Origin of the sequence: Pedobacter cryoconitis, from assembly GCF_014200605.1 — a bacterium.
Lineage (GTDB): Bacteria > Bacteroidota > Bacteroidia > Sphingobacteriales > Sphingobacteriaceae > Pedobacter > Pedobacter cryoconitis_B.
Genome location: NZ_JACHCE010000003.1, coordinates 288,358 through 346,028 on the forward strand (window position 1 = coordinate 288,358; position 57,671 = coordinate 346,028).

Sequence of the window (57,671 nt, forward strand, 5' to 3'; positions counted from 1 at the left end):
ATATTTAAAGCCTGGAAATCATTCGTTTCAATTTTCCTGAACATCCCTCCCCAGCGTGATCTTGGATTTGATAGATCACCATTGTTGTTAAAACCATTGGTTACATAATTATAAGGACCACGTTTAGTAGGATAAAAAGCCACATTCAGCGTTGGCAAAGAAACAGCCTGACCTGTTGGGGTCTCTTTGAATGGAAAAACTTCCTGTTCAATAATTTCCCTCACATAATGGTTAGACAGCTCTGTTTTATTGTTTCTTAAATTATCAGGAATATTGGAGGCCGTCTTGTTATAAAATGTCGGGTCGATGTTATAAAAAGCAAGCCTTGCCCTGTTATAGCCATAAGCAAGATCATTGATTAAAGATGCTTCCGGGAAAAGCTGGGGCGTACCCGAAATCTGCCAGGCCACAGCACTCTTCAAATCAATCACCGAACGCGAAGCCTCGAAATCATCAATATAACTTACCCCGCCTTTATCCCCTAAACTGTTGATTGCTTTTGGGTGTCCGGGTACCAGTTGTGCAAACTCTCCTGAGAAAGAGAACTTGGAAGGTGCTTTAGTAGAAATGAAAGGTAGCTTATCCACCATTTTTGTTAAAAACCTGGACGAAGTGCTATAGTTCAAATCCATACCCCAGATCGTATTGGAGATTGGCTCTTCCCCGATATTGACCTTTGGCGTAAGCGGTTTCTCTGAAAGGTTCATATAAGTTGCCCCTAAATTCAGTTTATTATTCACCTTATAATCCAGCCTTGTACCAAACAGGGAACGCTGCTGCAAGCCAAAAAGTTCATTATTTTCTGTCGTGATCCGGATCGCCTGACCTGAAAGTAATACTCCGGTATTAATGATACGTACTCTTCCACCCTGGTAATCAACGGTGAAATCCACACCTTCCTGTAAAGGAATAGTTCCTGAAAATACTTTTACAGACCCTTCGGGAACATTAATAGAATTCAAACTAAACTCTGAAGCTATCTGAGACTGATAAACCCCTTTAATGATATATCTGTTTTGTTTAATGAAAAGCTGCTGGGCAACTACTTTCGTCGAATCGTATAATGCAGTATACGTATATTTATCGATCAGGTTCTGCTCACCAGGATTAAACTGCGCAGCCAGATCCCTTCCAAAAGGTTCTACTACCGGAAATATAATACGCCCGTTAAGCGGGTCAATCGTAATATAGCCTTTGCTCATATTCGTTGCAAAAGCAGCCATTCCGTTATTCCCGTTGGTACCAATGGTTCCGATACTGCTCATCGAAGTAGGCGGGTTCGCACTGGTTGTACTGCTAAACGGTTTGTCTTCGGCCTGGAAGTCAAATATACCATCCGGCTTATGGTCATTCTGCTGATTCAGCCTGTCTAAACCGGTCAGGGCAATCCATAATTTATTCGCTGTATTTACCCCTTCGGACATGACAGGTCTTTCAATACCACTATCATTGTCCAGACGGAAAATATCCAGTTTAAAGTTTTGAGGACTGATTTGATACCCACCAATAGAATAGATGTTTTTCATCATCAGGTTCCAGGTAGGCAGGTTTGTTTTAGTCGTTTCGTTCTTTAATAATTTAGCATAAAGGACTTTAGGGTTTGCAGGGTCAAAAGGTACATCTGTGGAGAATTCACCAACCTGGTATTCTACACCATTGTAAGTATAACGGTAAACAACTGCCAGTACCTCATCAGAATTTAAAGCATTGTTCAGGGAGATATAACCCAGTTGAGAGTGAAAAGTATATTCCCTGTCCGCAAGTTTACGCGCATAAGTCAGTTTCGCATAATTGTCAGTTCCTTTATTAGCCTGGAAATAAGAGATAATGTCGTTTGAATTGGTAAACCTGGCACCCGCAGGCAATTTGGTTAAGATATCATTGGATTGTCTGACCCCCTGAAGAGCAAATCCGGATGGTGCTGCTGAATAGCCTGATCCCCCGGTAAAAAGATTGTTGAAGACCTGGTTCTCTCCAAGATCGATCAAACCTAAAACGTCCCTTGAATCTTGTGTATTACCAGTTTTGTTGGTAATCCAGACTTCTACTTTAGTAATGTTTACCCCCGATAACAGATTGGGTGCATTCATCATGGCTTTATTGTAGTTATCTCTAAAGAATTTGGCTAAGAAATAATGTTTGTTCGCTTCATAATTATCCCCACCAATACGGAAATCATTATGTTGCGCACCATTACTGATCTGTAATTCTCTGGATTGAGATTTCTGCTGGGTAAACACGGTAGTTACATTCAGTCTCCCGAATTGTAATTGTGTTTTGATACCGAAAAGGGCCTGCGTACCTGTAATTAACGAAGTACTTAATGGTAAACTTACGTTACCGGCCTCTATTTTCTTGATAATATCATCCTCTCCACCCGTATAGTCCAGCTTGATCTGATTCTCAAAATCAAACTGTGCTTCGGTGTTATAATTCATATTGAGTTTCAGTTTGGTCCCGATATTTCCAACCAGGTCCATCTGGATACGCTGGTTGAAATCGAAATTGCTCTGTACTCTTTGCTGCTCATTGAAGAGCGGATTTTCATTTTTATTGACACGCCCTAAAAAGGTAAGCTCGGCTTCACCTCTTGGCTGGATACTAATCTGATTTCCGCCAAATATTTTCTCAAATGCAGGATTATTGACCGTCAGACTTGGTATCACACCCGTTCTGCGTATTTCATCTGTTTCCGCATTAGAGATCACCCTCCAGTTATCCCTTTTAAGTTCAGAGTTCACCAGGCGCTGATACTCTTCTATAGTCAGATATTGAGGAGGGTTAAAATACCGACCCCCCACTTTTTCCCTGATAATATAACGCTTGTTTACCGCATCAAATTCAACTTCCCTTTTGATATTGTCAGGCAAAGGGGTAAATGAATTAAATGGCTGACGGATACCCAGACGTTGTTTTTCTTTCAGCCCAAAGTTATTTCTGGTGGTATCCGCATTGCGGTCCTCCTGATTTATTTGTGAGAAAGCTTGTTGTCCCCAAAAGGAAAAAATCAATAAGATGATTAAAGTAAAAGTGTTTCTCAAAGGCTAAATATTTGATTATAGGTGTTTTTTTATTATAAATTCTTTAAAGCTATTTTAATCATCTGTTCCACAGTTAAATCCTGTCCACCATTCTTAATTGCATTATCTATTGCTTTCTCGGCAGGTACTTTTGCAAATCCAAGCATAGTTAATGCTGACAATGCCTCTTCTCTGACTGTATGATTTAAAGGTGCAGCGATCAATGATCCTCCTGTCCCCTCTTTTTTCAGCTTATCCTGAAGCTCCAGTACTAATCTCTGCGCTGATTTCACACCGATACCTTTGATACGTTGTATCAAAGGTAAATCAGCATTGACTATAGCAGTTTGAATTTCGGCCGGGGTAATAGAAGAGAGCATCATGCGTCCGGTATTCGGCCCGATACCAGAGACTGATATCAGGTGTAAAAATAACCGGCGTTCTCCTTCATCCATAAAACCATATAAAGTATGGGCATCTTCTTTGACATGCAGCCATACATAGATTTTACAACGCTCGGCATCTCCCAGACTGCTATAGGTGTTCAATGATATATTGATGTGATATCCAATACCACCCGCCTCTACCACAATATATGCAGGACATTTAAAAGTCAGCCTGCCATCAATATAATCGTACATAATATTTTATTCTTTACTCGTTTTTTTTAATAATCCTGTTTTTTTAGGTTTTGCACCTGCTTGTTTTCCCTGTACATCCAGTACAGCAATTGTGACCATGTTTACAATCTCCCGTACCGAACTTCCGAGCTGTACCACATGGACTGGTTTTTTCAGTCCCAATAAAATTGGCCCAACAGCCTCTGCTTCACCCAATTCCTGCAATAGCTTATAAGCAATATTTCCTGATTCTAAATTTGGAAATATCAGCGTATTCGCGGGGCTTTCTGCTAATCTACTAAAAGGAAAGTTATCTTTTAGCAAAGAATTGCTAATTGCAAAATTCGCCTGCATTTCTCCGTCTACTAAAATCTCAGGATGCTTATCATGTAATATTTTAACTGCCTGTCTTACCTTTTGAGGAACGATACCATCGTTTGAACCAAAGTTAGAATAAGAAAGTAAAGCAATTCTTGGTTGTATATTAAATTTAGCTACAGCACGTTCAAGCAATAAAGTCAGATCGACCAGCTCCTGAACCGTTGGATCAACGTTTACCGTCGTATCACCAAAGAAAACAGGCCCTTTTTTGGTCATCATCATGTACATCCCTGCAACTCTGTTAACTCCTGCCTCTGTTCCGATAACCTGCAATGCTGGTTTGATCGTTGAAGCATAATTTCTGGTTAGTCCCGAAATCATTGCATCAGCCTCTCCAAATTCTACCATCGAAGAACCAAAATAATTTCTGTCCCGCATTAATTTGGTCGCATCAAAAAGAGTTACCCCCTTACGCTGTCTTTTCTGAAAAAGTGATTCTGAATATCTGGCCATACGTTCTGGCTCCTGTAGCGGATCGATAATCAATACCCCTTCAAGATCAAGCGCCGTCTCACCAATAATTTTCTGGATTACATCCTTATTTCCTAATAGAATAGGAATAGCGATGTTTTCATCCTTCACAATCTGGGCAGCCTTTAAGATCTTATAATTATCCGCTTCGGCAAAAACAACACGTTTAGGATCTAATTTAGCTTTATTTGTGATAGTACGCATAATGGCATCATCACCGCCAATTCTTTGTTTAAGTTCTTCGGCATAGGCATCCCAGTCGGTAATAATTTTACGCGCGATCCCTGAATCTATCGCTGCTTTAGCAACGGCTATAGACACATTGGTAATCAAACGTGAATCCATTGGTTTTGGAATAATATATTCCTTGCCGAATTTAATATTCCGCTCATTGTAAGCCATGTTAACAGCCTCGGGAACAGATTTTTTTGCTAATTCTGCAATGGCTCTGACCGCAGCAATTTTCATCGGTTCGTTGATACCGGTAGCCCTTACATCCAATGCCCCTCTGAATATATAAGGGAAACCCAGTACATTGTTCACCTGGTTAGGATAATCTGAACGGCCTGTGGCCATAATCAGATCTTTACGTGAACTGATAGCCAGTTCATAAGCAATTTCCGGGTTAGGGTTAGCCATAGCAAACACAATCGGGTTGCGGGCCATAGACTTTAACATTTCTACCGTTACGCAGTCAGCGGACGATAAACCAATAAATACATCCGCATCTTTCAATGCTTCTTCTAATGTAGTAAGGTTTCTTGAGGTTGCGAATTCAGCTTTTGTAGGGTCCAGATTTTCGCGTGTATCACGAATCACACCCGAACGGTCACACATGACCAGGTTTTCTTTTTTCGCCCCTAATGAAATATACAGACGGCTGCAGGAAATCGCTGCTGCACCCGCACCGTTAACCACAATTTTAATTTTGTCTATTTTTTTCTTTTGCAGTTCACAGGCATTCAATAAAGCTGCTGCAGAAATAATTGCGGTACCATGCTGATCATCGTGCATCACCGGAATGTTCATCACTTCTTTAAGGCGGCGTTCTATTTCGAAACATTCTGGCGCCTTAATATCTTCCAGGTTAACCCCGCCAAAAGTTGGTTCCAGCGCCTTTACGATCTTTACAAAATCATCTACATTAGTCGCATCCAGTTCCAGATCAAATACATCAATATCAGCAAATATCTTAAACAATAAACCCTTACCTTCCATTACTGGCTTAGAGGCTTCGGGTCCTATATTACCCAGTCCCAGAACTGCTGTTCCGTTACTGATTACTGCCACCAGGTTACCCTTAGCAGTATATTTATACACATCTTCAGTCTTATCGGCAATTTTTAAACAAGGTTCGGCTACTCCGGGAGAGTAAGCCAGGGCTAAGTCTCTTTGTGAATTGGTCGGCTTGGTTGGAATAACTTCTATCTTGCCCGGCCTGCCCTGCGAATGGTAGTCTAATGCATCTTGCTTCCTGTTAATTTTGCTCATACGTTTGTTTTGGATAAAAGATTCAAAGTTACAATTCTTTTAATACTCCCAACAATAAAACCAAACTGGTTTTCATCAATTTTAACGCAGATTAAAATACCTTGACAAGGCATTACAATATGTTGAAAGATGAGATCAAATGAACCATAATGAAGCTTTTAACTAATCAATATATCCAAACTAATATGGATAAATATTTTAGTAAAAGAACATGTTCAACATAAATGAACAAAAAGAACAGGGATTGTTTTTACAACCGTTCTGATGCTCTCAAGCCGTTTTTTCCTTTGGCCTTATAAGAGATATATTTCTTACCGGATTTGGTTCCGGCGTCTTTTGAAATTCCAGATTTCTGAGAAACAATTAAGCGTTGTCCAGGAACAATATTACTTCCTTTCAGGTTATTCCATACCTTCAGATCCTGAACTTCTACATGGTACTGATCGGCAATTACATTTAAGTTCTGGCCTGCACCAACCTTGTGGTATTTCACTGCATGTCTGCTTTCGGAAACTTCTTTCCGCTTTTTATGCAGTCTTCTGTCATCATTGGATGCAAGGATAACCTCGGTACTGGTTTCTACCACATTGTTATTTAACACCTCATAAATGCCTGCAAAATTCACAAGACTTACTTTGGGTATAATAATTCGTTTCGGCTGATCGGCCGATCCGTTCACGATCTTTTTCTTGTAGGATGGATTTAAGGTATACAGATCACTTTCTTCCATAGCCAGTGCTTGTGCAAGTTCCGGTAAAGAGACAAAGCGGCTTACCTGGATCGTATCCGTTTTAATTGCGAATAATGATTTCTGTGCTTTAATATGATGTTTATCCGGGCAATTCATTACATAAATAGCTGCAATAAAAGCGGGAACATAATTACGCGTTTCCTGTGGTAAAAAAGGTCTGATTGCCCAGAAATCTCTTGAATGTGCTTTAGCAATAGCTCTGTTTACATTCCCTGTTCCACAATTATAGGCCGCAATAGCCAGTAACCAGTCACCTAAATTTTTATAAGCATCTTTGAAATATGCTGCCGCAGCATAACTTGCCTGAATAGGATCTTTACGTTCATCAACGAAATTGTCCATATTTAAACCATAATCTTTAGCAGTAGAAAACATAAACTGCCACAGTCCTGTTGCACCAACTCTGGAAATAGCATGAGAATTCATGGATGATTCTATGATTGGCAAAAACTTAAGTTCGGCAGGAACATTATAAGCTTTCAATGCATTTTCAAAAATCGGAAAATAATATTCAGACAGGCCCAGCATTTTGCCCATCATATCTTTCCGGCTGCTGTAGATATCAATATAACGCTGTACCGATTCATTATAACTCAAAGGGATATCTCTTTGAATAGAATCCAAACGTTTCTTGTACGTGAAATTATAATTATAGAATAAGGGGTTTTCTAAGACTTCGGGAACTGCGGTAGTGTCACCAGAATAAGTTGTCGAAAGAAAGCTGATCGGAGAAATGGAATCCAGCCTGTTGATTTTTTGCTGTGCGCGGCTGTTGAAGGCAGCGATGGTAAAAACACAAAATGAGAGGATAAGTACATTTCTTTTCATAGGCTGTCCTTGCAATGATGCAATTATAATCTTTGGTTTATGGTCCGGGTTGAGCTAATGTATTAAAACTTTTTGAAATAGACAGCAATGCCCCTTCTTCAAAGTGTTTGCCCATTAACTGAAGACTTAACGGTAAACCTAGCTTATTATTGCCCAGGGGGATAGCTATTGCAGGCACCCCTGTTAACGAAGCCAGTACTGTAAAAATATCGGCCATATACATCACCAGCGGATCTTGTATATTTTCGCCAATTTTAAATGGTGGTGTAGGTGCAACCGGGGTAAGGATCACATCAAAATCAGTAAACAATGTTTCGATTTTTTCTCTGATCAAACGCCTTACCTGTTGTGCTTTCTGATAATAAGCATCATAATATCCTGCGCTTAATACAAAAGTCCCTAATAAAATCCTTCTTTTAACCTCTTCTCCAAAACCTTCGGCCCTGGATTTTTTATAGAGCTGGTTCAGGTTCTCTGCCTGCAGATTACGGTGGCCATAATGTACACCATCATATCTGGAAAGGTTAGATGAAGCTTCTGCAGCGGTCAGCACATAATATGCAGGGACAAGATAATCCAGCAAATCAAAAGATACATACTCAACGGTATGCCCCTGTGCTTTAAATTCGTCAATAGCTTTAAGGATCGCTCCTTTAATTTCCGTGTCCAATGCTTCACTTTCCAGCGTTTCTTTCAATACGGCAATCTTCTTTGGTGAAGCGCTGTCCATTTCAGCAAGATAAGAAGGAACAGGTAAACGGGATACCGTACTGTCATCTTCATCAGCCCCTGCCAGCACTTCTAAAAGTAATGCAGCATCACTCACCGAAGAGGTAATCGGGCCAACCTGATCAAAAGAAGAAGCATAGGCAATTACACCATACCTGGAAATACGTCCATAAGTTGGTTTCAAACCAAAACAACCGCAAAAAGCTGCAGGCTGTCTAACCGATCCACCAGTATCAGTACCCAATGCAGCCAAACACATATCGGCTTGTACTGCAACAGCAGAACCACCCGAGGAACCACCGGCTACCCTTTCTGTATCTGCGGCATTTCTAACAGTGCCATAATAAGATGTTTCATTAGAACCGCCCATAGCAAATTCATCACAGTTTGTCCTGCCAATGATAATTGCATCTTCCTGGATTAACCTGGTTACGACAGTAGAGGAATAAGGGGAAATAAACCCTTCCAGCATTTTTGAAGAGGCAGTGGTGATATGGTCTTTATAAAGGATATTATCTTTAATACCAATAACCATACCCGCCAGTTTACCAGCTGTACCGTTTTCTATTTTTTGCTGAACGCTGACTGCTTGCTTTTTGGCAGAATCAACAAACACCTCATTGAATACATTGAGGTGTTTCTGTGTGTCTATTTGCGTAAAATAATAGTCCAGTAAATCAGTAAGACTGAGCTCTTTTTTTGCAATAAGGGCTTGTATCTCTGATAGAGAGTTATACTTCTTCAATTATAAAGGGGATCTAGAGTTCAAAAATTCAAATAAACCTATGATGGTTTATGCGTATTGTTATGATCAAGAGGATCATTATCTGCTCCGTCTTTACCATCTTTGAATTCTTTAACGCCTTTACCCAGTCCACGCATCAGTTCAGGGATTTTTTTACCACCAAAAAGCAGCAAAACAACTACTAAAATAATAATGATCTCTGGCGTACCCAGTGCTGCTAATATTGTTGTGTTTAACATGGTTATTGAGTTAAATTTTGTTTTTTTCTATTTCAGACAGTGTTTCTCCAGCTGGTGTTTCAATATGCGCTGCAGTTGATGTTTCTGTATGTGCTACGGCTGCTGTTTCAGTGTGCGCTACAACCGGTGTTTCTGTATGTACAGCTGTAGGGGCAGAAGGATCAATATGCACTGAAGAATTGGCATCATGAGCTTCTGTACCTGATCTTGGAGTTGCAGGATAAGCGGCATCAGTAGCCTTGATCTCATCGTCAATGTCCATTGCATTAATATTTCGGTGAATTTCTCTCTTCACCCCTTCAGAGGCATCTTTAAAATCTCTGATCCCTTTTCCTAATCCTCTTGCCAGTTCCGGTAATTTTTTACCTCCGAACAACAACAATACCACTGCCAGGATAAGCATGATTTCACTGCCACCCATATTTAAAAATTCTAATACTACTATTCCAGTATTCATATCATTCAATTATTATATATAACAAATATAAACATTTTTCAAACGCACCTCTTGTATTTTATCTCAGTTCTAATTGCTTTCTAATGTCATTAAACTGATACAATTGAATGCGCAATGTCAATATCTTCTTCAAATAAGCATCAATTTATTTCGCAATCCACGCTTCAGGATTCAATTTTGACTGTCCCCTCATAATTTCAAAGTGCAGTACAGCCCCATCAGAAGTCGTTGCAACAGTACCAATACTCTGGCGCGTTTCAACCTTCTCTCCTTTGGATACATTTGATGATTTTAAACCCTGATAGATTGTAAAATAATCACCATGACGTATTGCTACGACATAAATTCCCTGTATCACCCTTACAAATAACACCTCACCACCAAACACGGCACGTACACCTGCCCCATCGCTGGTCATGATATTTATCCCGTCATTACTATAGCTGGCCTGACCTTCTGTATGTCTTCCAAAACCTTCTGTAATAGAGCCTGTAGCTACCGGCCATGGTAAACGTCCTCTGTTAGTTTCAAATCCTGCTGATAACCTTGCTGCCTCTGGTGTTGAAGTCAGGTAGTTACTATTAGTTTTCGCTTTTTCAACAGGGGCTGGTTTACTTTCTGCTCTTGCTTTCGCTGCCGCAGCCCTGGCCTCTTCTTCTGCTTTCTTTCTGGCTAAGGCAATTTCACGGTTAATCGCATTTCTGATTTCGCGGTCAATTGCTGCCTGTTGTCTTTTTCTTGTGGCAATGTCACGGCCAAACTGTTTTTCCTGTTTACTGAATTTATTCAGTACAGAGGCCTGCTCACTCTTATTTTTCGCCAGTTTACTTTGCTCAGTTTCCTGTTCGCGCAATAGACTGCTTTTTGCTTTTAAACTTTTATCAAGCACTACAATTTTATAGTTCAGGTTTTTTTCTGTTCCCTGTATATAATCAGCCTGTTTTTTACGGTACTGACCAAATTGCTGCAAATATTTTATCCTTTTATAAGCCTGGTTAAAGTCACGGGCAGCAAAAATAAACATCATTTTATCGTATGAGTTTTTATTGCGCTGTGCAAACCTGATCATTCCGGCATATTCTTTTTTAAGCTGTGCCAGCTGACCCTGCAATGAATGTACGGTGTTTTTATTCTCATGGATCTCATTGTCCAGATTTTTTATTTCTGAATTGATGACCGTGATCTTGTTCTGCATCAGGCTGATTTTCGTACTTAACGCACGTATCTCACTCAAAGTAAGTTTCTTACCTTGAGCAGCCTTATTCAGGTTTTTCTGTAAAAGTTCAATTTCACGCTGGATAGCTTCCTTTTTTCTCTTTAACTGAGAACTGCTCTGGGCAAAGCCCGTTGACGCAAACGTGATAAACAAAAGAAACAAAAGTAATTTGTGTAGCTTCATTGCATCAAAAGTATAAAAAAAATTAGTTTATTATCTCAAACCTTTTAGGAAGAGTAAACGGAAAATCAAGCTGGACATTGCGTTCTATTTTTGAGAAGTCGAATGACAGATTGGTTTTCTTGGTGCCCGACATAGAATTGATTTTCACCACAGAAGGGAATAAAGCATCTGCTACCTGCTGATAATCGGAGTAAACGACCTGAAGTGATTTCCCGGCTTTTACTTCATTCATATGAAGTTCTGAAGTCTTCATCAGTGTATTAAACAGTACATTGAAAGCAAGCTCTCCCTGAGTGCCTTTTGCTGTAAATATACCTGCATCCCCATCCAGTGTGACCTGATCGTTCGTAAATTCAGCAATTGTATTTCCAGAAAGAATAGATTGCAGCATTTTGAAAGTAACCTGTTTACTGGTAAAGCTGTTCAGATAACTGAATGGCTTTCTCACCCCTACAGACTGCAAGTTGTTCCTTACCAAAACACTGTCCGGGGTAATCAGGGCCCTTGCCACTTCAATCCCTGCAATAGCAGTGATGCTTGCCCAGATTTTCTGATCCTTCTGAATCCTGATCACCATACTTACATTATTGACATTCCCGTTCATGTCCAGGCTGACTTTGCCTTTAAGCGCAAGTGTATTAAAGGGCATATCTTTACTGCGCAACAACGAAAGATTCTCTGCTTTCTTGTTGTTCACTACAGGTGTAACAGCTACATCGGGTGCCTTAACGATATTCTTTTTTGTTTTACAGGCCATTACCGTGCAACTCAGCACAAGAATCAGCAGGCTATTTTGTAAGGTACTTTTTCTCATTTATTTTTCTTTTTAACAAGGAAGAATCATTCCCCGCATCCCACGATTTCTTCCATTGGATCAATGCCTCATCCGGCGTTCCGGTATAAAACAAAATGTCCCCGTAATGTTCCAGATAAACGCTGTTTTCGGCTTCATTGTTTTTTAACGCCTTTTCTATCCACGACTTTGCAAGGTCATATTGTCCCTTTCTAAACAAAATCAGTGCATAAGTATCGGCTATAGAAGCGTTTTGAGGTAAAGCTTTAGCTGCTATAGCAATTAAAGATACGGCTTTATCCAGGTTCTCATTCCTTAATGCCAGGTAGTACGCATAATTGTTCATAATCAGAAAATTCTGCGGGTCCAGCTTTACAGCTTTCTCAAAAGCCATATCTGCAGCAGCAGTTTTGCCCTGATCAATCAATATTTCTGCCTGCAATGCCGAAATCAGTGCCTGCAATTCTTTATTTTCCCCATCCAGCGCCATTGCTGACCTGATATGTTCCAGTGCGTCTTTATTCTGATCTTCACGATGCAGGGCGAAAGCCATATAATAGTATAAAATAGCCTGATTAGGATAGACCGACAAGGCATCCTCGCCGATGGCAATCATCTGTTTATACTGCCCCATCAGGATAGATATATTGAGGACCTTTTCCCAGACACCATAGAGCTGATCGGTCAGTTTTAAGGCTTTTTTATAATAAATGAGTGCACCCGGCAGATTTCCGGTTTCATAAAGCACATCACCATAGAGTGCCAGAAAAAGCGGGTCATCCTGATGTGTAGCTGCAATATTCTCCAATACTTTAGAGGCAGCCAAAAATTTCTTTTGGGAGAGATACAGCGTAGCGGCAGCCATAGCTTCTGTCCCGCTAACTGCAGGGCCATTCTCTTTGGTGACCCCTGTAATTCTCTGACGGGCCCTGTCCAGAGATTCTGACGGGCCAAATTTCTTTTCCAGCAAGGCATAAGCGGCCATTGCTTCTTCTTTTCTGCCGGCTATAGCAATTGCATTGGCACGGTCAAACTGGTAACTCTGCTGGTCTGGAGCCAGGCGGATGAGCTGGTCAAAAACCGGGATCAGACGGTCCATACTCCCGGTACTTTTATAAAGCTCGGCCATGAGTTTCCAGTACCATGGATTATTCTGATCAATGCCAACCGCATTTTTTATAGCGATTTCGGCCTCAGCCATTTTATTTTGCCTGAAATTCAATAAGGCTATTTCATACCATGCCGCAGCATTTCGTACGTCAATAGTGGTGATCTTACTAAAACTCTCATTGCTCCTTACGTAGTTCTCTTTGAGTTTATCGCTCAGACCAGCAAAGAAAAGTTGTTTAATGAGTACACTATCTCTTGCAGAAACCGGTTTCTGCTGACCCGCAGAAGGTAGTGCCAGGACTAGTATACAGCATAAAACAACGATCCTGTTCATTTCTTTTGGTTATTTACCAGTATGTCCGTAACCACCTTCACCACGTGCGGTGTCACTTAATTCTTCTGCACTTTCCCAGGTAATAGTTTCATGTTTTGAAATGACCATTTGTGCGATACGGTCACCATTGTTAACCACAAAATCAGTATCTGAAAGATTAATTAACAATACTTTGATTTCTCCACGGTAATCGGCATCAATAGTTCCCGGAGAATTCACAATGCTGATTCCATGTTTATAAGCCAAACCACTACGCGGGCGGATCTGTGCCTCATATCCTACTGGCAGTTCAATATGCAAACCTGTAGGTACTAAAACACGTTGCATCGGTTTGATGACCAGTTCTTCAGTTACAAAAGCTCTCATGTCCATACCTGCTGCATGAGCTGTTTCATACTGAGGCAATGCCAATCCTGATTTGTTAATAATGTTAATCTTCATCTTGTTCTGTTTATTTATGTATTAAAGCCTTTAAAACCGGCCCGTATTATTTTTTAATGGTCTGTGCAATAAAATTCATTCCCCTTGTCAGGATTATTTTCCTCTTGCCAGAAGTGCCTTTACTTCATCTTTTTCAACATAAGCTATCCCGGCAAAGAAAAGCAGTAGTAATCCATTACCAATATAGATATTCCTGTTAAATACCCAGAAAGACAAAATGACAATAATTACTGAGGTAACCATATAAGCCAGTATCCGGTTGAGCTTATAAGGAATCGGGTAATATTTCTGTCCCAGTATATAAGACATTACCATCATCACAAAATAAGCCAGCATAGAAACCCATGCGGACCCCATATAACTGTATCTTGGAATCAGTATAAAATTAAATACAATGGTGATCACTGCACCGATTACCGAGAGATACAAACCAAACCTGGTCTGATCTGAAAGCCTGTACCAGATCGAAAGGTTCATGTAAATACCCAGGCAGACATAACCAAATAACAGGTAAGGTACTGCCGGCAGCCCCGACCAATACTGTGCGGTATGGGCATGATCCCCTTTAATAAAGTATTTCAGGATTTCAATATTTGCCACTAAAGCGACGAATAATAGCGAAAGTGCAATTACAAAATAATGAAGGATTGTGGCATATGTTTTCCGGGCATTCTCCTGTTTGGCATGGCTAAAAAAGAACGGTTCTGCCCCCAGTCTGAATGCCGTAATAAAGATACTCAGGAAGATTGCAATTTTACATACTGCCCCATAGATCCCTACATCGATATCAGCGACTGCTTCCGGTAATAATTTACTCAGTACAATCTTGTCCAGGTTTTCATTGATAATAAAAGACAGATTCGCTACCAGGATAGGCCAGCTGTAAGAGATCATCTTCAAAAACAGATCTTTATCAAATTTAAATCTGATCTGCATAAACTCAGGCAGCAGCATTACAAAAGTAAGTATGCTGGCCACTAAATTGGAGATAAAAACATAACCTACCCACTGATAGTGGTACCAGCTTGAAAACCATCCTGCCAGCGGCCAGTTATTTTTAATGATTAAGGGAATAACAAAAATAAAGACCAGGTTCAGCCCTACAAAACTCCCTATATTCAGGAATTTGATCACACTGTATTTAAATGCTTTATTGTCTGCACGGATTTTAGCAAATGGGATTACACAGATGGCATCTATGAATAAGATCCCTACAAAATACTTCACATACCGCTGATAATCCAGTACCTGAGCTTGTTCACCATTATTAATCCAGGCGGCAATTGAAGTTGAAAAGACAGAACCTGTAATCAGGAATAGTCCGGCTATAAAAGCGATACAGATAAAAGAGTTGTTGTATACCGCATCCTTTTTATCCTCATATTTATTCAGATACCTGAAATAGGTACTTTCCATTCCAAAAGCAAGCACTGCATTGATCAGTGACGCATAGCTGAAAAGCTTGGTTAAAATACCAAATGTCCCGGGCAAATAAGCCTTAACATAAATAGGGGTTAATATAAAATTGAGTAGTCTGGACAGAATGGTACTCACACCATATACTGCAGTCTGACCTAAAAACTTTTTTAAAACTGACACTTGATAGGATTAAACGGATAATAAAGCACCTTATTTCTTAATAATTTCAAAATTACGATAGTTTTTAAGCTCGCCAGGTGTGATCTCCACCTTTTCTATCTTCGCACGGTCTGGCCCTTCGTTACACCATTCTTCAAAAATATCCAGCAGGGTATCATCACCTTCGGCCTCGATATACAAGCTGCCATCCTTTTCATTTTTGATAATTCCGCGTACCCCCATCTGGTCGGCTACGACCTTTGTGGTATACCTGAACCCCACTCCCTGCACTTTTCCTGTAATTCTTATAATGATTTGTTTCATTTCTATAGCTAATAATTAAACTGACTCACTCTATTTTTCTCTGTTAAAAACCCCTGCCATATTTCATCTAAAATAGCCGCAGCGGGCTTAACTTCCTTTAGCAAGGCAGAAACCTGTCCGATTTCCAATTCGCCTTCTTCTAAATTTCCTTCAAACATACCTAATTTTGCTTTTGCACGGCCTAACAACCCCTTTAATGTTTCTGCATCTGCCCCTTCGGCCTCTGCTGCTGCGATCAGACCTTCAAAAGAATTCTTCAATAACCTTACAGGAAACAATTTCTGCATCCTCAGTTTAGTATCCCCTTCGGCCGCACCGATAACCCGCTGTTTAAATGCAGGATGTGCAGAAGATTCTTCCGCTACTGCAAAAGCAGAACCTACCTGTACGCCATCTGCCCCTAAGGCCATTGCCGCCAGCATACTCCGGCCCGAGGAAATCCCCCCGGCTGCAATAACCGGAATCTTCACTGCATCGGCAACCATGGGGATCAGGCACATCGTTGTGGTTTCCTCCCGCCCATTATGGCCGCCGGCTTCAAATCCTTCCGCAACAATAGCATCTACCCCGCTTGCTTCAGCTTTCAAGGCAAATTTAGTATTAGACACCACGTGTACCACAGTCATATGCTGAGCTTTCAGAAAACCTGTCCACAGGGCTGGATTTCCTGCCGATGTAAATACAATTTTCACTCCTTCGGCAACCAGTAACTGCATTATCTCCTCTATATTAGGATAAAGAAAAGGCACATTCACTGCAAAAGGCTTGTCTGTGGCCAGTTTAATCTTCCGGATATGTTCACGTAAAACTTCCGGATACATTGAACCAGCCCCAATAATCCCCAAACCGCCTGCATTTGATACTGCTGCAGCCAGTTTCCAGCCACTACACCAGATCATTCCCGCCTGAATAATCGGATATTGAATCTTAAATAATGAGGTAATACGATTTGACATATCTATAATTTATGTTATTCTTTTATATGATCCTTTGAATACGGGTATAGGGCTTAATCAGACCATCCTCTAAATGTTCAATGAAATTCACCCCAGGTTTTTTCCCTTTTTCAAAACTCCCAAACTGAGTGTCTATCCCCAGAAAAAGCGCTCCGTTTAGCGTGGCCCAGCGCAGCAAAGTATCAAAAGAAATTTGTTGATATTCCTGTAAAGTCTTCATTTCGGCCAGGATACTCAGTTGATGATTACTTGCTAAACTATCTGTTCCCAGTGTAATCGTAGCTCCAGATTCCATCAATAAAGCGACATCGGGTAATTTATTTTCAATATACAAATTCGCATTCGGGCATAAACACCAGTAAAGTTTTGGGTGCTGACCTTTTGCAAATTCAATATCCTGCTTACTGGTAAAAGTATTATGCACTAATAACGTTTTGGCGGCCGCCGATAAAAGAGGCAGATAACATTGCAAAGAAGTTTTTCCTTTCGCCTGAAAAAAATCAATATCCAGGCCAAGGAACTTATATAAATTAAGAAAATGCCCCTCTTTTTTTTCAAAGAACCTATTCTCATCCGCCGTTTCCTGATTATGTATAGAAACCGATTCAGTTTCAGCTCCCGACACCTTCTCAATCTCTACAAAAAGCTCTTCTGAAACAGAATAAGGGGCATGTGGAACAATCGTAGCTTTTAAAGGCAAAAACTCATCCCGCATTTCCACTGCCTTTTGAATAATCTCCTGTGCACGCCCTGGATTAAAGCCCATAGCCTCCACAAAAGTATGGTAGTAAACTTTACTCTTGACTTTGACTCCTTTTGAATAAATCTGATTGGAGATATCGCCCGTGGCAACAATACCATTGGCATACATTTCTGCATCCGCTATGCGCATAGCCTCCTCTATTTCAAGTTCAGAGGCTTGTCTTTGCTGAATAACCTGCTGCACAAAACCCGGCAACCCTGTATGTTCCCCTATTTTCCCAAAAAGGTGTGATAGCTCTAAGTGACAATGTGTATTGACGAGTCCCGGTACCAGTACCCCGTCATAATATTGTATATCCTTTATCCCTAGTGCTTTCCCTTGTTCAGCAGTCATTACTGCGGTAATTGTACCGTCATCACTGACTGCAATTATTCCATGCTGTAAAGGTGCATCACTAACCGGGTATATCCATTTTGCCGACAAATAAGAACTCATGTTTACAAATTACGGTTATTCCGTTCAAAGCCTAAAAAAAACAACAGACAATTTACCGCTAAATAGAAAATCGTGCAGAAAAGAACCTGAGACTTAATCAAACCTTGTTGAATCAATGGAGGGACCTGTTACAAAAGATACACGCCCTATAATCTGACTATATTCCAGCTATGTTTGATACAGGGTTTAAGCGGGGTTGAAACGGGTCAAGGCGTATCAACCCCGTATCAATGATAGCCCGTATATAGAATAAGTATAGTTTCTGGATTTTGTTGTATTGTACAGTCCTATACCGTGTCTTATACGGATTTCACCTGACCTATTAGGTAATGCTGTTTTACTTTACCTTATAAGATTTTCCTGAAATCACTTTACGTTTTAATAAATTGTCCTGAATTGGCTTGACATCTGTTGAGAGATGCCTATACTGAGGTTCCTGCGTCTGAAAACTAAGATTAGTTCTCAAATTGTCGTCTTGTCTTATACCGGAATTCCCCGATATCATGTTCATTATTCAGCAATCCTCAAATAGCAATCCCTGAAAAACTATCTGCAAACAGCAATCCTTAAACAGTAATCCCTGAAAAACTATCTGCAAACAGCATCCTCAAATAGTAATCCTTAAAAAAAACCTTTCCCCCACAAATGAGGTCTGATCTTATCTTCTTATGTCCCAAGTAGTCAACCTTCCTTCCCCTCATGCTGTTATCCACATTACAAGTCTATGGAAAGCGGTTAAAAAAACAGCTGCTGATTTCGAAGCCTATTTCCTTCTTAGAAGGAAATCCAGCGAGAAACAGCAGCTGTTTTTTTAACAATTGTACTATAAACTTTAATTTTGATAGCATATGTGGGTAGAAATTGATTACTTTGTAAAAAGAAATAAACTATGTCCGATTCTACTACCCGATTAAATAAATACATTAGTGAAAGCGGCATGTGCTCGCGCAGAGCAGCAGACAGATACATTGAACAGGGAAATGTGTTTATTAATGGCAAAAAAGCCAAAGTTGGTGACCAGGTTTACTTCGGTGATCTGATTACAGTAAACGGACAAACAATTGAGCCTAAACAAGTAGACAATTCAATTTTACTTGCATTTAATAAACCTGTTGGTGTCACCAGTACTACTGAGGCTGGCGTAAAAAGCAACATTGTTGACTATGTAAACCACAGTGAAAGAGTTTTCCCGATTGGAAGATTAGACAAAGATTCACAGGGGTTAATCTTCATGACTAACAATGGTGACCTTGTCAATAAAATCCTTCGTGCCGGGAACAACCACGAAAAAGAATACCTGGTTACAGTTAATAAACCACTTACTGATCAGTTTATTACTAACATGGCAAAGGGAGTACCTGTTTTAGGGGTAATGACCAAGAAATGTAAAGTAACTAAAGAAAGCCCTTTCATCTTCAAAATCACATTGATCCAGGGCTTAAACAGACAAATCAGAAGGATGTGTGAGCATTTCGGTTTTGAAGTAACCAAACTGGAACGTATTCGCATTATGAATATCAACCTTAAAGGCCTTCCTATTGGTGAATGGAGAGAATTTACTCCCGAAGAGCTGACTGAAATCCATAACATGATTGCAAAATCAAGTTCTGTAGAACATGCTGCCGCAAAAAGGGTTGCTAAAAAAACCAAATCAGCTACTGCTGAAGAAGAAGTTAATGTAACTCCGGCAAAAGCATTCAGAGCAAGACCAGCAGGCCCATCTAAAGGGAAACCAAGAACAGCGTCTCCAAGAGGAGAAAGAGCTGAACGTGGTGAAAGATCTGAAAAACCAGCAAGGTCATCCAAAGCAAAACCAGCATCTGGTTCTTCTTCATTTAAAGCACCTGCTGCTACAAATGACTGGAATAAAAGCAATGGCCCAAGCAGAAGATCTGTTAAACCAACCAAAGGAAGATCAGGTACTGCACCTGCAAAAACAAGAAGTCCGAAAAGATAATATCAAGAATATCAATTCATTCCTGCATGACCTTAGCTGTTAAAATCAGTCACAAGGTCATGCAAATTTCATAACTTATTAAAAACAAGTAAGTTCCAATGAAAAATTGGGTGGCTTATTATTTTTAGGTAACTTTGCATCAAATGCTAGTAACAACTAAAACTGATATCCGTTCTCTGAGCTTAATCCAGCTCCAGCAGCACTTTACTGAAATGAAAGAACCCGCTTACCGGGCCAAACAGGTTTACCAATGGCTTTGGGAAAAATCTGCGCGTTCTTTTGAAGAGATGAGTAATCTGTCTAAAGACTTGAGAAAGAAATTAGATGAGAACTATACGATCAATGCAGTTGAAGTAAACAACACGCAGTTTAGTAATGACCAAACGATTAAAAACACATTCCGTTTATATGATGGAAACATTGTTGAAGGTGTTTTAATTCCGATGGAAGAACGAATGACTGCCTGTGTAAGTTCACAGGTTGGCTGTAGTTTAAGCTGTAAGTTCTGTGCAACAGGTTATATGGATAGAAAACGCAATCTTAATGCAGATGAAATCTATGACCAGGTTGTGCTGATTGATCAGCAGGCAAAAAAGAATTACAATGCACCATTGACCAATATCGTTTATATGGGTATGGGTGAACCTTTGCTGAATTATGCCAATGTCATGAAATCGATAGAGCGGATTACTGCTCCGGATGGTTTAAATATGTCCTACAAAAGAATTACTGTTTCTACTGCCGGTATTGCCAAAATGATCAGGAAACTGGGCGATGATGGTGCTAAATTCAATCTTGCGCTTTCTCTGCATGCTGCGGATGACAAGAAAAGAAATGAGATTATGCCTATCAATGAGCAGAATACCTTAAAAGTTCTGGCAGATGCATTAAAATACTATTTCGCAAAAACAAAAAATCCGGTTACTTACGAATATATTGTATTCAATGATTTCAATGATGAAATTCAGGATGCAATAGATTTGGCAAAGTTCTGTAAACATGTACCTTGTAAAGTTAACCTGATTGAATATAACCCAATTCAGTTTGCAGATTACATCAATGCTGAGGGAGATAAAATTGATGCTTTCTCTAATTATTTGAAGAGCCAGGGAGTGAATACAAATATCAGACGCAGTCGTGGTAAAGATATTGATGCTGCCTGCGGACAACTCGCTGTAAAAGACCAGGCATAAAACCTGTTTAAATTTCAACCATTTTCTGACTGATCAGGGTTACATTGCAAAAATGTCCCTGATTAAACAACTTACTGCCGACTTTTTTCATCTGCTGTTTCCAGAGTGCTGTAATGCATGCGGAACCAGGCTATTTTATGGGGAGAAATGTATCTGCATCCGATGTCTGTATGACCTCCCCTATACTGATTTCCATCTTTATCCAGATCATCCGGCTGCCAAACTATTTTGGGGCAGATTGCCATGCCAGGAAGTAATGGCTTTATTGTACTTTAAAAAAGGTACAAAAGCTCAGAATTTAATTCATCAGCTCAAATACAAGGGGCAGATTGATGTTGGGTTTATGCTGGGCCTTATGATTGGTGAGAAACTATTATCAAACCCATCTTATCAAAAAGCGGACCTTATCATTCCGGTTCCCCTGCACCGGAAAAAAGAAAATAGCAGGGGTTATAATCAAAGTAAATCTATTGCAGATGGCATAGCTAAAATTTTGCAGCTTCCTGTCGTTACAGGCTTGCTTATCCGGCAAACCGATACGTTTACGCAAACTAAGAAAAGCAGGTATAGCCGTTTTGAGAATATGCAGTCTGTATTTAAGCTGAGTAAGTCACATATTTTGAAAAACCAGCATGTCCTATTAATTGATGATGTGATTACAACTGGCGCCACCCTTGAAGCCTGCGGGAAGATATTGCTGGATAGCGGATTAAACAAGCTATCTATTGCAGCAGCAGCTTATGCAGAATAATAAATGATAATTTATATGTTATTAAAAAATATTTAAGAAAAATAATCAGGCCACATAACATTTCCATATTATGCTCGTTTATATATTCGAGAGCGTTAATTTAGATGGTAAGGGTCGATATTTTCTTCATAGAAATATCGGCCCTTTATCTTTTGATAACAAATCTGCTTATTTTATAAAAAAAAACATTTTATCTAAAACAATATCCGCAGTCAATCGTTTATATACCGAGAGCGTTAATTTAGGGGTCGGAATTTCTTAACAGAATTCCGGCTCTTCTTTTTTACAGCCTTTTTTTCAGGACGATTTTCTACTATTTTTCTTTGGAAAGAAATCCAGAAAGTAATCTTTTGATCTCTTCAGGATTAAAAGGTTTCAACACATGACCATTCATGCCGCATTCTTTGAATTTATAATGATCATTTTTTAATGTAGAAGCAGTCAATGCAATAATAGGTACATTTTTATAATAAGCTCCGCTGATATCCCGGATAATGCCAGTGGTTTCAAAACCATCTATTCCAGCCATTTTAATATCCATAAAAATCAGATCATAACTTTCTGTCATAATCTTCTCTATGGCTTCATATCCGTTAACAGCAGATTCGATTTCCAGCCCCCATTTACTTAAAATACGTTTTGCGATAAGAATATTAATCTCATTATCATCCACAACCAGTATTTTCTTTCCTACAAAAACACTCATCTCTGTATTATTGCCGGGAGAAGCGGACAACTCCGCTGTTTTGCTAAATGCAATTTCAAAAGAAAAAGTTGTTCCTTCACCTTCTGTACTATCAACGATAATATCAGAATTAAACATCTGCAGTAGTTTCTTTGTAATAGCAAGCCCTAAACCTGTCCCTCCATATTTTCTGGAAATATCAGTTTTAGCCTGGGTAAAGGTTTCGAAAATATAGTTTTGCTTATCTTTAGGTATTCCTATTCCATTGTCTACAATTTCAAACCGGATGATGGAATGCTCTTCAGTTTCCCCGTTAAGGGTAAGCTTCAATTGTACCTGACCGTTTTCTGTGAATTTTATGGCATTACCCAAAAAGTTCATCAGGACCTGATATAACCTGTTTTTATCCCCGGAAATCATTGTAGGTATAAGCGGGTCAAAGACAAGATTTAATTGATTGCCCTTTTTTTTGACATTGACCTGCAAAGAGTTAATGATATCATTTGCCAGCGTTTTCAGATTGAAAGGAAAAACTTCCAGCTCCATTTTACCGGTTTCCATTTTAGTGAAATCCAGGATGTCATTGATAATATGTAACAAATTCTCTCCGGAAAATTTCAGGATATTCAGGTCATCTATCTGTGAGATTTTAGGGTCATTATCCAATAATAGGTGCGTCATACCAATCACTGCATTTAAAGGGGTACGGATTTCATGACTCATCACAGAGAGAAACATTTCCTTAGCCTCACTCAGCTTCAGGGCTTGTTCTTTAGCCTCAATCATTTCCTTTTCTACCTGTTTACGCTGTGTAATATCAGATATAAGGTCTATCTGCCTTTCAACTTTACCTTTACTATTGATAATCGGGGTATTGGATACAGATAACCAGACGGTAGATCCATCTTTCTTTTCGGCCAGGACCTCTATGGTATAGGATTGATTGTTTTTACTTTTATCTCTTGAAGTAGAAATAAGTTCCTGATCATAAAAATTAGGAGAAAGTATATTTCCCAGATGATGTCCGTAAAGCTCTTCTTTTCTATAACCGGTTAATTTTTCAAGTGATTGATTTACCCAGGTTGTAATCCCTTCATTATCCTGGATATTTACACCGGTATTTGTCTTGCTTGCCACCATAGATAATACCTGCAATTCTTCTTCTGCACGCTTTTTATCAGTGATATCAATAATAATTTCGACTTCAAGATCCACATTACCACGCTCATCGAGTACGACAGTATTATAAACTGAGATCCATATTTCTTTTTTATCTTTTCGATAAGCCAGCATATCAATGGTGAAAGACTGACGCTGCTTAGTTAACCTTCTGACTTCATCGATCAGTTCCAGATCGGTATTCGGGCCAATAATCATGTCTCCGAGCCGCTTTCCACGAACGTCTTCCAGACTAAAACCGGTAATCTTTTCAAAGGCAGCATTTACCCAGGTTACGTGATTATCTGCATCGTTAATCACCACTGCATTATTTACTTTGCTCGCTACAAAGGATAATTTCATCAGGTCACTTTCAACCTTTTTATTCGCTGTAATGTCTCTGCCATAAGTATACCAGCGGCGATTTTTAGAAACCAGTGACCAGCTTATCCAGCGGACAACCTCATCACGGCCAATTACCCGGAAATCAATATGAAGTTCTTTATCTTTGTTTTGAAGACCTTGCTCTATGCTCTTTAAAACTCCCGGGATATCTTCCGGATAACAGACATCCAAAAGCCCCAGTTCCATTGCTTCCGGCACAGTATAACCCAGTAAACGGGTTACCGCCTCATTCACAAATAATACTTTTCCCCTATGGTCAAGAATACAATGGATTTCGGGAGATACGCCTGTAATATCAAGAAGTTCCTGACAGCGTGAAACACTGGAACGGATCTGCTCATCTTTTCTTCTGAGTAACAGATGGACAACAACTTCTCCGGCAATACTTTTCAGAATATCTTTCTGACTATCATTTAATTCGCGGGGAAACAGATCAAATAAACAGATGGTACCCAGCGCATAACCATGATCATCAATCAGCGGTGCACCGGCATAATATCTGATATGAGGTGCTGAACTGACCGAAGGATGATTAACGAAACGATAATCCAGTAAAGCATCCCGGACTTCGAATACGGTATCGCCCTGAATCGTATATTCACAAAAAGATTGTTCACGTGAAAGCTCCTTCACATCGGCCCCGATGGAGGATTTAACCCATTGCCTGTCTTTATCTAAAAAAGTAATCAGGACAATGGGTATATTAAATACTTGTGCTGCTAACCTCGCAAGGTTATCAAAGCTTTTTTCTACAGGAGTATCAAGTATATCATACGTGTATAAAGCACATAATCTTTCCTTTTCACTAGGTGATAATACTCCTGTATTTATTGGCATAATTGATTACCCGTATTTGTTACTTGTATAATGGAAAACCAGCAACCAGTTCAGTTACTTGTTTTCTCACTTCACTCAAATGGGCATCATCTTCTGGATTAGTTAAAACCTGATCTATTAAATCAACAATTTTTTCCATTTCCTGTTCTTTAAATCCTCTGGTTGTAATCGCAGCAGTTCCAATGCGGATTCCTGAAGTTACAAAAGGAGATTTATCGTCAAACGGCACCATATTCTTGTTCACGGTAATATCTGCTTTTTCAAGCGCATTTTCTGCAAGTTTTCCAGTTATATTTTTATTACGTAAATCGATCAGCATAAGGTGGTTGTCTGTTCCTCCTGAGATGATACCGTAACCTCTGTTCACAAATGCCTTCGCCATTGCCTGCGCATTTGCCTGTACCTGCTTAATATAAACCAGATATTCATCACTTAAAGCTTCACCAAATGCGATCGCTTTAGCTGCAATAATATGTTCTAAAGGCCCACCCTGAGTACCTGGAAAAACTGCCATATCTAAAACAGATGACATCATTCTGGTTTCTCCTTTTGGAGTTTTCAGACCAAATGGGTTTTCAAAATCTTTCCCCATCATAATCAGTCCGCCACGTGGACCACGTAATGTTTTGTGTGTAGTTGTAGTAACGATATGGCAATGAGGAAGTGGATTTGCCAATAATCCTTTTGCAATCAGTCCGGCTGGGTGTGAGATATCAGCAAGCACCAATGCGCCAATTTTATCTGCTACGCTACGGATAAAAGCATAATCCCATTCTCTGGAATAAGCAGATGCACCGCAGATAATCAATTTTGGACGTTCAGCTAATGCTAACTCTTCTAGTTTTGCATAATCAATCAGTCCATCTTCTTTTTTTACTCCGTAGAAAAGCGGGTGGTATAATTTACCTGAAAAATTTACAGGAGAACCATGTGTTAAGTGTCCTCCGTGAGAAAGATCAAATCCAAGAATTTTGTCTCCTGGTTGTATAACAGCAAGCATTACTGCTGCGTTAGCTTGTGCACCAGAGTGTGGTTGAACGTTAACCCATTCAGCACCAAATAGTTTTTTTGCACGCTCAATGGCAATATTCTCCACCTCATCAACTACCTGACATCCGCCATAATAACGTTTGCCTGGTAAGCCTTCAGCATATTTGTTAGTTAATACTGAACCCGCAGCTTCCATCACCTGTTTGCTTACAAAATTCTCTGAAGCAATCAGTTCAAGGCCGTTTTCCTGACGGTCTAATTCCCTGTCAATCAAATCAAAAATTAAAGTATCTCTTTCCATTTATCAAAGTATATTTCTGTAAAAATAATCATTTTCATCAGAAGCTGCTGGAATTTAGATACTCAATTGTTTATAATTTATTTTTAAGCGAAACAAGTCAGATTTATTTCTGATAGCTTTACTATCAGAAATGAATATGGCGCGGTTGGAGCTAAAAAGAAACATAAATAAGTGAGCAGATGAATTTTAAACTGTTTCGGTAATATATATTTTTTTAATGGTGATGAAGCTATCTATGGTTTTTTCATTGATTTAGAGGCCCTGAATAATGTATCCTGCAAATCAAAAAAGTTCTTGTTATTCGAATGACTATTATTTTGTGGTTATCTTAACTAAAATCCCGTACTTTGTATATTGTTGTCTATTAAACCCTGCATGGAAAACTTCAACACTCCATTACTACCAAACATAAATTATCCTGCTGATTTAAAGCAGTATAAAGAAGATGATCTGGAACAAATCAGCCAGGAATTACGTCAGTATATCATTGATACAGTAAGTGTAAACGGCGGACATTTTTCTTCCAGTCTTGGTGTTGTAGAGCTTACTGTGGCTTTACATTACGTTATGAACACCCCTTACGATAAATTAGTATGGGATGTGGGCCACCAGGCTTATGGCCATAAAATTCTGACCGGAAGAAAATCTGTTTTTCATACAAACCGCCTGCTTAACGGCATCAGTGGTTTCCCGAATATCAGTGAAAGTGAATATGATACGATGGGTGTAGGACACTCTTCTACTTCAATTTCTGCAGCATTGGGTATGGCTGTGGCTTCACAGTTAAAAGGGGAGAAAGACCGTCAGCATGTTGCCGTCATTGGTGATGGTGCAATGACTGCCGGACTTGCTTTTGAAGGACTTAATCACGCTGGAATTGAAAATTCAAATCTGCTGGTTATCCTGAATGATAATTGTATGTCCATTGATCCGAATGTTGGTGCACTTAAAGAATATCTGACCAGCATTACCACTTCCAAGTCTTATAACCGGTTCAGAGATGATATATCAAATGTATTAATCAAACTTTCTGAGCTTGGCCCGAATGCGCATAAGTTTGTTAAAAAGATAGAGAAAAGTATCAAAGGTACTTTACTGAATCAAAGCAATCTTTTTGAAGCACTGAATTTCAGATACTTTGGTCCTGTGGACGGTCATGATGTAAAAAAACTGGCTTCTATTTTAAAAGACCTTAAAGATATCCCCGGCCCTAAACTATTACATTGTGTAACCGTTAAAGGAAAGGGTTTTGCACTGGCCGAAAAGGATCAGACCAAATGGCATGCTCCAGGCCTTTTTGATAAAATTACCGGTGAGATTAAGAAGTCTGTATCTGATAAACCACAGCCGCCAAAATACCAGGATGTTTTTGGACATACGCTGGTTGAGCTTGCTGAGGCGAATAAAAATATTGTAGGTATTACACCTGCTATGCCGTCTGGCTCGTCAATGAATATCATGATGAAAGCTATGCCGGACCGTGCATTTGACGTCGGCATTGCCGAACAGCATGCGGTAACTTTCTCTGCCGGACTGGCTACTCAGGGGATGGTTCCATTCTGTAATATTTATTCAAGTTTCATGCAGCGTGCTTATGATCAGGTGATCCACGATGTTGCCATACAAAACTTAAATGTTGTTTTCTGTCTGGATCGTGCTGGTGTTGCCGGCTCGGATGGTGCGACACATCATGGTGCCTATGACCTTGCTTATATGCGTTGTATTCCAAACATGACGGTTGCTGCCCCTATGAATGAAGAAGAATTAAGAAACCTGATGTATACGGCACAGCTGGAAAACATGGGACCTTTTTCTATTCGTTATCCAAGAGGAAACGGAGTCATGACAGACTGGAAACGCCCGCTTAAAGTTATTGAAGTTGGAAAAGGCAGAAAAATATGTGATGGTGAAGAAGTTGCGATTCTGACCATCGGGCATGTCGGCAATTTTGCCGTTGAAGCTTGTAAGGAACTGAATACAGAAGGGATTCATCCTGCACATTATGATATCCGCTTTGTAAAACCTCTGGATGAGGCTTTATTACATGATGTATTTAAACGTTATAAAAAGATAGTTACTGTAGAGGATGGCTGCATTCAGGGTGGAATGGGCTCTGCTATACTTGAATTTATGGCTGATCATAATTACCAGGCAACTGTAACCCGTCTGGGTATACCGGATGAAATCATTGAGCATGGTGAACAACCTGAACTCTGGGCCCTTTGTGGTTATGATAAAGCCTCGGTTATAGAGACTGTAAAAAAGATGGTGGTTGGCAGAACAACTGCAACTATCGCTTCTTAAAAGCAGATTGCTCTTAGCGGGAATTCTTTAATTACGTTAAATCAAACAGCCCCCGGTTTAGCTAAACCGGGGGCTGTTTGATTAGAGAAAAATTCTTTTCTTATTCTACTGTGACAGATTTAGCCAGGTTTCTTGGCTGATCTACATTACAGCCTCTTAGCAAGGCTATATGATAAGAAAGTAACTGTAATGGTATTGTAGCCAGCAATGGTAAGAAAGCCTCGCTCGCGTCAGGAATTTCAATACAGTAATCAGCCATTTTACGAACTTCCGTATCCCCTTCGGTAACAATAGCTAATACAATTCCTTTTCTTGCTTTTACTTCCTGAATATTACTGATTACCTTTTCGTAAGAAGAGTTTTTTGTAGCAATTACGACTACTGGCATTTCTTCATCTATCAGGGCTATCGGACCATGTTTCATTTCAGCAGCAGGATAACCTTCAGCGTGAATATAAGAGATCTCTTTTAATTTCAATGCACCTTCTAATGCGACAGGGAAGCCACTTCCTCTGCCTAAGAAAAGGCAATTTCTTGAATCTTTGAATTTATGGGCAATCTCTTTAATCAATTCATTGGACTCTAAAGCTTTCGTAATTTTTTCAGGGATACAATCCAGTTCAGTCAATAACTCTACCAGCTTGGCTTGCGTTAAAGTACCTTTCTGCTGTGCCATGTAAAAAGCCATCAGCGTCAGTACGGTTACCTGCGCGGTAAATGCTTTAGTTGAAGCCACACCGATTTCTGGTCCTGCATGGGTATATACACCTGCATGGGTAAGACGTGGAATTGATGAACCTACTACGTTACAAACTCCAAAAATAGTCGCTCCTTTTTCTTTGGCCATTTCTATGGCAGCCATCGTATCAGCTGTTTCACCGGATTGGGAAATGGCAATCACTACGTCTTTTTCAGTGATAATAGGATTTCTATAACGGAATTCTGAAGCGTATTCTACTTCTACCGGTATCCTTGCATATTCTTCGATCAGATATTCTCCAACCAGACCAGCATGCCATGACGTTCCGCAGGCTACGATAATAATACGGTCTATGTTTTTAAGTTTATCTGCATATTCCTTGATCCCGCCAAGCTGTACTCTTCCTTCATTTGGATAAATACGACCTCTCATACAGTCTCTGATAGATCTCGATTGCTCAAAAATCTCTTTCAGCATGAAGTGTTCGTATCCACCCTTTTCAAGCATTTCAAGTTTAAGCTCCAGCTCCTGGATATATGGGGTTTGTACTACGTTATCCAGACGTTTGATCAATAATTCATCACGTTTTAAGAATGCGATTTCATTATCGTTCAGATAAATTACGTTTTTGGTGTACTCAATAATCGGTGTAGCATCCGAAGCAATAAAATATTCTCCTGTCCCTACCCCAATAACCATTGGGCTACCTTTTCTGGCTGCAATCAATTGATCCGGATGATCATTATCCATAATCACAATGGCATAAGCACCGCTAACCTGATGTAAAGCCAAACGTACAGCTTCTAATAAATCTGTATTTTCTTTTTTATAGATCTCTTCAACCAAATGAATTAATACTTCGGTATCTGTATCACTATTGAATACATGACCTCTTGAAAGCAACTCTTCTTTCAGGGTGGCATAATTCTCTATAATCCCATTGTGGATAATAGTTAATTTACCATCATTAGAAGTATGCGGGTGTGAATTCCTGTCTGATGGTTCACCGTGAGTTGCCCAACGGGTGTGCCCCATACCAATCGTTCCCGATTTGTCTTTTCCTTCACTGAAATTTTCAAGTTCCTGAACTTTTCCCGCTTTTTTGTATAAGTTTAATCCACTCTGATTAATCAGTGCAATACCTGCACTATCATATCCGCGGTATTCTAATCTTTTTAAGCCTTTAAGCACAATCGGCCAGGCTTCTCTGTAACCTATATATCCTACTATTCCACACATATTATTCTAGTATAAAGGTGTAAATCTAGTCAATTAATGATTTAATTACATTAAAATAAAAATTGTCTGTTTGTTTTGGGCCAAATGATCCAGTCTTAAAATTAACACCAGACTTATAACGGGACAACATGGGAAGTATTATCAATACGTTTTAGCTTAAAAACAAATAAGCTGTTGATTCTATTCGCATCAAAGTGTAGAACTTGTCTACAGTAAGAAATATAGTTAAAAAACATAAATATCTCATTAACAAGGAATTAAATAAATGAAAAGCCCTTGGCATCATTATGTAACAAGGGTTAATACGAATCATCGTTTAAAACATATTTAAAAATATAACATATGAAAAATTTAATCTTAGGCGCAGCCTTATTAGCATTTGCAGGAGTTTCAACAGTTAAAGCAAACGATATTAAAACTCCGGTTGCTATCGTAGCTCAACAAGATAGTACAACTAAAACTCCGGTTAAAATTGAAGAATTACCTGATGCAGTAAAAGCAACTTTATCATCAGATAAATATAAAGACTGGGCTCCGGTTGCAGCATTCAAAATCACTGATGCAAGTAAAGCGGAATATTACCAGGTTGATGCCAAAAAAGGAAGTGAAACTGCTTCATTAAAAATTGGTAAAGACGGTACAATTATTTAATAATAATACCTCATTAAGATAAAAAAACCTGCTCTGTAAAGGAGCAGGTTTTTTTTATATACATCCGGATGATCAGGACTTATTTACATTACCAACAGTTATCCACATTTTAATGTGGATAACTGTTGGTAATGTTGTTATCCAACTGAAAAAGAAACATTCATTTATTGTTAATCAAATATTAAAACAAATCCAACACAATGAATAACAATGTTTTAAACAAAAATACACAAAAGAAAAATGGGCAAAAGCCCGATATAAGTTATTGACAGTTATAAACACCATCAAATTATTGCTGAATTCCGGCAATCGGTTTTTCTCCTTTAACAGCCACATCACACACATACATATAATACTAACAATCAACAACATACATCAACAATACAGAAAATACGTTTTATCAATATATTAGCCCTTTATATTCTGCTAAGAAGTAAATACAGCAGGCTGAAACAGCTTATTTAATCTGAGTATGGCAAGGTGTTTGCCTTATACCAAACATCTCCAATGAATTTATACTCATGTCGAATCAACTTAAAGACAATATGATTAAAAACTCTGATGTTAGTGCATTGGCGACTAATTTTCGTGAATATATCACCCGTAACAAATTAATAGAAGAAAGAGACCAGCTGATAGAAGAACTGACTTCCCGTAACCAGGATTTAAATCAATTTGCTTATATCACTTCACATAACCTCCGTGCCCCTTTATCTAACTTAATCGGGCTTATTGACATATTGAATTATGATCTTCTGGATGATTATAATAAAACAATTGTAGATATGTTCAGGGATTCAGCTTTCAAACTGAATGAAACTATTTATGACCTGACACAAATGCTAAGCATTAAAAGCAATAAAAAAGTAATCATAGATAATGTAAGTGTGTCTTATGTTTTTAAAAAAGTATGCAACTATTTTAATAAACAAATCCACAAACTGGGAATTTATATACACACTGATTTCGAATGTGAAATGATCCCCTTTCCCAAAAGTTATTTAGAAAGCATACTGATGAACTTAATGTCGAATGCAATGAAGTATTATTCGACAAACAGACCACTCAGAATTGAAATCTTGACAAAGAAAAATGAAGATGGAAATATCATTCTTACTTTCTCTGATAATGGTATTGGTATTGATCTTTTAAAATATAAAGACAAAATTTTCGGATTAAACCAGCGTTTTCATAACCATGTTAACGGTAGCGGGGTCGGCTTATTTATCACAAAAACCCAGATTACTTCAATGGGGGGCGAAATTGAAGTAGAAAGTGAACTGGATCAGGGTTGTACTTTTATCATCACCTTCAAAAAACCATAATTGTTGTGACATCAACATGTGTCATTCTTCTGGCGATTTAATATCACTTTACGTCTAGTTTTGTTGATAACGTATTTCAACAGAACATGAAAAAAACTTTACTCATTATCGCCGCACTGCTAGCCGCCTTTACATTTTTTAATGTGAAAGCCAATGCGCAGACTGTAACTGGAAATGTACCACTTAGTATTGTACTTTCTGATGCCTTTTCTATCACCCTGGGCCCTAATCCGGGAGTAGTTTTCACTTATGCATCAGCTGCTGACTACGTTGCAAGTCAGACGGTAACCAAAGCAAGTCATTTCTCTGTGATCAGTAATAAACCTTACAGCATCAATGTAAAGGCAACTGCCGAATTTAATACTTTTGCTGCGAATACAACACCGGTATCTTTAGGTATTGTACAGATAAGTGTTGATCCCAGTACTGCTGCAACAGGTGCAACTTATTCCAATGCAAATCTTACAACAACTTCCCAGATTATAGCAGCTGCCGCCGCACCCACAATTGGTACGGCTTACAATATAGATTATACGATAGCCAATGGTGCTGGTCTGATCAATAAAGCAGCTGGAACTTATGCTACAAACATCGTATATACGATCACACAACCATAACCGGCTTTAATGAGGTTATTAACTATTCTATTTACCTTATACCTTGCTCCTGTACTCCTCAATCCAGCTCAGGGGCAAGGGTTTTCAATTTCTCCATCCAGGATCTTCTTTACCGGAAACCCCGGAGAAACAGTTAGTCAGACGATTACTTTTGGCAATACTTCTGGCGGTGTACTCTCCTTTACCACAAGGAAGCAGGACTGGGAAAGAGATTCTCTGGGAACCAAAGTGTATTATGACAGCAATACAAAGCCATTATCCAATGCGGGCTGGATTACACTTTCTTCAAATGATGTATCTGTACAGCCCGGAGAGAATAAACAGGTTATCATATCGCTCAATATTCCAGCCGACGCGAAAAAACTGACCAGCAGCATGCTATTTTTCACACAGGTCAGGGAACAGGAAGCACAACAAAAAAGTACAGCCAAGATTGGGATCAATGTTTTAATGGAGGTTGGGATACAGGTTTATTATGTTCCCAGAGGACTTAGCCCGGGAGAGCTTGAATTTCTATCTTTTGATGATCACGGATTATATGAAAATGGTAAAAACAAATATCGCAGGCTCGCTTTAAAAATACACAATAAAGGAAGCCTGAATAAAGATGCTTTCATCCGGTTTGAATTAACCAATAAAGAAACCGGAGAGGAAATAAAAATAAAACCAGAAGTGCTTGCCATGCTGCCCGATGCCACACAATGGGTCATGGTTGACTTACCTTTTGATTTAAAAGGCAAATTTCTTGCAGTTGCTTTACTTGATGCCGGATCTTCTTATGACTTGAAAGTTGCTGAAAAAGAGATTATATACCGCCCTTAGTGTTATTTTTTGCTGTTTTACAGCAGGAAAAGCCAATGCACAGTTAACCATCAGCTTACCTGAAGCTAATATTTCAGGTCAGACTGATTATAAAGTCAATATAAATACTGGTGCATCTCCCTTTTTAAGCCTGATATCTGCTATCAATGCGAATGCAGGTGCTGCAAGCCTATCTCCTACCCCCAGTACTTTAGCCCCTGTTTTATTAGCCCCAAATCTGATCAATATGAAAATAACTTCTATTGGTGGCAGTATAGGCGTGCTTGGGGGCACAACACAGATCGTACTCTCTAATACCCCTCAAAACATCTATTATGTCTTGCTGGCCCTGCTCAGCGGAACGATACTTGTAGATTATACGGTCTCTTCAGTGGGCGTTGCATGGGCAGCGGGAAGTTATGCAACAACCTTAACTTTGACAGGGGGAGTTAACCCGGCTTCACAGACACTGACTATTGTTATACCCGCTTATGTAACTTTAAATACCCTGATTCCTGCTACAACGGCACTGAATGTGAACTCATTTGCTTTTTTTAGAAATTCGGCAGGGATAAGCGCTCCGATTAATAATGATTATTTTACTACGGTACCTACTCAAATCAGCCTCAGGGCAACCAGTTCTGTCTTTTCATTTACGACCACTCAGCCTTATAATCAGTTGCCTGCAACAAATAATGTAAGTTTAATGAGCGCGTTGCTGACAGGTGCTTATAGTGGTCCGGCAATTAATCTTTCTGCCGCCGATCAGCTCCTGACTACTTCGACCGGTATCCCTGTTCAGATCGGTAATAAAGATGTACTTACTCCTGCTTTAAGTATCAGCGGAGCAAATCTCAGCAGCAATTTCGTACAGGCCGGAACTTATTCTGCACCTGTGGTTTATACAGTTGCAAAAACTGCATCGTCGTTTCCGGCAACTCCAATTTCAAAAACAATGAACAGTACCGCTCAGGTGAATGTAAGTAACATGATGGAACTGGTAGTTCCGGATCCCAATGTCACCTTAACAGTGAGTACGACTGCGAACTATCAGCAAGGGGTTACGACCACAAAGCCAGGCCATATTAAAGTGAGCAGCACAGTACCTTATAATGTAACGGTGAAGGCGAGCAGTAATTTTCTGAGTTCTGCAGGTGGCGCACAAATACCTGTCGGGGTAATTACCATTGAAGGGATGACTGGTCAGACAGGAATCCAGCCTATTGTCCTTTCTTCGGCTCCACAGGTAATTATTTCTTCTGCTAATCCTGTCATAGACCGTTTGCTTAATCTTCAATACCGGATTCCGGCAACTCAGACTTCCAATCTATTAAATAAAACAGCCGGAAGTTATAGTACAACAGTTACCTATAGTATTGTTGCACCCTGATTAGGCTTTTAATTCAGAACAGAAGCTAAAACCTGCTGACTACAATTTTTCTGCGTTCATCACGATAAAGGAAAGTAAGCATCTCAACCGGACCTCCCCGAAGTGACACTTCTTCTTTTTCGTTTTCAATAGAGAATGGCATACCTGCAGTTTCTATATATACTGTATAATTGTTTCTTGGCAGATAAAAACAGAAATTACCTCTGTCGTCGGTTAAGGTCTGATGGATACGCCCGTTAGGGTCTATTGCATTAATTTTTATTCCGGCCAGCGCAGGCGGCCCATCCATATATTTTTCAGCTTTCAGCTTTAAACAACCGTTCAGGGCTTGTGTTCTGACCAGGGGGACTTCCAATTTCTTACTTTTATCCAGGAAAACGACTGTTGGATCCTGCAAACTCCAGCCTTTGGTATTGGTCACACTAACTGTATAGGCCTCTTTTTTCATATCCTTGAATTCAACAACCCCTTTGCTGTTGGTTAAAGCTGCCTCCCCATTTATTTTCACTAATAAGCCTCCTGCAGGTTTCTCCCCAGCATCCCATATGCCATTGCTATTGTCATCCTGGTAATAAGTCAATAGTAATTTTTTGGTTCCCGATTGCCCCTGAGCGCCAAATTGCTTTTCTATTCCCACCCTCAATTGCCTGTTTTCATAAAACAGGTTGTTCATATTCACCTGCTCAGCCGGATTGTAACCCTGAATTAGTGGTTTCTGTTTAGTTATGGTATAGGTAAAATCACCGGTAAGCGCCCAGTGGCCTTTCATCAGATATCTCATATTCCCGGTCACTGAATAGTTATCACTATGTGTAAAACCATAATAATTATACATACCGCTAAACCGGAAATTAAGACTGTTTTGTAACAGCTCAAAATGTATGTTAGGACCAAAGGAGTATAATCGATATTTATTGTTCCCTGTTGAAGACAATATATCTGAGATATAAAATGGGTTTAGCTGGACATAACTGCTAAAGCCCAAAATAGGTATGTTGTAGCTCGCATTGACCTTTAAGGAATGAAAAGGGGCCATCGGTCTGCCGGATGTATTGATGTAAGTATAACCGTAATCAGCTGTCATTGAGAAGCTGTTTATTCTCCCGCTATAGGCCATATTGGTTGTAAAACGCATAGCCGAAGATTTCCAGTCTGCATGAGCGCCAGACAGGTCAGTTATAGCTGAAGTGATGACGTGCTGATTCATAAAATAAGGGCCAAAGCCTATAAAAAGGTTTCCAGCCCGGGTATTATAGCCTAGTTCATAAATGTATATCGCATTTTTATTGATGCCCGCATTAAAAATACTATTGATATCATATTGATATTTTGGACTGTTAACCTGTATATTGACATGAGCATCCACCGAATTGTTGTTTTCAAGTTTACGTGTCAAACGAACATCTGTCATCAGTAAACCACGCCTTAACCCTGTGTAATATGGACTGCTATAATATCCGTTCCCAAAAAACTGATAGTCACTACTGTTGAGACCATAATTTATACCCGCAGAAACACCATGTTTGGAAGTAGAAAATATGGTATTCTGTTTCTCTAATGAGTAACCACCTTCAAAATTCAGAAATTGCCCCTTTTTTAATCTCACACCGGTTTTAAAACTCATCTGATCTGCCTCAAGCCCGGTAAATGAATCGCGGCTGTGAATATAAGTGAGCCTCCTGTCTCCTTTACCATCGGCAGTAGCCAGGTTATAATCAATGGCCAGTATTTTTGCGCCTGCAATAGTCGTACTGAACTGATCATATAAAAGAAAGTTATTCTGAATACCATAAACGGATAAACTCTCATTAGGGTTAAATTTCAGACTGGCTTTAACTCCCCTGCCACCTAATGAAAAATCTACATTTTCATAGATATTCCCCACTTTAATACCCCAACTTTTGGTTTGATAATCTGCATAAGTATTATAGATATTTATTCCATTAACACCTGGCTGATGATACTGATCTGCATTTAACCGGTATTCAATTGTTCCGTTATCCCCTGTCTTTACTTTACCATTGGCCTGCAACTGATAAAAAGAAGAATTACTGCTCATACTTGCATAACGCAAGGCTACTGTATTGGCCAGCGTTCCGCTATACTGATCATTGCTCATGCTCATTTTCCTGGCATTGGTCAGGTTGACAATCCTGATGACTTTAACAGCCAGCTGATTATTACTGGCATCTACTGCTTGAATGGTTACCGTAAAATCTGCGGGAATATTTGTATTTACTTTATTTCTGGCCAGAAAGGGTAATAATTGCTGAGAACCAGGCTGTAAAGTAAGGTTCATGGTTTGCCCTGTAAATTCTAGTCCATCGGGTATGCCAGAAAGTAAGAGTCTAAAGGTGATGGGTACAAAACCATTATTTGCACAACGGACTACAACCTGTGCCTGATTGCTCATCTGACTCAGATAGACCTCATTTTCTTCTGTACCGATAGTTAACCCGCCAATATCAGTCAAAATGGTTGTAAATGCAGCAGATTCCTGTACCTGAACACCTCCAGCAGAGGTCAGATGAAGTGTAAAAACCTGGTTATTACTATGGAGAGTTTGCCGGTCGGCGATATATTTTACAGGAAAAACCTTGCTTTCACCAGCTTTTAAAATCAGACTATCCGGCAATGAGATCAATCCTTTAGGGAGGATTGATCCGCTTTTATTCTGCCTGAGAACAATCATTTTTGTTTCAGGATTTGTAACTTTTAAAAGGTTCGAGAATGTTTCTCCCCCTTTAATTGCCAATGTATCATGCAGGAAAGTGTATTTTACCTGGGCAGATACGGTAAACCCGGCAAGACAGCAAAACATAAGACATAATATTTTCAAATAGCCGATTTTATGCATCCTGATTGATTGATGAAAGCATATCTGCCTGTCCTGGCAAGCAGCAGTACCACCTATTGAATTTTTATTTGAATTGGGCAAGTAATTCACCCTTACTGTTAATATTCAGTTTTTTATAGGTCCTTTTGATATACTGACGCACAGTATCCAATGATATTCCATATTTATAGCCTATCAGTTTATAACTTAAACCATGCTGAAGGCCTTCTACAATCTGCCGTTCTCTATGGCTAAGTTTAGACTGATAGTCTATGGTATACTGTACCTGCTGAATTACATTTCTGGAGATGGAAGGACTAAAAACAGAACCTCCGCGATAAGTGGTTACGATCGTTGAAATTACGTCATCTACACAGGTATCTTTGGTAAGATACCCCATAGCACCTGCCTTCACGCAGGCAAGGACTGTATTATGGTCTTGAATATGACTATAAACTACAACGTTGGTATTGGGAAACTTACGGTAAATGTCAGGAATGATATCAATTCCATTCACTTCGATATCTAATAAGGTGACATTAGGTTCTTGTGAAGGCTGCACTTTTTTACATTCACCCATAGATCCGATATCAAGGGTTACTTTTAAATTATGCTGATGCTGATGATGAAGCATCACACGCATCATATTTCTGCTTTGTTGATTGACATCAATAATTCCAACTTTAATCATAGTTTCTCCCCTCTTTTTACTTCATTCAGTAATAACTTGAAATGATATGAAATAAAGTTAAGAAATACTTTAACCGCTTCTCCATTCATTCCGTTCATTAACGAACAGAAAAAACAACCAGGAACAACTATTGCTTTAAAACACTACTAATGAGCGGAATAGTACCCAAAGAAGATGGATTTAGGAAGGCATCTCTTAGCTCCCGGCCCAGGCTGACATGCGCTTTGATACTTTCTGCCCTGGCTTGATAATAAGCTTTAAAGGCAGTATCTGGTTCAGCATAATCCATTAAACATCCGGATAGAATCTTTGCATCAAGCATGGCATTGGTTGTACCTGCACTCGTGAAAGGCAAAGCTACATGGGCTGCATCCCCAATCAGCACTACATTTTGATGATGGAAGTCAGGAAGGAGATCAAAATCCCTGGTATTCCAGATATAACTGGTTTTGAAATCATTGTGTTCTAAAACTGATTGCACTTCGGCGGGAAAGTCTTTCAGCAGATTCTGACACAGTTCACGGAGCTGTTCATGATAATTTTCTGAAGAACGTGCATTGACACTTTCTTTGATATCATCCAGTAAAGGGTCATATTGCATAAACCAAACCATTTCAGTTCCCGAAGTAGGGATAAGCCCAAATGAAAGCCCTATGTTTTTTTGCTGAAATTTAGTGAATTTACCCTGCAGGGACCCGGCGAGTTCAGCATGCTGCACAATTCCAACAACTTCTTTTACTTTACCGGATTCAAAATCTACCTCTCCGAATAGCTGACGCCGGACAATTGAATTTGCCCCGTCAGCCCCAATAAACAAGTCACCATATTCGACTTCTCCATTTAAAAACGCAGCCGCGACTATTTTATGGTCTTCATAAATAAAATGAGAAAATACACGATTATTGTTTAACGTGGAAGTGGGTAAAAGCTGGTGTAAACAGGCCAGCAAGTCTGTTCGTTTAAAACATTGCCAGTCTTCCAGAGGTTTTTCGGTAATGATATTCCCTGCCGGATCTTTCAGTGTAAAAGTATATACTGGTCTGCCAGGCAGCACATAGCCACTATTTGCTGCCAGCTCATTCAGCACTGCGATACCATCATGATGCATCAAAAAGGCATGTCCCCCGACAGCTGTAAAAATCTGCCGTTCATTTACACTAACCTCAAAATGATGCTGATGCAGGTAGATACCCATACATAAACCAGCGATCCCTCCACCTATAATAACTACTTTCATAAATTATTTACTGTAGTTTTTATGTGGTGCAGTGCTTCTCCAAGAATAGATTCTGAGGTGGCAAAACTCATTCTGATGAAGCCTTCTGCACCTTCACCGAACCACTGTTTAGCACCTGGTACGACTGCGACTTTAGCTTTATCCAATAAGAGCTGATAGATTTCCTGACTGGTTTTATTTGTACCGGTAATATCTGTGAATGCAACGTAACAACCTTCCGGGGAAATACATTTAAACCCCTGGGTAGCATTTAGTTCTGCAACTGCCAGATCTCTCATTTTTTGAAGGTGTACCAGAAATTCATCAAGCCAGTATCCACATTCATTGAGTGCTGTTGTAGCCGCAACCTGCGAAAGTATGTTGGCCCCATGAATGGTAGAACCATGAAGAGAGACTTCGAACAACCGGTCATAATGCACCTGATTGGACGCCATTACTGCTCCTATTCTTAATCCGGCCAGCCCGTAGGATTTACTAAAACCTGTTACGGTTACGGTCTGATTTCTGATTTCTTTATTTAATGAAGCTATACTTGTATATAAATGAGGAGTATAAACAATATCACTCCATATTTCATCTGATAAAATGATAAGCCCGTGTTTGATAGCGATTTCTCCTAATTGGAGTAATTCGTCACTTCTAAAAACCTTACCAGTTGGATTTAATGGATTGCACAGGCAAATCATACGGGTTTTACTGGTAATCAGCTGTTCCAAATGATCAAAATCAACAGCATCAGATCCCGGTGGGATAGCGAAAGGAACAGCTACGCCTCCTACAGCCTCTGTGGAATATCTGAAAAGAAAGTCTACAGGATCAAAAATTATGGCCTCATCACCAGGAGAAAGAAAAGCTTTGCAGGTTAAATAAATACCAAAAGCTGCACTGTCCACCGGAAATATAAAATCAGGATTCGCTGGAATTCTGCGTTTATTGGTGAAATAGGCCGCTAAACTTTCCTTGAAATCAGGTAATCCGGCAGGCGGGCCATAAGATAGATATCTATCTTTCGTAAATCGAATGATAGATTCAGCAATCTCAGGTGCGCTAGGGAAATCAGGATCAGCAGCTGTCAAAGGGATAACCCCCTCAGCAACAGTAGCCCAGCGTAAATTAAACGCTCTTTTCTTTAATATATCCAGGTTGACAGAGTGGGATTGAAACATCCTCTAAAACTATAAATTTTCCAGAATTTCGAGAAACTTTTCTTTAACCAATGGCTTGATTATAAATTCACAGACCTCATTTATATTTTTTGAGCGCTCCATCTCGTGAGGAGATATGGAAGAGGAAACTATATACAGTTCATTTTTCTTGGCAAAAGATGGATACAGGTCCTGATATTCAGTCAGAAATTCCCAGCCATCCATAACCGGCATGTTTAGATCAAGGAAAATAATATCAGGTAATAATTCCTTTTTATCCTGAATCTCTTTAAGATAGGTAATCGCCTGCAGGCCGTCCGAAAATACTTCTACTTCAACATTTTCAGACACTTTGAGCATTGTCTTTTTTGTAAGAAATACAAAAATATCATCATCATCAATGAGATATACTTTTTTCATTACCAATTCATATTTTGATTTACAAATTCTATAGAAAAAATAGATCCCTGATCAGGAAAACTCTCTACCCAAATCTTACCTCCCATAGCTTCAACTTGTGTTTTTGTCATAAATAATCCCAGACCTTTAGCATCCGGATGACGGTGAAATACCTTTCCAATTTTAAAAATGTTATCTTTATGTTTCACAAGATCTATGCCTAATCCGTTATCCTGAACGGTCAATACGATATTTCCTTCCTTAACTTTAGAAGCAAGATTCAGGGATAGCTGTCTTTCAGGCGATTGATACTTGATCGCATTACTGATCAGGTTATAAAATATACTGGCCAGATATTTATGCGGATATAATACAGCAGGTGCATCTTCAAAATCGACCTTTATTTTGGCCTTTGCTTTCTGGATTTCTACATATAATCCATCCAGTGCTTCCTGCAGACAGGTACTAAAATTCAGTCTGTCCAATTTAATATCTCTGTCTAATCTGATTTGTATGGACTCTACCAGCTCATTAAATGTGCTCTTTAGATTTTCAATTACAGGTTCCAGTTTTGAAACCAGCAATTTTTGTTCTTCTGCATCCTCGGCTTCTTGTATAAATTCTGCCAGCATCGCCATATTGATTAATGGCCCGCGGAGATTATGCGAGACTACATTACAGAAATCTATCAGCTGGGTATTCTGAATGGCCAGCTGCTCCATGATCATTGTTTGTTTCTCTTCGAGCAGCTTACGTTCGGTGATGTCTATTCCAAAACCAATAACCATAATGAAATTTCCCTTTTCATCATGCATTGGAAACATTCTCCGCAGAAATGTGATTGTATTTCCTTCAGGGTCTTTTTGACTTTCTTCCCATCCTATGGCTTTTCCTGTACTTTTCACTTCCAGAAACTGCTCCCGCCTTTCCATAGCAATCTTTGGGTCCCGATTCCTGAAGGCACCGTATTCAAAGTCATCTTTACCTATAATGAACTTTCTGTACTCTTCATTTTTAATTGCCATCGGGTTAGCAAAAAGATATCTGTGGTCGGCATCAAAAACGACAATATCTGTTGGAATATTATTCAGGATACTTTCATAAAATTCCTTGATACTATTGTTAATAACCGGAAGTTTAAGCTGTAAGAGTGTAGTCACCTGCTGTGCAAGTAAAGCGAGACCTTTATGTTGTTCCTGATTTAAAGTAACCGGAACCGGACCGGCCACACTTAAATGTCCAATTACAAGATTCTTATTAACGACAATCGGTATAGCAACAAAAAACGGGAAGTCTTCTTCTACAGAATTGTCTCTTGGTGTTTCTTTAATTTCTATACCCAGTTTTGCTTTATACCAGATTCTGTCTTTATCTACAAAAGTGATCGCAGAAACCGGTGCCTGCGCTATTATAGCAGCAAGCCTGACAATATTGTCAAACTCCTGTTCTTCACCAGTATCCAAAATTTCCAACACATAAAGCGCATCAATTCTGTCAGCTTCATTCCTAAGTGATGGGATATTAATCATATGCAGGTTTCAGTCAACAATTTTGACGATACAAAGCTAATTATTAGATTGATTCTTTTGTTAAAAAGAAAACGCCTTGTCATCATTTATCCAAGATAGAATTTTTTCTCCACATTCAATCCTGCTCAAAAGTAAACTGCCGTTCTTTTTATTCACCGTCTTTCTGAATATGTGAATAAAGCCCGCTCATTTTATTCATTATCTGTAAAAAAATTAAGAAATTGTCAGGATGTTTGAATATTTTAGATTTTTAAATGGTTATGAGACAAAACTTTAGGTATCAGACAGGATATAAGACTGAGCATATAATGGGATATGCTGAGATGAATAGAAACTTTCTTGCAATCATTGAAAAGTGTAATGATCTAATATTTTTTACAAAAAAAAATGGGGAGTTCATTCATGTAACTACAGCCGTTGAAAGACTATTTGGTTTTAGCAATACTGAATTACTGCAAATCAATATTACTGATCATATTCACCCGGAAGATATAAATGGTATCAAAGAGAAACTTCAGCTGGCACTGGCCACTGCGGGCGCAACAGTTAATCTAAAATTCAGGAACAGAACAAAGCTGGGAGAATACCGCTGGATAGAGGGAACTGTGATCAATATGCTTGATGATACTATGCAAGCCTTAATGATAAGATTTAATGATATTACTGATCGTATAAATGCTGAAAATGAACAGGCGTTGCTTATCCAGGACTTTACAAAAAGGAACCAGGACCTTAATCAGTTCGTTTATATTATTTCACATAACCTGAGAACACCCTTAGCAAACCTGATCGGTTTGATTAATATCCTGGAGATTGATCTGCTGGATGATTATAATAAAGGAATAGTTGACTTATTTAAATCCTCTACGGACCGGCTTAGTGAAACAGTTTTTGATCTCACACATATTTTAACACTCAAAGACAACCAGGGTGTAAAAATCACGAAGGTAAATGTGCTGAAAATATTTGAAAAAGTATGCCATTCATTTCATGAGCAGATTAAACAACTGGGCGTTAAATTGATTTTAAACTTTGATTGTAATCATATACTTTTTAATAAAAGTTATCTGGAAAGTATATTAATGAACCTGTTGTCAAATGCGATCAAGTACAGGATGCCTGACAGACAACTGGAAATCAGGGTAGACTTATCCAGGGACTATCAGAATACTTGTACCTTAATTTTTTCTGACAATGGGATGGGTATTGATATGAAAACCAATAAGGATAAGATTTTTGGGCTCCATCAACGGTTCCATAGCCATATTGCCGGAAATGGAGTGGGTTTATTTATCACTAAATCTCAAATCATTTCTCTGGGCGGAAATATTGATGTCACCAGCAAAATTAATGAGGGAACAGCATTTACGATTACTTTCTGTGGAGATGTTCTTAGCTTGTCAAACCAGAACCGCCTGCCTGTCCTACAATAGACTTGATTGCCATGTTCAGCTTTTGAGAAGAGTCATTTAAAAAATTCAAGGTCTCTTGTGTATCTTCTCCGGGATATTTGATCAGAAACTCTGTTAAACTCATAATATTCGCTAAAGGAGCCCGGACCATATGGCTTTGTATCCATGCAATTTCTTTCAGATCTCTATTCTGACGCTCAATTTCTTTGATATAATTTATTCTTTCGGATACATCGGTGGCTAATACCAGCCTCGCTTCTCTTTCTTCGAAACGAATCGTATTGGTCTCTATTTCTACCGGGAAAACTTCTTTATTTTTATTAATATGAATTAATATCCCTGAATAATCCCTGTTTTTGATCATACTATGCAGATCCATCAATTTACTGCTTTCTGATTGCGGACGTATATCCACAATGTTCATCTGTAAGAATTCCTCTTTTGTATAACCGTATTTATTACAGGCAGCTTCATTGGCGTGCAAAAACCGGCCGTCTTCCATGTCAAATACATACATCGGAACCGGGTTTGCTTCAAAAGTATTCCGGAAATACCGCTCTGAGGCATCAAGCCTTGATATAAGATTTGCTTCTTTTTTTATAGTCTGCTCCAATCCATTTAAAACCTTACTGATGAGCATGACGCTAATGAGACTGACAAAGATCAGGTTACCTGAATAGGATGCCCATAAAGGTAAGTCATAGCTTTGAAGCAAAGGGCTTTCAAATAGCTTATACTGTATTACAGCACCGAAACCTGCACAAATCAGGACATTCAGACCGACAAGCCAGTAAGCAGCCGGACGCGGAAAAATCATAGCAGAGAATATCGTGATAATAATCAGATAAAGTACGCCTGGTCCTTCTGAACCCAAAACTGCTATATAAATGATCGCTAGCGCATAAAGAAGAAATAATGCTAGGATTTTCCTGGTATGGATCATGATTTTCTTATTGAAAATGATAGATAATAGAGCAAAAACAAAAATAACGTTAAACCACTGAACTATAGTACTGCCAGCAAAAAAACCAAAAGTCACGGAAGAGACAAATGCTATTATGCTAACAATAAACCCATAGCTGATCACATTGGTGAAAAGTCTTTTGCGCCAGAAAACATGCTCCTCTTCTGAAGGATCTGAATTCCTCAACACCGCCTGTTCGATCTGACGTTTAACTTTCCACCAATATTCTCTAAGTGAAAACATATTTTTTATGCCCAAAGATTAACAGGATAAACACCTTCATCTGCAAGCTTCTGCAATGCAGCTTTTACTATAGGTGCGTCTTCTTTAAAGGTTACGCCGAACCATTTTGCCTGTGTAGGAATCATTTTCACTACACCCTCTCCAGATTTAATCAGTATATCTGCAACTTCAGGGATAAGGAATTCAGCTTTAAGCTCCGTTATATTCTTATCCAGGAATTTATAGTATTCTCCCTCAGACCAATTGACAAATTCTGGTGTAAAACAAAAGAAATTCATACTTACTTTGGTATCCAGAGGTAATTCTATAATCGAATCATCTACTTTAGTAAATGCCTTAGCATCCTGCTTGTAAATTTCTTTACGTTCTGTAATACTTACAATTTCGTTCTGTGCATTTACATTGATTTCGCCACGGGTTACTGATCCATTATCGCTCAGCGTATTCTTAAGCTCATAGCCAATACATGCATACTTATTTACTGCTATTTGTGTAGTCAAAAAGTTATAGGCCTGTTTAAAAGCATCAAAACCATAAAAATCATCCGCATTAATTACGGCAAATGGCCCGTCCAATATTTCTTTACAGCATAATAAAGCATGGGAAGTTCCGAATGGCTTTGTTCTGTCCGCAGGAATTTGTCTTCCTCCGCTAAAGCTTTCAAGTGATTGATATACGTATCCGGTTGAGATTTTATCCTTTAATTTTGGTTCTATAGCTTCTTTAAACGCAACAGAGAACTCTTCTCTGATAATAAATATTACTTTTCCAAATCCGGCTTTTATAGCGTCATAAATGGAGTACTCCATTATAGTTTCTCCGGAAGGGCCGAAAGATTCAATTTGTTTATTTCCTCCATATCTGCTAGCCATACCTGCAGCTAAAATGACAAGAGAAGGTTTTGTTGTATCCATAGAATTTTAAAATAGTTGAATACAAATTAGCAAAAGTTACTCCATTTTTTTTTAAGATTGCTGAATAGGCCGTTGATAAAATTACAAGTACCTTTGTATGGAGCAGGAAATTACTATGATTGACAATTTTTCGAGCGATGCCGCCTTTGACAGTTTATATTCGCTGAGAGCACAACAGCTATCTTCTATCCATTGGACTCCTATTGAAGTTGCAAAAAAAGCCGCCGCATACCTCACTGGTGGTCCGGCTGGTAAAAACATTCTGGATATAGGAAGCGGCGTTGGTAAATTTTGTATTGTAGGCGGCCATATTTTTCCAGACCATATTTTTCATGGTGTGGAGCAGAGGAAAGCTTTAATAGACGAGGCAATTATTGCCCAAAATGCAACAAACACTCCTAACGTCCATTTCATTCACGCTAATTTTAATGAACTGGACATGGATAAGTATGATCATATCTATTTCTATAACTCTTTCAGTGAAAACCTGTTTCACTACAAGCCTATAGATAATCTGATTGATTGTTCTGAAGCTATTTATAATGAATACCTTTCTCTTTTTTATGAGATATTGGAAGATAAGCCTTCTGGTACACGTGTTGCCACTTTTCATTGTGACGATAACTATATTCCGCCTTCGTACAAAAGAGTACAGCATGTAACCGGCGAATCCTTAAAGTTATGGATTAAACAATAACTGACCTGGTATTAAGATTTTACATCCAGGTCTTCAAAGATTGAGTTTTTGCTTTTGTATTCTTTAACCAGTTCTTTCATCAAAGTAACAACCTGCAGATCATCACATCTTTTAGCATGTTCGATAAGGGCATAAATCTGAAGCTGGATCTCATCAAATGCATATTCCCTTACTTTACCTATCATAATTTTTTCATGATGTGTAGGCATCGTATTTTCATTATCATTTAATAACTCTTCGAATAGTTTTTCTCCTGGTCTTAATCCTGAATATTCAATTTGAATATCCTGATTAGGCACAAGTCCTGCCAATTGAATCATCTTTTTAGCCAGATCGACAATTTTTACAGATTTACCCATGTCAAAAATGAAGATCTCACCACCATCTCCCATACACCCTGCTTCAAGCACCAGACGGCAGGCTTCGGGTATGGTCATGAAATAACGGGTAATCTCAGGATGGGTCACGGTAACCGGTCCTCCTTTTTCAATTTGCTGTTTGAATCTTGGTATCACTGATCCGTTTGATCCTAATACGTTTCCGAAACGGGTCGTGATAAATTTGGTAATTGGTTTTACATCAAGTTCGTTGATATAACTTAATCCATTACTAAAGATATGGTTATTGTTATGAAGAGAATTGTTAAGTGACTGTACATAGATTTCGGCAATTCTTTTGGAAGCACCCATCACATTGGTAGGGTTTACAGCTTTATCCGTAGAAATCATGACGAATTTCTGTACACCATACTTCACAGCCTTGTCTGCAATTGTTTTTGTACCCAGTACGTTCGTTTTAATGGCCTCACATGGATTATCTTCCATCAGAGGCACATGTTTATAGGCTCCGGCATGGTAGACGTAGTGAGGCTTAAAAGTACTGAATAAGTGCTCCATTCTTTTTTCATCACGTACGTCACCTATAAAGGCATGGAAATTCTGATTCTTTGCAGTTTCAGTCAATTCCAGGTATAATTCGTGTAATGCTGTTTCTGATTGATCACAAAGGATAATCAAACCTACTTCAAATTTAGTCAGCTGACGTACAATCTCACTTCCGATAGAACCTGCTGCTCCGGTAATTAAGATACGCTTGTTTCTAAGCTGATGACCAATTCCTTCAATATCGATGTGAATAGACTTACGGTCCAACAGGTCTTCGATATTTAATTTCTTAATCTGAGTTGGCTGTAATTTCCCATCTGTCCACACATTAGGCGGTGGGATGTTTAATACTTTAATCCCATTTTCAAGACAAACATCTACGATCTGGTTTTTTCTTTCTTTAGGAATGGTATAGGAAGCGAAGATGATTTCATCAAGCTGATGTTCTACAATAAGGTTTACAAGATCCTTAGCATCAAGGATTTTAATCCCGTCAATGGTTTTACCCATTTTACGCTGATCATCGTCTACGAAGGCTATGATATTCTTATTCACATGCGGATCATGGTCAAAAGTTCTTTTAGTAGCTACTCCGGCTTCACCAGCACCGTAAATCATAACTCTAATCTTATCAAGTTTCAGGTTTTTGATATAGATAAAGAAGTATTTGATCAGTACACGGTAGGTTATTAACAGCAGAAAGCTGGATAAACCGTTAATAATAAGAACACTATTTGGGATTATGGGTGAGTTACCAGTGGCTACAAACGACATGTTAACCAGAAAAAATGTACTGTTAATTACAATTACAGCATATAGAATACGGAAAGTATCCTGAGCACTTGTATAGCGGATGATGCCAGAAAATGTTTTGACTTTTAGAAAGACTAGTGTACTGATCACAGTTGTAACCAATACATTTCTACTAAACTCTACATAATCTAACGTAGAGAAGTCAAAATTTCTTTTAATCAGGTAAGCCAATGTTAACGATACAAAACATATCGTTAAATCAAGCGTAAATATTATCCATCTGGGAACTATGTTTATTTGACTGAACAAGATTTTATATTTTAATAATCCACGAATTTAATCAAAAAATCATACCAAGTTAAAATTAACTAACACTCACTATTGAAATGATAAAAGAGATTTGTGACTAATTCGTCATTTACCCCCACAAACAAGTTAAAAACACGATCAAAACTCTATTTAAATTTTCTATTTCATAAAAAACAACTCAAAAAGATAATGTTATTTTATTTTTAAAATTTGCTTTGATTTTGACAGCATGACCTAAAAAATGAACATCTTGCTATCATAGTGTCTGTAAAATCTAAAAATCGCTATACAAATTCCTAAATGAAGACCTTAATCCTATCGTGAAAAACTTTTCTCTATTATCGAATTCACTGTTAGACTCTTTTCTATAAGTAGCACCAAATTCTAAACGAAGATTATTTTTTGGATTAAGTATATAGCCAAGCTTCATGTCAGCATAGAATAAATTTGTTTTTAATCCATGACCTATATTTACTCCATAATCATCAATACGGGTATTATATGACTTATAAATATCTTTACCATAATTAAGACCATTAATATCCAAACCATAGGTAGCCGATGTTAATTGCATTCTAACATCAAACCTTTTATACCGATAATTAGCAATACCTAAGTACTCTGCAAAATTAGCACCATAAGGATGGGCCAAAGATTGATTATAATGACCATAGTTCTTATAATGATCAGTAGCCGAATATGAATAAGGCCTTACTCTGTTAGTTTCAATTTGAAGACTGAGGTTCTTAACTTTAAAAACGTCATACCCTTTAATCCCTAATTGTCCGCCTTGTTTGTTAGCCCAGTATCCTGTGTTGGCAAAAACTTCTTTAAATGTAAACTCATTAATCATTAATTGACCATAAGCCACGTACCTGTCAGCAATCTTATAACTTGCATTAAATCCAAGTAATGCCTTATCAGGAGATCCATTAGCAAATTCAGTTGGTCTCATAAACATCAGTGGATTTACATAGCTGAATTCAAATCCCCTTGGAGTCCACATGATGTTTTCAAAAAGTCCTACACTCAGTCGTTTATTTACATTCCAGCTTAAATAATGAAAAAGGCCGTATTTTTTTGGAAAGGGAGTTTCATCATCAAGTGGTTTATCATATAAATCTATAAATTGAGCCCACATAGCCATGTATCTTACATTTCCTAAGGTTGCAGTAACCTTAAAAAAAGGATAATTCATCGTATTATCAGACAATAATAAAGATCTGTAACCATCTCCAATAAAGTTTTTATCATAACCCAATTGGAAATTCACAAATTTTGATGGAGTATAAGACAAAGTTCCTCCCGAATAAGCATAATCAAATCCATTAGTACCATATTCTTTGGCATAAGCCTGTCCGGGAACTACTCTATTTGATCTGATATAATCAGTCATATAACGTGCAAACCTACCCTGGTTTTCATAAAAATGACTGGTAAATGAAAATTGCTTTCCTATTTTACCTCCCAATTCAACACCTCTGGTATTTAACCATGTCGTGTTACTCCCCTCTCTGCCTATTTGCATATCAGGTAGAAAATCAAGATAAAAAGAATAATCTTTATCCTTGACTTCTACAAGATGCTCCTGAAAAATTTTGCGGAATAACCAGTTTTTCTTCTGCCAGTCCTTTTCTTCTGGCATCAGGCTCTTCAATAAACTATCTTTTCCTGTACTATCAATATCACTAACGACATAAGGCAATAAAGAGGAATGACTCCTTTTAGAATTATTAAAATATATTTCTTTTATAAGTTTGTTATTAAGATCATGACCAATAGGTAATAATTCAGATTGACCATTTGCCTTATTAATGAGGAGCGTAAAAAGGATGAAACAGGTAAATTTAAGTTTGGTACAGTTCATAAGGCAAATATATGTTATTCAAAATAATTAATTCCTGACACTCTAAAAATAGAATATTAATAGCGAGTTATAACCATCATCCGGGGCTTAATTAAAATATAGGCTATAACCAGTGGAACCGTAGTCAGGCAAAATTTAATAGCAAAATTTACTGGCAAAAATATAATGATAGCAATTATCACTAATTGTATTATACCATATATTGATGAAATAAGTAGTTGAGGCCATCTCTGTTCATTTGCCAGAATCTGATAAAAATGTAACCTATGTGCATCAAAAATATTATGCTTTAATTTTAATCTGTGCAGGATAGTCAATACAGAATCAACACCATATACCGATAAAAATAATATATAAGAATAATCTCCTGTCATTAACATCAGCTTTAATAAGAGAAAGATAATCCAAAAGGCTATAGTTACACTTCCAACATCCCCTGCAAAACATTTTGCCTTCTTTCTAAAATTGAAAAATAAAAAAACCAAAGAAGCTAATATTGGCAACCAGATCATGTCCGGATGAATGAAATTAAAAATCTGAAGATTTAAATACTGTAATCCACATAAAACAATAAGACTATAAACTCCTGTAATACCGTTGATTCCGTCCATAAAGTTATAAGCATTAATAATACCTATTACTAAAACATAACCTATTACACTTACCCACCAATCAAATATTTGGAATATGTTTAAGAAAACAAAAAGTAATGTAACTGCTGCCAGATGGAAGATAATTCTAATCTTACCTGATAAAGTGATCCGGTCATCAATAAAACTAATAATTCCAATAATAAACATAGCAATCACAGGTATCCAGAATTCTGTATGTAAAATAACAGCCATTAAAGCAGCGAACAGAAAAATAATGCCCCCACCTCTAATGGTAAGCTCTTTATGAGAACTCCGTTCGTTTGGACGATCTATAATATTATAGCGTTCTGCAACCTTGAAATAAAGAAGCATTACAATAAAAAAGAGAATCACAAATATTAAATATATCATCATTTCACTGTGTATTAACGGTATAGTATAGCTATATTTTGAATGATTTTGCAGTTAATTTCAGGCCTTCTACAGAAGATAGGGGAAGCTTTGAGTTTAAGGCACTAATTATTTTTGTGTTGCTAACAACATAATTTTCTGTAAGCTTTTTTAAACGCTCCGAGTTTAATGGAAGACCTAATTTATCTCCTATACGGGCCATCCAAAAAATTAGACCCGATGAAATATGCCATAACCTGGCTTTCTTGTCCATAGAATCTGCTAAAATAGAAACAACCTCATTTGTTGATAATGCATAATCATCCGCTACATGATATATTCCTACAGGTACATCTTTTTGGTTAATCAATTCAGAAATCAAAAAGCACAAATTGTCTATACTCAAATAAGAACGTCTATTTTCAAAAGCAGCCAAAGGATAAGGAATACCCTTTTGTATAAATTTATAAAGTAAATTTAAATTACCCTTATTTCCAGGACCATGGATCATACAAGGCCTGAGAATATAATAAGATTTGCCAGCAGGTAAAGGCTGTGCCTCAATATACTGTTCAGCCATCAGTTTCGATTTCCCGTAATGAGTTTTAGGATCCGGCGAATGTTGTTCAGTAAGAATTTCATCAATCGAATCTGCGGAAGCTTTTACTGAGCTGATAAAAATAAATCTGTCGGAAGCTGAGATCAAAAACTTATCATAAAGTTCTTTTGTCAATTCGTAATTGATATTATAATAATCCGCGGAAACTGATGTGTTTTTTAAATCATGCGCCTTTCCAGCAAGATGAATAATACAATCATTCGTTTCAAAGACCTCTTTCTGCCATTCACCTCTTAAATTCAGCGCACTAACAGACAGACCTTTCTTTTCTAAAAAGGGCTTTAAATTTAATCCCACAAAACCCGAAGAGCCAGTTAGGTGTATAGTCATTATAATTGTCTTGATCAGTTGAAAATGAAATTTATCAATTAGTGTGCTTGTTATTGAAGGAATTGATATTTTAAGCCTCTATTTAGCAATAACTGAAGCATATTTCTCTGTAATCAGACTCCAGTAATATCTCCTTTTAGCAATTTCCTTCATTTTCTCCCTATAAATAACCGGATCGAATGCCCCTGCTTCATAGTTATTTACTACTGCTTTTAATTCATTTGCAGTTTTAAAATAAACAGCAGAATTCTCAGTTGTTTCTCTATTGTAGTTTACATCAAAAACCACACAGCAAAGTCCAAGGTTCATGGCTTCAACTAAAGAAGGGTTGGTCCCTCCAACACTATGTCCATGGATATATAACCCGCAATTCCCACGTAATTCATCAAGCGTTTTCTGATCATAAATAGGGTCCAGTAAGTTCAAATTAGCATGATTTGCATACTGTGCTCTCAGGTTTTTCCCATAACTACTGAAATTCCAGTTACCAACTAAAATGAATTTCACTTTACTATCTTTAAATGCCTCTAAAATTAAGTCTATGTTGTTTTCAGGTTCTATCCGACAAACTTTGAAAGCATAATTAAGCGCAGTAATACCATAATCTCCGGCTGTTTTCGAACTTAATAAAACAGGAGAAGCATTGTCTCCACCATATTCAATAAGTTCTGCATCTTTATGATAAGTATCTTTAATATATTCCTGTATTACCTTATTATCAGACACAACAACATCAGAATATTTTATTCCGAAACTTTCAGATACCTTCAGAAACCATTTAATTGGCTTACTCCATTTTCCTCTTTTCCACTCCGCACCGTCAGGGTTCAATATAATTTTTTTTCCCGCCAACCTGATAAAAGGTAGAAAAATACATCCTGAAGTACCCAATACAATCAGAACATCATATTTAAAAGCCGCATGTATTAAAGAGACAATATCATATAATACACTTTGCATCCCATTAGCCTTTAATGGAACTATCTTAAGTTGAGCTCCATTATATTCTTTTAAACCCTTTACGGCATCATGAGAACTTGTATATACAATGAATGAGAATTTATCTCTTAAATTTATCGTTAAATGATTTAATAACTGATCCCACCCGCCATATCTCCCAGGCAAGCCGTTTGTTCCAATTATTGCAACTTTCAATTTCATATTATTTTCAGCAGTTATTAGTTTAGTTATTAAAATCAAGAATCATTTTATACCCTGCCAGGGTAGCTTTCGCTGTATTTTCCCAGGTATAATTCTCAATTATTTTCTTCTTCAGTTCTGCATTTGGTGCAGCAGCATAAGCTTTATCGATTGCATTTCTAATAGATTGAACATCATCAGGCTCGCAATAAAAAGCCATATCCTCAAAATAAGCTCTTGTGTCACCCTTGTCTGTAATCACTACGTTAGCGCCCATAATTCCGGCTTCTAATGAAGATAAACCTGGTGTTTCCATCCAGCTTACCAGCGCATGAACTTTACTAAGTTTATAAAGCTGAACAAGTTCTTCCTGAGTAAGATGCTCTATAAATACCACATTATCACCAGCTTCTTCTTTAATAAGGTCGTAATACTTTTGATGATATTTGGCAGCCTTGCCTACTAACACGAGTTTGTAAGGAGATCCTTTCAATGCCTGCACTAATTCAAGCTGACATTTTCTACCTTCAATTCTGGCAGCAGAAAGTACACATCCTTCCAGGTGTGCATATTTTTCACTGATCACAACATCGTCCTTGAATAAGGCAACATCTACAGCATTCGGAACATTCACAAACTTAGGCGACTGCAACTTGAAATCACGAATTATTCTATCCATTTCTGTATTAGAATTTGGCAGAAAGACATCTACATGCTCACAAATCTTCTTTAAGGTCTTGTAATACCCCCGAAACAATACTGATATTGTTCCTAAATGGAATTCATTCCCAAACACTGCACGTGCAATTACTTTTACATATTCAATCTGATAAGGATTTAAATACTTAAAGATCTTTTGTGCTTTACCCCCTCTTGCTTTCTTATCAAACTCAGTATAAAGCCCATAAATAGTTGATAAAGCAACCTTTTTATTCTGCTTTTTAGCATTAAGAACTTGTAATAAAGTTTCCTGCCCCCGCATTAAATTGAAAATATGAACCATGTCATATCCAGATAAATCAGGTTCTAATTCAATTGAAATATCAATTTGAAGCCCCAATTTTTCCAAATACTCTTTGGTTTTATGAAGTTGTATCGTGTCGCCACCTGGTGCCTCAAAAAGGCTTTTTCTAGATTGAAATAAAATTTTTATACTCATTTAATGATTATCCTTTCAACTAATTTAAATTAAATTATGCATTTGCTACAAGCAGTTGTTTCTCAGGCACAGCCTTATAAACATGCTTTTTACTATTTATTAATAATATCATAAATACAACTCCCATTGCGGATAGACCATTATACATGGTATGGCCCGCAACCATAGAGTGCAAGAACAAAGCAATCGTTGTTACACCTAACATTTTATTCTTTCTATATGCTCCGATAATACAATAAAACATCAAGTATAAATAAACCATCATTCCCAAAACGCCATACATAAAGAACGTATCGAAAGAGTCCATTTCCATCATCTTATATTTCATGGTAAAATCTGATGGTAACTCGTAAGATAAAAATGAGCCTGCCCCAAATATAATCCGGAATACTTTCCACCCTGACTGATTAAAGCTATTGAATGCATTATCGATATAGTCCTCTCTAGCACTGAATATAAAGTTCATCCATGACGATTTATTTTCGAACCTAAAAATCACCAGCTCAAATGCTACACTCAGGATATTTATAATCTCTGTATAGAACACGACAAGCACTATAGTTACGATTATGCCTACCAATATCTTGTAATAAACAGGTAGTTTCCCAATGATAAAAGCCAAATTAATCACCAAAAAGATCCCACTCGCTTTAGTTGAAATAAGAAGCAAACAGAATAAATTCAGTAGATAAATAACCTTATGAATACGTCTGTTCAGGTATCCCATTCTGGACCCGTAAAGCATAATCATAGAGCAAACTCCTAACAGTACTCCTAAACCATTTCCAGATGAGAATAATCCGGAAGAGCGAAAGAAACTCTCAGAAATTCCAACTTTTAAGGCAATGACGTCTCCTAAAACAAACGATATGCACAATACTAAAAGAGATTTATAAATAAACTTTATGATGTCTTTTTCAGTATAATTAAGATCTTTAAAAACTTTGTCTAGTGCAAAAAAAACAAACGTTGAAAAAATGAACTTATAGGCGAAAACCACCCCTATCAGATATCCCTGAAGACTTCCATGTGCTATAAAAGATCCACTTTCGATAATAATTAAATATAAAGAAGCGAGTAATAGTATGATGTATCTGCTTTTAGATTTGATCAATAAAATAGATAGACCTATTATCACAAACCTGATCAATTGAGAAGGTGTTCCAAGACCGCCGGACGATGTAGACATCGTTTCTCCACGTACTAAAAATCCTGTAGCACTATCAAATATTGGAACTAGTATGACTATAACAAAAAGAAAAACCTTGTCCAGTATAAGGTGCCTGTTGACACTCCATCTCATTTCATGTTTTCATTTAGCAATTTAAAGAAAGAATTAACATGAGACGAAATAGAGAACGATTGAGAATATTCCCTGGCCTTTGTCCCATTTACAATATACATATCCTTATTGAGTACCAGTTTTGCAAAGTTAGCGGCTAATTCAGCATCATCATTCTCAGGAGAATAGATCATAAAATCAGCATCGGGAAACTGACGAAAAATAGGATTATCGTAAGCTATAATAGCACGGCCGGAACCCATCAATTCCAATAAAGCGTTAGAGACCCCACTACCACCTGCCTCATCATCACTAAACTTTGTTAATGCAACACCACAAAAAATATCGTCCAGATAAGTTAACATCTTTTCATTAGCGACCTTACCAATAAAGTCACAATTCTTTGTCTCTGATGCAAACGTTTCTACCGACTCTTCCCCCCATCCTATAAAAACAAATTTTACTCTGTCTATTAAATCCGGATAGCTTATATTAAATATTCTGATGGCTTCAACAAAATTAAAAATACCTTTATTTTCAAAAAATCTGCCTATAAAAGCAATTTTAACCGGCTCACTTAAAGCAGACAAAGATTTGGAATTTTGATACCGCTCCAGTTTAATGGCATTAGGAATGACAACTGAATTAATATTATAATCTTCCAGATAATTAACCCTGGTATCCCAACCATTAGATATAATTATATCCGCATCTTTCAGGGCCTTCTGTTCCAGCCATAAAATAGATCTTGAAAATATTCTTGACTGATGCGTCTTAATATATTTTTTTAGCGTTGTTCTTAACCAGATAATGTGTTTTGTCTTTTTTCTGAAACAGAGTAATTTTAAAATCACCCAGTCAAAAATCCCACTTGGATAACTTCCAATTGAAATGGTAAACGGGATTACTTCTTGATTAGCTTTTAAGTGTTTAATAGCAAAAGAATGGAATTTATATAAGGTTATAAGATTGCCCAACAACCCTTTTACCTCCATATCAATTTTAAGAGGATGAAGCTTAACAAAATCCAGATCAGCTCCTACAGGATTCTTCAAATACGCCCTTTCATAATGATAAATGTGTATTGTCCCATTATTATACTGATCTCT

Annotated in this window: 45 protein-coding genes (2 of these 45 only partly in view); 11 read left to right on the plus strand and 34 right to left on the minus strand. The window is 38.1% G+C overall.

What is annotated here, in order from left to right:
* From sprA to HDE68_RS12100, 15 genes are all read right to left on the minus strand, one after another.
* Positions 1–3,041, minus strand: the 5' portion of a protein-coding gene (gene sprA, locus HDE68_RS12030; protein WP_183882202.1) for a cell surface protein SprA. It extends 4,123 nt beyond the left edge of the window; 3,041 of the gene's 7,164 nt are visible here — the first part of the coding sequence; its start codon is at positions 3,039–3,041; its stop codon lies off the left edge, out of view.
* Positions 3,042–3,073: 32 nt separating this feature from the next.
* Entirely contained in the window at positions 3,074–3,661 is a 588-nt protein-coding gene (gene ruvA, locus HDE68_RS12035; RefSeq protein ID WP_183882204.1) for a Holliday junction branch migration protein RuvA, read from the minus strand.
* 6 nt (positions 3,662–3,667) lie between these two features.
* Entirely contained in the window at positions 3,668–5,983 is a 2,316-nt protein-coding gene (locus HDE68_RS12040; RefSeq protein ID WP_183882206.1) for an NADP-dependent malic enzyme, read from the minus strand.
* A 250-nt stretch (positions 5,984–6,233) separates the two neighbouring features.
* Positions 6,234–7,562, minus strand: coding sequence for a lytic transglycosylase domain-containing protein (locus tag HDE68_RS12045; RefSeq protein ID WP_183882208.1), 1,329 nt, complete (start codon positions 7,560–7,562; stop codon positions 6,234–6,236).
* A 37-nt stretch (positions 7,563–7,599) separates the two neighbouring features.
* The gene (gene gatA / locus HDE68_RS12050; protein WP_183882210.1) at positions 7,600–9,036 is read right to left on the minus strand and encodes an Asp-tRNA(Asn)/Glu-tRNA(Gln) amidotransferase subunit GatA; all 1,437 of its coding nucleotides are present in this window, start codon (positions 9,034–9,036) and stop codon (positions 7,600–7,602) included.
* A 38-nt stretch (positions 9,037–9,074) separates the two neighbouring features.
* A complete protein-coding gene (gene tatA / locus HDE68_RS12055) occupies positions 9,075–9,275 on the minus strand; it encodes a twin-arginine translocase TatA/TatE family subunit (RefSeq protein ID WP_183882213.1) in 201 nt (66 codons plus the stop codon).
* Positions 9,276–9,285: 10 nt separating this feature from the next.
* On the minus strand, positions 9,286–9,732 hold the full coding sequence (locus tag HDE68_RS26525; protein ID WP_260171755.1) for a twin-arginine translocase TatA/TatE family subunit: 447 nt from the start codon (positions 9,730–9,732) through the stop codon (positions 9,286–9,288).
* A gap of 145 nt (positions 9,733–9,877) precedes the next feature.
* Positions 9,878–11,131, minus strand: a complete 1,254-nt coding sequence (locus HDE68_RS12065; protein ID WP_183882215.1) for a murein hydrolase activator EnvC family protein — start codon at positions 11,129–11,131, stop codon at positions 9,878–9,880.
* Positions 11,132–11,153: 22 nt separating this feature from the next.
* Complete coding sequence (locus HDE68_RS12070; protein WP_183882217.1) at positions 11,154–11,945, minus strand: DUF4292 domain-containing protein; 792 nt, start codon at positions 11,943–11,945, stop codon at positions 11,154–11,156.
* Positions 11,920–13,368 carry a tetratricopeptide repeat protein gene (locus HDE68_RS12075; protein WP_183882219.1) on the minus strand — a complete coding sequence of 483 codons (1,449 nt, stop codon included), beginning with the start codon at positions 13,366–13,368 and terminating at the stop codon, positions 11,920–11,922. Before HDE68_RS12075 ends, HDE68_RS12070 begins: the two co-directional genes overlap by 26 nt.
* A 9-nt stretch (positions 13,369–13,377) precedes the next feature.
* Entirely contained in the window at positions 13,378–13,809 is a 432-nt protein-coding gene (gene dut / locus HDE68_RS12080; RefSeq protein ID WP_041878104.1) for a dUTP diphosphatase, read from the minus strand.
* Positions 13,810–13,902: 93 nt separating this feature from the next.
* Complete coding sequence (locus HDE68_RS12085) at positions 13,903–15,408, minus strand: lipopolysaccharide biosynthesis protein (protein WP_183882221.1); 1,506 nt, start codon at positions 15,406–15,408, stop codon at positions 13,903–13,905.
* A gap of 30 nt (positions 15,409–15,438) precedes the next feature.
* Positions 15,439–15,711: an acylphosphatase gene (locus tag HDE68_RS12090; protein WP_041878102.1), complete on the minus strand. Its 273-nt coding sequence runs from the start codon at positions 15,709–15,711 to the stop codon at positions 15,439–15,441.
* Positions 15,712–15,719: 8 nt separating this feature from the next.
* Positions 15,720–16,667, minus strand: a complete 948-nt coding sequence (locus tag HDE68_RS12095) for an NAD(P)H-dependent flavin oxidoreductase (RefSeq protein WP_183882223.1) — start codon at positions 16,665–16,667, stop codon at positions 15,720–15,722.
* 22 nt (positions 16,668–16,689) lie between these two features.
* Positions 16,690–17,865, minus strand: coding sequence for an amidohydrolase family protein (locus tag HDE68_RS12100; protein WP_183882225.1), 1,176 nt, complete (start codon positions 17,863–17,865; stop codon positions 16,690–16,692).
* An 889-nt stretch (positions 17,866–18,754) separates the two neighbouring features.
* Between HDE68_RS12100 and rluF the strand changes: the two genes are divergently transcribed.
* The 3 genes from rluF to HDE68_RS12115 all read left to right on the plus strand — a co-directional run bounded on the left by rluF (position 18,755) and on the right by HDE68_RS12115 (position 21,766).
* Positions 18,755–19,822 (plus strand): 23S rRNA pseudouridine(2604) synthase RluF, encoded by a 1,068-nt coding sequence (gene rluF / locus HDE68_RS12105; RefSeq protein WP_183882227.1) that lies wholly within the window; start codon positions 18,755–18,757, stop codon positions 19,820–19,822.
* Between the two features lie 143 nt (positions 19,823–19,965).
* Positions 19,966–21,015: a 23S rRNA (adenine(2503)-C(2))-methyltransferase RlmN gene (rlmN, locus tag HDE68_RS12110; RefSeq protein WP_183882229.1), complete on the plus strand. Its 1,050-nt coding sequence runs from the start codon at positions 19,966–19,968 to the stop codon at positions 21,013–21,015.
* A 52-nt stretch (positions 21,016–21,067) separates the two neighbouring features.
* A complete protein-coding gene (locus HDE68_RS12115; protein WP_183882231.1) occupies positions 21,068–21,766 on the plus strand; it encodes a ComF family protein in 699 nt (232 codons plus the stop codon).
* Positions 21,767–22,079: 313 nt separating this feature from the next.
* Here HDE68_RS12115 and HDE68_RS12120 read toward each other — a convergent pair whose 3' ends face one another.
* A complete protein-coding gene (locus tag HDE68_RS12120) occupies positions 22,080–24,851 on the minus strand; it encodes a PAS domain S-box protein (protein WP_183882233.1) in 2,772 nt (923 codons plus the stop codon).
* A gap of 19 nt (positions 24,852–24,870) precedes the next feature.
* The gene (glyA, locus tag HDE68_RS12125; RefSeq protein WP_183882235.1) at positions 24,871–26,142 is read right to left on the minus strand and encodes a serine hydroxymethyltransferase; all 1,272 of its coding nucleotides are present in this window, start codon (positions 26,140–26,142) and stop codon (positions 24,871–24,873) included.
* A gap of 375 nt (positions 26,143–26,517) precedes the next feature.
* On the opposite strand from glyA, the gene dxs reads away from it, so the two are divergent.
* Positions 26,518–28,446: a 1-deoxy-D-xylulose-5-phosphate synthase gene (dxs, locus tag HDE68_RS12130; RefSeq protein WP_183882237.1), complete on the plus strand. Its 1,929-nt coding sequence runs from the start codon at positions 26,518–26,520 to the stop codon at positions 28,444–28,446.
* Between the two features lie 100 nt (positions 28,447–28,546).
* Here dxs and glmS read toward each other — a convergent pair whose 3' ends face one another.
* Positions 28,547–30,385, minus strand: coding sequence for a glutamine--fructose-6-phosphate transaminase (isomerizing) (glmS, locus tag HDE68_RS12135; RefSeq protein ID WP_183882239.1), 1,839 nt, complete (start codon positions 30,383–30,385; stop codon positions 28,547–28,549).
* Positions 30,386–30,727: 342 nt separating this feature from the next.
* On the opposite strand from glmS, the gene HDE68_RS12140 reads away from it, so the two are divergent.
* From HDE68_RS12140 to HDE68_RS12160, 5 genes are all read left to right on the plus strand, one after another.
* Positions 30,728–31,036, plus strand: a complete 309-nt coding sequence (locus HDE68_RS12140) for a hypothetical protein (RefSeq protein ID WP_183882241.1) — start codon at positions 30,728–30,730, stop codon at positions 31,034–31,036.
* A 521-nt stretch (positions 31,037–31,557) separates the two neighbouring features.
* Positions 31,558–32,361 carry a sensor histidine kinase gene (locus tag HDE68_RS12145; protein ID WP_183882243.1) on the plus strand — a complete coding sequence of 268 codons (804 nt, stop codon included), beginning with the start codon at positions 31,558–31,560 and terminating at the stop codon, positions 32,359–32,361.
* A gap of 86 nt (positions 32,362–32,447) precedes the next feature.
* Entirely contained in the window at positions 32,448–32,978 is a 531-nt protein-coding gene (locus HDE68_RS12150) for a hypothetical protein (RefSeq protein ID WP_183882245.1), read from the plus strand.
* Positions 32,979–32,987: 9 nt separating this feature from the next.
* Complete coding sequence (locus HDE68_RS12155; RefSeq protein WP_183882247.1) at positions 32,988–33,800, plus strand: hypothetical protein; 813 nt, start codon at positions 32,988–32,990, stop codon at positions 33,798–33,800.
* Positions 33,769–35,169: a hypothetical protein gene (locus tag HDE68_RS12160; RefSeq protein ID WP_183882249.1), complete on the plus strand. Its 1,401-nt coding sequence runs from the start codon at positions 33,769–33,771 to the stop codon at positions 35,167–35,169. The genes HDE68_RS12155 and HDE68_RS12160 overlap by 32 nt, the downstream gene beginning before the upstream one ends.
* Before the next feature lie 25 nt (positions 35,170–35,194).
* On the opposite strand, the gene HDE68_RS12165 is transcribed toward HDE68_RS12160, so the two are convergent.
* The 6 genes from HDE68_RS12165 to HDE68_RS12190 form a co-directional block, all read right to left on the minus strand.
* The gene (locus HDE68_RS12165) at positions 35,195–37,990 is read right to left on the minus strand and encodes a hypothetical protein (RefSeq protein ID WP_183882251.1); all 2,796 of its coding nucleotides are present in this window, start codon (positions 37,988–37,990) and stop codon (positions 35,195–35,197) included.
* A 100-nt stretch (positions 37,991–38,090) separates the two neighbouring features.
* Entirely contained in the window at positions 38,091–38,696 is a 606-nt protein-coding gene (locus HDE68_RS12170; RefSeq protein WP_183882254.1) for a LuxR C-terminal-related transcriptional regulator, read from the minus strand.
* A 127-nt stretch (positions 38,697–38,823) separates the two neighbouring features.
* Positions 38,824–39,933 (minus strand): FAD-dependent oxidoreductase, encoded by a 1,110-nt coding sequence (locus tag HDE68_RS12175; protein ID WP_183882256.1) that lies wholly within the window; start codon positions 39,931–39,933, stop codon positions 38,824–38,826.
* Positions 39,930–41,099 (minus strand): pyridoxal phosphate-dependent aminotransferase, encoded by a 1,170-nt coding sequence (locus tag HDE68_RS12180; protein WP_183882258.1) that lies wholly within the window; start codon positions 41,097–41,099, stop codon positions 39,930–39,932. Before HDE68_RS12180 ends, HDE68_RS12175 begins: the two co-directional genes overlap by 4 nt.
* Before the next feature lie 9 nt (positions 41,100–41,108).
* Positions 41,109–41,498 carry a response regulator gene (locus HDE68_RS12185; protein WP_183882260.1) on the minus strand — a complete coding sequence of 130 codons (390 nt, stop codon included), beginning with the start codon at positions 41,496–41,498 and terminating at the stop codon, positions 41,109–41,111.
* Entirely contained in the window at positions 41,498–43,006 is a 1,509-nt protein-coding gene (locus HDE68_RS12190) for a sensor histidine kinase (protein ID WP_183882262.1), read from the minus strand. Before HDE68_RS12190 ends, HDE68_RS12185 begins: the two co-directional genes overlap by 1 nt.
* A gap of 260 nt (positions 43,007–43,266) precedes the next feature.
* On the opposite strand from HDE68_RS12190, the gene HDE68_RS12195 reads away from it, so the two are divergent.
* Positions 43,267–44,439, plus strand: coding sequence for a sensor histidine kinase (locus tag HDE68_RS12195; protein ID WP_183882264.1), 1,173 nt, complete (start codon positions 43,267–43,269; stop codon positions 44,437–44,439).
* Here the strand turns inward: HDE68_RS12195 and HDE68_RS12200 are convergent.
* Together HDE68_RS12200 and HDE68_RS12205 are read right to left on the minus strand one after the other, a co-directional pair.
* Complete coding sequence (locus HDE68_RS12200; protein WP_183882266.1) at positions 44,399–45,625, minus strand: PAS domain S-box protein; 1,227 nt, start codon at positions 45,623–45,625, stop codon at positions 44,399–44,401. The two genes, HDE68_RS12195 and HDE68_RS12200, sit on opposite strands and share 41 nt — an antisense overlap.
* Positions 45,626–45,630: 5 nt before the next feature.
* Entirely contained in the window at positions 45,631–46,539 is a 909-nt protein-coding gene (locus HDE68_RS12205; protein ID WP_183882268.1) for an NDP-sugar synthase, read from the minus strand.
* Positions 46,540–46,636: 97 nt separating this feature from the next.
* On the opposite strand from HDE68_RS12205, the gene HDE68_RS12210 reads away from it, so the two are divergent.
* Positions 46,637–47,236: a class I SAM-dependent methyltransferase gene (locus HDE68_RS12210; protein ID WP_183882270.1), complete on the plus strand. Its 600-nt coding sequence runs from the start codon at positions 46,637–46,639 to the stop codon at positions 47,234–47,236.
* A gap of 11 nt (positions 47,237–47,247) precedes the next feature.
* Here the strand turns inward: HDE68_RS12210 and HDE68_RS12215 are convergent, their stop codons facing one another.
* The 8 genes from HDE68_RS12215 to HDE68_RS12250 form a co-directional block, all read right to left on the minus strand.
* Positions 47,248–49,182 (minus strand): polysaccharide biosynthesis protein, encoded by a 1,935-nt coding sequence (locus HDE68_RS12215; protein WP_183882272.1) that lies wholly within the window; start codon positions 49,180–49,182, stop codon positions 47,248–47,250.
* A 274-nt stretch (positions 49,183–49,456) separates the two neighbouring features.
* Positions 49,457–51,049, minus strand: coding sequence for a hypothetical protein (locus HDE68_RS12220; RefSeq protein ID WP_183882274.1), 1,593 nt, complete (start codon positions 51,047–51,049; stop codon positions 49,457–49,459).
* A 56-nt stretch (positions 51,050–51,105) separates the two neighbouring features.
* Complete coding sequence (locus HDE68_RS12225) at positions 51,106–52,056, minus strand: MraY family glycosyltransferase (protein WP_260171756.1); 951 nt, start codon at positions 52,054–52,056, stop codon at positions 51,106–51,108.
* Between the two features lie 28 nt (positions 52,057–52,084).
* Positions 52,085–52,981, minus strand: a complete 897-nt coding sequence (locus HDE68_RS12230) for an NAD-dependent epimerase/dehydratase family protein (protein WP_183882276.1) — start codon at positions 52,979–52,981, stop codon at positions 52,085–52,087.
* 78 nt (positions 52,982–53,059) lie between these two features.
* Positions 53,060–54,142 (minus strand): DUF1972 domain-containing protein, encoded by a 1,083-nt coding sequence (locus tag HDE68_RS12235; protein WP_183882278.1) that lies wholly within the window; start codon positions 54,140–54,142, stop codon positions 53,060–53,062.
* A 22-nt stretch (positions 54,143–54,164) separates the two neighbouring features.
* Positions 54,165–55,280 (minus strand): glycosyltransferase family 4 protein, encoded by a 1,116-nt coding sequence (locus tag HDE68_RS12240; protein ID WP_221300716.1) that lies wholly within the window; start codon positions 55,278–55,280, stop codon positions 54,165–54,167.
* A 34-nt stretch (positions 55,281–55,314) separates the two neighbouring features.
* On the minus strand, positions 55,315–56,583 hold the full coding sequence (locus tag HDE68_RS12245; protein ID WP_183882280.1) for an O-antigen ligase family protein: 1,269 nt from the start codon (positions 56,581–56,583) through the stop codon (positions 55,315–55,317).
* Positions 56,580–57,671: the 3' portion of a glycosyltransferase gene (locus tag HDE68_RS12250; protein WP_183882282.1), read on the minus strand. The gene runs 105 nt beyond the window's last position; only the last 1,092 of its 1,197 coding nucleotides appear in the window; its start codon lies off the right edge, out of view; it ends in the stop codon at positions 56,580–56,582. Before HDE68_RS12250 ends, HDE68_RS12245 begins: the two co-directional genes overlap by 4 nt.

Coding starts and splice junctions, on each gene's coding strand:
- HDE68_RS26525 (WP_260171755.1), bottom strand. CDS start 9,732: ATGAATACTGGAATAGTAGTATTAGAATTTTTAAATATGGGTGGCAGT.
- HDE68_RS12210 (WP_183882270.1), top strand. CDS start 46,637: ATGGAGCAGGAAATTACTATGATTGACAATTTTTCGAGCGATGCCGCC.
- HDE68_RS12065 (WP_183882215.1), bottom strand. CDS start 11,131: ATGAAGCTACACAAATTACTTTTGTTTCTTTTGTTTATCACGTTTGCG.
- dut (WP_041878104.1), bottom strand. CDS start 13,809: ATGAAGATTAACATTATTAACAAATCAGGATTGGCATTGCCTCAGTAT.
- HDE68_RS12120 (WP_183882233.1), bottom strand. CDS start 24,851: ATGCCAATAAATACAGGAGTATTATCACCTAGTGAAAAGGAAAGATTA.
- tatA (WP_183882213.1), bottom strand. CDS start 9,275: ATGTTAAACACAACAATATTAGCAGCACTGGGTACGCCAGAGATCATT.
- HDE68_RS12195 (WP_183882264.1), top strand. CDS start 43,267: ATGAGACAAAACTTTAGGTATCAGACAGGATATAAGACTGAGCATATA.
- HDE68_RS12155 (WP_183882247.1), top strand. CDS start 32,988: ATGAGGTTATTAACTATTCTATTTACCTTATACCTTGCTCCTGTACTC.
- HDE68_RS12190 (WP_183882262.1), bottom strand. CDS start 43,006: ATGATTAATATCCCATCACTTAGGAATGAAGCTGACAGAATTGATGCG.
- HDE68_RS12220 (WP_183882274.1), bottom strand. CDS start 51,049: ATGAACTGTACCAAACTTAAATTTACCTGTTTCATCCTTTTTACGCTC.
- HDE68_RS12145 (WP_183882243.1), top strand. CDS start 31,558: ATGTCGAATCAACTTAAAGACAATATGATTAAAAACTCTGATGTTAGT.
- glmS (WP_183882239.1), bottom strand. CDS start 30,385: ATGTGTGGAATAGTAGGATATATAGGTTACAGAGAAGCCTGGCCGATT.
- HDE68_RS12240 (WP_221300716.1), bottom strand. CDS start 55,280: ATGAGTATAAAAATTTTATTTCAATCTAGAAAAAGCCTTTTTGAGGCA.
- HDE68_RS12075 (WP_183882219.1), bottom strand. CDS start 13,368: ATGAACAGGATCGTTGTTTTATGCTGTATACTAGTCCTGGCACTACCT.
- HDE68_RS12165 (WP_183882251.1), bottom strand. CDS start 37,990: ATGTTTTGCTGTCTTGCCGGGTTTACCGTATCTGCCCAGGTAAAATAC.
- HDE68_RS12070 (WP_183882217.1), bottom strand. CDS start 11,945: ATGAGAAAAAGTACCTTACAAAATAGCCTGCTGATTCTTGTGCTGAGT.
- HDE68_RS12180 (WP_183882258.1), bottom strand. CDS start 41,099: ATGTTTCAATCCCACTCTGTCAACCTGGATATATTAAAGAAAAGAGCG.
- glyA (WP_183882235.1), bottom strand. CDS start 26,142: ATGGAAAGAGATACTTTAATTTTTGATTTGATTGACAGGGAATTAGAC.
- rlmN (WP_183882229.1), top strand. CDS start 19,966: ATGCTAGTAACAACTAAAACTGATATCCGTTCTCTGAGCTTAATCCAG.
- HDE68_RS12175 (WP_183882256.1), bottom strand. CDS start 39,933: ATGAAAGTAGTTATTATAGGTGGAGGGATCGCTGGTTTATGTATGGGT.
- dxs (WP_183882237.1), top strand. CDS start 26,518: ATGGAAAACTTCAACACTCCATTACTACCAAACATAAATTATCCTGCT.
- HDE68_RS12235 (WP_183882278.1), bottom strand. CDS start 54,142: ATGAAATTGAAAGTTGCAATAATTGGAACAAACGGCTTGCCTGGGAGA.
- HDE68_RS12185 (WP_183882260.1), bottom strand. CDS start 41,498: ATGAAAAAAGTATATCTCATTGATGATGATGATATTTTTGTATTTCTT.
- HDE68_RS12100 (WP_183882225.1), bottom strand. CDS start 17,865: ATGAGTTCTTATTTGTCGGCAAAATGGATATACCCGGTTAGTGATGCA.
- HDE68_RS12205 (WP_183882268.1), bottom strand. CDS start 46,539: ATGGATACAACAAAACCTTCTCTTGTCATTTTAGCTGCAGGTATGGCT.
- HDE68_RS12045 (WP_183882208.1), bottom strand. CDS start 7,562: ATGAAAAGAAATGTACTTATCCTCTCATTTTGTGTTTTTACCATCGCT.
- HDE68_RS12200 (WP_183882266.1), bottom strand. CDS start 45,625: ATGTTTTCACTTAGAGAATATTGGTGGAAAGTTAAACGTCAGATCGAA.
- HDE68_RS12170 (WP_183882254.1), bottom strand. CDS start 38,696: ATGATTAAAGTTGGAATTATTGATGTCAATCAACAAAGCAGAAATATG.
- HDE68_RS12150 (WP_183882245.1), top strand. CDS start 32,448: ATGAAAAAAACTTTACTCATTATCGCCGCACTGCTAGCCGCCTTTACA.
- HDE68_RS12095 (WP_183882223.1), bottom strand. CDS start 16,667: ATGTCAAATCGTATTACCTCATTATTTAAGATTCAATATCCGATTATT.
- HDE68_RS12115 (WP_183882231.1), top strand. CDS start 21,068: ATGTCCCTGATTAAACAACTTACTGCCGACTTTTTTCATCTGCTGTTT.
- HDE68_RS12140 (WP_183882241.1), top strand. CDS start 30,728: ATGAAAAATTTAATCTTAGGCGCAGCCTTATTAGCATTTGCAGGAGTT.
- rluF (WP_183882227.1), top strand. CDS start 18,755: ATGTCCGATTCTACTACCCGATTAAATAAATACATTAGTGAAAGCGGC.
- HDE68_RS12090 (WP_041878102.1), bottom strand. CDS start 15,711: ATGAAACAAATCATTATAAGAATTACAGGAAAAGTGCAGGGAGTGGGG.
- HDE68_RS12040 (WP_183882206.1), bottom strand. CDS start 5,983: ATGAGCAAAATTAACAGGAAGCAAGATGCATTAGACTACCATTCGCAG.
- HDE68_RS12225 (WP_260171756.1), bottom strand. CDS start 52,056: ATGATGATATATTTAATATTTGTGATTCTCTTTTTTATTGTAATGCTT.
- HDE68_RS12245 (WP_183882280.1), bottom strand. CDS start 56,583: ATGAGATGGAGTGTCAACAGGCACCTTATACTGGACAAGGTTTTTCTT.
- HDE68_RS12230 (WP_183882276.1), bottom strand. CDS start 52,981: ATGACTATACACCTAACTGGCTCTTCGGGTTTTGTGGGATTAAATTTA.
- ruvA (WP_183882204.1), bottom strand. CDS start 3,661: ATGTACGATTATATTGATGGCAGGCTGACTTTTAAATGTCCTGCATAT.